Raw genomic sequence first — 56,013 nt, forward strand, 5'->3', positions numbered from 1 at the left:
CACGTTGCCGAAGGGTGCCAAGGGCGGGCTGCTGGTCGCGAGCCACCCCGGCGCCGGCGACTTCCGGATGGAGCTGTCCAAGAGCGGCGCGACGATCGACATCCCCGTCTACGTGACGGGCCGGTACTCCGGCACCACGGCGTTCGGTCTCGATGCGAGCCAGCAGGGCGGTCGGCTCGAGGTCGTGGCGGACGGCGCCTGGACGGTCCGCGTGCTGCCGATGGAGGCCGCGGGCGCGTTGCCTGCCTCCGGCACCGGCGACGGCGTGTTCCTCTACGGCGGCGGTGCCACGAACGTGAAGCTCACGCACTCGGGCGCATCCGACCTCTTCGTCGTGCAGTGGAGCGGCACGGACGCGGGCCGCAGCCGCAATGTGACCCAGGCGAACGGCGCCGGCCTCGCGTCCGGCCCGTCGATCGTCTATGTCGTCGCCGACGGGATGTGGACGCTCACGCCTCGCTGAGCGCCAACTTCCCTCCGGTCGTCGCGGGAGCCGTAGGCGGGTCGAAGCCGGCCGCGTGTTGCCCGGTCTAGCGCCCCGCTCGTTCGTCCACAGGGGCGGTTCGGGTCGGGTTATCCACGGTTCCGGTTCTATCCCCGGATCAGCGGTTTCCCGCCCTTCGAATGTCGGTGGCCCGGAGGAGAATCGGGGCATGACAGCGCAGGCGTACTGCCCGGATCCGTGGACTCCCACGGCCGGTGAGAACGCCCGCACGAGTGCACTGGTGGATCGGTTCGTGGAGCTGGAGGCGCAGGTGGCGCGCGCCCGCGCCGAGCAGGCCACGCTCCTGGTGTCCCTGGCGGAGATCGCGGTCGAACAAGGCAGGCGGAGCGGGTCGGAGTCCGAGTACGACTTCGCCACCCGCTCCATCGCCGCCGAGCTCGGAGCCGCCGCCCGGATCCCGGAGGGCACGATCCGGGGCCGGATGGCCGACGCGGTCACCCTGGTGACCGGATTCCCGGCGACGTTCGCGGCGCTGCAGGAGGGGCGGATCAGCGAACCCCACACCCGGGTGATCGTCGCCGCCGGGGAACGGCTCGACGACGACTCGAGGGTGGAGTTCGAAGGGATCGTGGTGTCCCGGGCGGAGGGCGTCACGGTGGGGCAGCTGCGGTCGTTCGCGAGGGCGGTAGCGGAGAAGATCGACCCGGTGCCGTTGACGGTGCGGCAGGCGGAGGCGATGGCGTTGCGCGGCGCGTGGGTGTCGCCGTTGGAGCACGGCATGGCCGAGCACCGCATGATCGGCCCGGCCGCGACGATCTACGCCATCCACGACCGGCTCACCCAGGCCGCCACGAAGCTGAAGGCCACCGCCCGCGCCGCCGGCGAACCGGATCCCCGCACCCTGGATCACATCCGCGCGGACGTGCTGGCCGACCTCACCCTCACCGGCACCCCCACCGCCGGGGACGGCCTGGACGCGATCCACGCCACCATCCAGGTCACCATCCCCGTGGACACCATCACCGGGATCGGGGACGATGCGGCGTTCCTCACGGGGTATGGGCCGATCGACCCGGACACCGCCCGCCGCCTCGCCGGCAACGCCGCCACCTGGGTGCGGGTCTGGCAGCACCGCGACACTGGCGCCCTCCTCACCGTCGACTCCTACACCCCGACCGCGGCGCAACGGAGGTTCCTCACCGCGAGGGACGAGCACTGCCGGTTCCCCGGGTGCCGGCAACCCGCTCGACGCTGCGACACCGACCACACCATCCCGCACTCCCACGACGGGCCCACCACCGTGACGAACCTCGCCCACCTCTGCCAAGCCCACCACCGCCTGAAACACCACTCCCCCTGGCGGATGCGGCAAGGCCCCGACGGGGAGATCGAATGGACCTCCCCGACCGGCCGCACCTACGCCCACAAACCCACGCCGATGGTGCGGTTCGACGCCGAGGCGGAGGTGCTCATGCCCGACCTGCACCTCAGCGACGAACCACCACCGTTCTGACGCTATGCGACGGGATACAGCCGATCCGCCTGGTGGCGCTTGCGCGCCGCGAGCTGCTTGGCCTTGTCCGCGAACGACGGGTCCACCGTGGCGTCCTCGGAACATACGGGGTCGCCCGCCTTCACGACGGTCCACCCGGTGCCGAGGTCAAGCAGAGCGCTGTGCGCCGCGTCGTAATGCCCCCCGCGGCCGGCCAGGACGAGCCCGGCCGCGCCCGCGGCCGCGGCCAGCAGGTGCGCGTGGATGCGCGAGGTCAGCCACTTCTGCCCGGCGCGGGCCGGAAGCCCGTCGGCCCACAGCCCACCGAACGTGTAGAAGCGCGAGTCCGGTCGCGACAGCCCGCGGAAGTGATGATCGTCCGGCGGATTCGACTCAGCGAATCCGACGCTTGCCGCGCTGATACCCGCGAGGAAGCCGTCGATCGTGCCGAGCACGGCATCGTCCTCCCACTCGCGCAGGTCGCCCTGCACGAGCACCATGCGGTCGGGCGTGGGCCGGCGGTCGTACAGCGGCCGCTTCAGAGCCAGCGCGAGGAAGGCGTCGTCGAGGCCGAGCCCCACGCCCATCGCCTCGGCCGTGGCCTCGTCCCGGGCCTCCACGGAGGCGAATGCGGCGAGCCGATCCTTCGCCCAGGACGCGAGCGGCTCCTCGAGCGGCATGACGTCGAGGCCCGTGGCGAAGGCCGGCACTCCGAACTCCTCGCGCACGGCCGCGATGGCCGAGAGCAGGCCCAGGTTGTCCTGCCACACGCCGTTCACGTACCCGCCGCCGAGCAGGTGGATCGACGCGACCCCGCGCAGCGCCCGCAGACCCGCGTCGAACCGAGGCGAGCCGAGGTCGCGCACGATGCGCGTCACGCGCTCGGCGTCGGCGATCGGATCATGCGACTCGCTGCCGAGAGCGAGCTCCCACAGCGTGCTGGTGGTCCTCAGGCGCGGGTGCGATCCGGCGAACAGGTGCGACGCCCGTCCCGGGTGGGGGCAGTCGAGCCACACGGTGCGCTCGGGATGGCGGGCGGCGAGGTATTCGAGCCACGCGCGGGTGATCAGCTCGTCGCCGTAGTTGGGGTGACCGGCGGTCGAGACGAGATACAGCGGCTTCTGCGGCAGGGGCAGCGAGCCGGTGACGGGGGTCGCGGGCGTCTTCGCGCGCGGCGCGCCGAATAGCTTCATAGCGGGGGATGCTCCAGGGACGGGACGGCGCGCCCGGATCGGGGTGGGCGCACGTCGGGAACCGTGCACCCGGACACGCTCACAGAAAACCTACAGCTTGCCCGGCGGCACCGGTAGCAGGCCGACTCCGGCGTGTGCGGTCAGGCCACCGGGTTATCGGCGTTGTACCTGTCGACGACCTCGGCGATCGGCGCGTCGAGCGCGAGGCCGTGATCGCGGATGTACAGCCCGCGCGTGCAGAACCGCCGCAGGTCCTTCTCGTTGTGGCTCACGAAGAACAGCGTGCGTCCCTCCGCCAGCAGCTCGTCGATGCGCCGGTAGCACTTCGCGCGGAACGCCTTGTCACCCACCGCGAGCACCTCGTCGACGAGCAGGATCGGCTCGTTCAGCTGCGACACGACCGAGAACGCCAGCCGCACCTTCATGCCGTTGGACAGATGCTTGTACGGCGTCTCCTGGAAGTCCTCGAGCTCCGCGAACGCGATGATCTCGTCGTAGCGGCGCGCGATCTCGGCCCGCGGCATGCCGTGCAGGCCCGCGGTCAGCCGCACGTTCTCGCGCACCGTGAGGTCGCCGACGAAACCCCCGGTGAGCTCGATCAGCGGCGCGACGCCCGCATTGACACGGACCGTGCCCTCATCCGGCAGCAGAACTCCCGCGACGAGCTTCAGCAGCGTCGACTTGCCCTGGCCGTTGCGGCCGACCACGCCGATCGACTCCCCCGGGCGCACCGTGAACGACACGTCGCGCAGCGCCCAGAACTCCCCCGGGCGGCTGCGCCGCGAGGAGTCGGCGAACATGTCCTTGATGCTGCGACGGCCGCGGCGGTTGCGGCGGAAGTGCACGCCGAGGCCCGCCACCTCGATGGCGGGCTCACCCGCTGCGACCGCGTCCCGCGGAGCCATCACAGCTCCTTCAGCAGCGGACGCTCGAGGCGGCGGAACACGAGGATCCCCAGCCCGAGGAAAAGCAGGCACATGACCGCGGAGACGATCACGGCGAACGGATCCCACAGCACCGCCCAGTCGTCCGCGAAGAACCCGACGCGGTACAGCGTGAAGATTCCGGCGAGCGGGTTGAACGCCATCAGGTCCGCGAAGACCCCGGGCAGGTCGGCCACGCCGTAGATCACGGGCGACGCGTAGAAGAGCGCGCGCAGGATCAGCCGCGTCGTCCGCTCGAGATCCGTGAACAGCACGCACAGCGGCGCGACGAGCAGCCCGAGGCCGACCAGCAGGATCGTCTGCAGCAGCACGCCGACGGGGAACAGCATCAGGCCCCATCCGACGTGCGCGCCGCCGAACACCGCGAACAGCGCGAGCACCGGCAGGGCGAACAGGAACTCGATGCCCTTGCTCAGCACGATCCGGTTGACCCAGATCGAGCGCGGGATCGCCGTGGACCGCACGAGCTTGGCGTCCTTGTTGAACGCGCGCGTGAAGTCCGTCACCGCAGAGTTGAACCACACCCAGGACAGCAGCGCCGTGATGAGGAACACGATGTACGGCTCGACGCCGACGGTGCGGTGGAACACCATCGTGAAGACGAACCAGTAGATCGCGCTCATCACGAGCGGATCCAGCACCGACCACAGGTACCCGAGCCAGCTGGTGGCGTAGCGGACCTTCAGGTCGCGGCCCGACAGCAGCCACAGCGCGTGCAGGTACCGCCGGGGCGTGCCCGGCGCGCCGATCACGGCCTCGGACGGCACTGCGGGGATCGACACGGGACGGCGCGCCTCGGTCAGGCGTTCAGCTGGTTGTTCCACATCGACAGCGCCGAGCCGATGGCCATGTGCATGTCGAGGTACTGGTACGTGCCGAGGCGGCCGCCGAAGTGCACGTCCTGCTCGCCCTTCTGCAGCTCGCGGTACGCGAGCAGGCCCGAGCGGTCGTCGGTCGAGTTCACCGGGTAGTACGGCTCGTCGTCGCGCGTGGCGAAGCGCGAGAACTCGCGCATGATCACCGTCTTGTCGTCGGGATAGACGTCCTTGCGCTCCGGGTGGAAGTGCTTGAACTCGTGGATGCGCGTGTACGGCACGTCCGCGTCCGGGTAGTTCATGACCGAGGTGCCCTGGAAGTCGCCGACGTTCAGGACCTCCTCCTCGAAGTCCAGCGTGCGCCAGGACAGCTCCCCCTCGGCGTAGTCGAAGTAGCGGTCGACCGGGCCGGTGTAGACGATCGGCACCTGGCCGACGAGCGCCTTCTTGTTGAGGGGCTGCGACTCGTCGAAGAAGTCGACGTTCAGCTTGACGTCGATGTTCGGGTGATCGGCCATCCGCTCGATCCACGCGGTGTAGCCGTCGGTCGGCAGGCCCTCCCACGTGTCGTTGAAGTAGCGGTTGTCGTAGTTGTAGCGCACGGGCAGGCGGCTGATGATGTCGCCCGACAGCTTCTCGGGGGAGGTCTGCCACTGCTTGGCGGTGTAGTGGGCGAAGAACGCCTCGAACAGCGGGCGGCCCACGAGGGCGATGCCCTTCTCCTCGAAGTTCTGGGCGGTCTTCACGTCGAACTCACCCGCCTGCTCCTTCACGAGCGCGCGCGCCTGGTCGGGCGTGAGCGCCTTGCCGAAGAACTGGTTGATCGTGTGCAGGTTCACCGGCAGCGCGAAGACCTGGTCGTCGTGCGTCGAGTACACGCGGTGCACGTAGTTCGTGAACGTGGTGAAGCGGTTGACGTACTCCCACACGGTCGGGTTCGAGGTGTGGAACAGGTGCGCGCCATAGCGGTGCACCTCGATGCCCGTCGTGGGCTCGTTCTCGCTGTACGCGTTGCCGCCGATGTGGTGGCGGCGGTCGATGACCGTGACCTTGCGCCCGGCGTCAGCCGCGCGCTCCGCGATGGTGAGTCCGAAGAAGCCGGAGCCGACGACGAGCAGATCCATACGTGTATACGCCTTTACGTGGGGAACAGGTCAGCCGCGACCGCGGTCGGCGACGCCCCATCCTATCCGGGGGCACCTCCGAGGCCGCCCAGGCGCGCGCCTCAGACCCTCCCCAGGGCCCGCTTGGTAGACTCGCTCGCCGGGTTGCGGCCCGCCGAAGCCGCGATCTCCGCGCTCTCGCGCCCGAGGATTCCCCCAGGAGCAGCATGAAACTCGTCATCCAGATCCCGTGCCTGAATGAAGAGGCGACCCTGCCGCTCGTCCTCGAGACGATGCCGAAGCAGATCCCCGGCATCGACGAGATCGAGATCCTCGTGATCGACGACGGCTCGACCGACCGCACGATCGAGGTCGCCCGCTCGTTCGGCGTGCGCCACTTCGTGCACCACACGCGCAACATGGGCCTGGCGCGCTCGTTCCGCGACGGCATCGAGTACGCCCTCGGCGTGCTGGGCGCCGACATCGTGGTCAACACCGACGGCGACAACCAGTACCCGCAGCAGATGATCGGAGAGCTCGTCCAGCCGCTGCTGCGCGGTGAGGCCGACATCGCGATCGGCGACCGCCAGACGGCGACCATCGCGCACTTCTCGCCGTTCAAGAAGGCGATGCAGCGGGTCGGCAGCAAGGTCGTCAACTTCGCCGCGGGCACCGAGCTGCCCGACGCCGCAAGCGGCTTCCGCGCCTACTCGCGCGCCGCGCTGATCCGGCTCAACATCGTGACGCAGTTCTCGTACTGCATGGAGACGATCATCCAGGCCGGCAACAAGCGCCTGAAGATCGCGAGCGTGCCGATCACGACGAACCCGAAGACCCGCGAGTCGCGGCTGTTCACGAACATCTTCCAGCACATGGCGAAGTCGGGTCAGGCGATCCTGCGCAGCTACATCATGTTCAAGCCGCACACGATCTTCACCACGCTCGGCGTGCTGCTGCTGCTCGGCGGGCTGATCCCGTTCCTGCGCTTCCTGATCCTGAGCTGGATGGGCGTCGCCGGCGACCACATCCAGTCGCTGATCCTCGGATCGTCGCTGCTGGTCGGCGCCCTCCTGTCGTTCGCGCTGCTGATCATCTCCGACCTGCTGCGCACCAACCGCGTACTGCTCGAGGACACGCTGCAGCGGCTGAAGGAGCTGCAGTACGGCGCCGACGCCGCCCGGCCGCAGGACGTGCAGCACGTCACGCTGCCGCCCGTGGACCCGCAGTCGGCGATCGCCGAGAGGCCGATCGCCGACGCGCCCGTCGCAGAGGTGGAACCGGAGCCGCTTCCCGCGGAGCGAGCGGCGGAGAGCGCGGGATCGGCGCGGACGACGTCGTGATCGTCTCGTTCGGCACCTACGACGCCGTCAAGCATCCCCGCGTCGGCATCGTCGTCGACGGGCTGCGCGAGCGCGGCGAGGAGGTGCGCGAGCTCAACCATCCGCTCGGCTTCAGCACGGCCGAGCGCGTGCGGATGCTGAAGCAGCCCTGGCGGCTGCCGGCGTTCGCGTGGCGGCTGCTCACGTGCTGGATCGCGCTGCGCCGCGATGCGCGGGCGATGCTGCGCTCGGGTCTCGTGCCGGACGCGGTGCTCGTGGGCTACATGGGCCACTTCGACGTGCTGCTCGCGAGGCGCCTGTTCGGCTCCGCCGCCCGACCGGGACGTCGCCGCTCGACCATCGTGCTCGACCACCTGATCTTCGCGGGCGACACGGCGCAGGATCGCGGAGCGCAGGGACTGCGCGTGCGCCTGCTGCGAGGCCTCGACGCCCGCGCGCTGAACGCCGCCGACATCGTGCTGGTCGACACGGTCGAGCACCTCGAGATGCTCCCGGATCGCCGCAAGGGCGTGCACGTGCCGGTGGGCGCGCGCGCGGAGTGGTTCGCCGCGCGCTCCGGGACGCCCCGGGATGAGGCCGCGGAGCTGTCGCTCGTCTTCTTCGGCCTGTTCACGCCGCTGCAGGGCGCTCCGACGATCGCGAGGGCGCTGCGCCTCGCGCGCGAGCGCGGCGCGGACTTCACCGCGACGATCGTCGGCACCGGTCAGGACTACGACGAGGCGCGCGCCGCCGCGGGCGACCTCGCGGGAGTGACGTGGGTCGACTGGGTCGACGCGCACGAGCTTCCGGCGCTCGTCGCCCGCCACGACGTGTGCCTGGGCGTGTTCGGCACGTCCGGCAAGGCACGTCGCGTGGTGCCCAACAAGGTGTACGAGGGCGCGGCGGCCGGCTGCGCGATCGTCACCGGCGACACCCCGCCGCAGCGCTCCGCGTTCGGCGACGCCGCGCTCTACGCCGAGCCCGGTGACCCCGCGTCCCTCGCCGCCGTGATCGCGGAGCTCGCCGGATCGCCCGAGCGCGTCGCGGCCGCCCGCGCCGCCGCGGCGGCGGCGGCCGAGGGCTTCCGTACCCGCGATGTCGTCGCGCCGCTCCTCGAGCGTCTCCGCCCGAGCGGCGGCAGCGCCCGATGAAGCGCATCCTCGGGATCCTCCGCTCCCCCGCCGTGAAGTGGGCGTTCCTCGCGATCGCCCTGGGCTTCGCGGCGTGGTTCGTGGCGAGCCGCTGGCCCGAGATCGTCGCGGCGCTCGCGCGCCTGCCGCTGTGGGCTCTGCTGGTGGCGCTGCTCGCGTGCGCCGTGTACGTCGCGCTCACGCTCCAGTCGTGGCGCGGCATCCTGCACGATCTGGGTCATCCGATCGGGATCCGCCCCGCCGTGGCCCTGTTCGGCGTGAGCCAGCTCGGCAAGTACATCCCGGGCGGCGTCTGGAACATCGCCGCCGCAGCGGATCTCGGACGCGCGCACGGCATCCCGGCGCGTCACTCGGTCGCCGCCATGACCCTGGCGCTGCTGATCTCGCTGGTGTCGGGTGTCGGCATCGGGGCGCTCGGCTTCGTGCTCGCTCCCACTCCCGCGCTGGCCGACTGGGCCTGGCTGATGTGGTTCGGCGTGCCGCTGCTCGTGCTGCTCGTGCCACCGGTCATGAACCGCCTGATCGGGTTCGCCTGGCGCCTGCTCCGCCTCGAGCCGCTCGACGGATCGATCGCGGGCCGGACCGGCGGAACGCTCTCCACGCGCGGCGTGGGCGCCGCGACCGCGTGGGCGGCGCTCGCGTGGGTCGTCGCCGGCATCGCCGTGGCCGTGCTCGCGATCGGCCTCGGCGCGCCCGCGACGTGGCACACGGTCGTGCAGTGCATCGGCGGCTACGCGCTGGCCTGGGTGATCGGCTTCCTGTTCGTGATCGCCCCCGCGGGCGCCGGCGTGCGCGAGCTCGTGCTGGCGGCGGCCCTGGCGGGCACGCTCGCGTCCGCCGAGATCGTCACGCTCGTCCTGCTCAGCCGCCTGCTGCTCACGGCCGTCGACCTCGGCTTCGCCGCCGCGGGCGCCGTCGAGACCCGGATCGCGCGCCGCCGGATGGGGGCGGCCCGGTGAGCCGCGGCCTGCGGATCCGCGCCGCCCTCGAGCACGTCGCGCTCGTCCTGCTGGGGCTCGGCGGTCCCTTCGCGTACGCCATGGCGTCGCCGATCTACTCCAGCGGCGACGAGGCCGCGCACGTCGACTACGCGCTGCAGGTCTGGCACGGCCACCTGCCCGTCTTCGAGGACGGCCTCGAGCTGCGCAACGCGGTGGGCGTGCATCCGCCCGTGCAGTGGACGTCGCACCACCCGCCCCTGCTCTACCTGCTGCTGTCGCCCTTCGTGGGACCGCTGGCCGACGCGGGCCACATCGAGGCCGCCGGCATGGCCGGGCGCTTCGTGATGGTCGCGCTCTCGGTCGTGCTGCTGTACACGGTCCGCGGCATCGGCCGCCTGCTGGTCCCGGACGTCGCGGGCGTGGGCCTCGCCTCGGCCCTGGTCGTGGGGCTCTCGGTGTGGTTCGTGCGCCTCGGCGGCTCGGTCTACACCGACACCCTCGCAGCGCTGGTGAGCGCGCTGGCGTTCTACGCGCTGCTGCGCCTCGCGCGCGGCACGACGCCCGTGCGCGACAGCGTGCTGTTCGCGCTCGCGTGCGCCGGCTGCGCCCTGTCCCGGTTCTCGCTGCTGCCCGTGGCGATCCTGTTCGCGGTCGCGGCGATCGTGATCGGGCATCTGCCGGGGCCGCTGCGCCCGAGGCACGCGTGGCTCGCGGCCGTCGCCGCCGGCGTCGCCGTGGTCGGCTCCTCCCTGTGGTTCTACCTGCGCAACATCGCCCTGACCGGGAACGCGAGCGGCGGGCACCCCGACTGGGCCGCCGAGCACACCAGCCGCGTGGCGCGTCCCGCGCCGGATGTCGCCGCGGATCCGTCCTTCTGGACCGTGATGTCCGAGCAGTTCTCCGTGGGCACGTACCCGGCGCTCCCCCGCGCCCTCGAGGCGTCCTGGCCCTGGACGCTGCTGCTGTTCGCGCTCCCGACGCTGGTCGGCATCGTGCTGTTCGTCGTCCGCGCGCTGCGCGGGCGCGGCGACCGCGCCGTGCGGATCGTGCTGCTGCTCACCGCCCTCGCGGTGTGCGGCGGCGTCGCGATCATGCAGATCCTGCACACCGCCGGCGGGGGCAGCGCGTTCGCCCGGTACTTCTTCGCGATGCTGCCGTTCCTCGCGCCCCTGCTCGTGCTGCCGCTGCTGTGGCTGCGGGGCCTTCCGCTGGTCGCCTGGACGCTCGCGCGCGCGATCCTGCTCGGCCTCGAGATCGCGGCGACCCTTGCGCGCCAGCTGCGCGGGGCTCAGGCTGCCATCTATCCGGAGTGGACCTGGCTGGGCTTCGGAGTCGCGATCGCCGGGGCCGTTCTGGCGCTCGCCGTGCTCGTCGGACGGCGCCGGCGGACGGAGCCGGCATGACGCAGGACGAGCATCACGAGGAGCTGCCCGGCGGCGCCGAGCAGGCGATCGGCGGCGGCGCGGCGCCCGACGGCCCGCTGCTGCGCCTCATCAAGGACCGCCGCATCGCATTCCTCGTGGTCGGCGCGATCAACACGGGCGTCGGCTTCGTGTGGTTCATCCTGTTCTCGCTCCTGTTCGAGGGACTCTGGCCGCACACGTGGCTGGCGACCTTCCTCACCATCATGTGCGCCCATCTGCTCAGCACGATCTCCGCGTTCGTGCTGATGAGAAAGGCCGTGTTCCGCGTCACCGGGCACGTCTGGCTCGACTTCGGGCGCTTCCAGCTCGTGTACCTGGTCCCGCTGCTGCTCAACCACCTCGTCGTGCTGCCCCTGCGGATGGGGCTCGGGATGAACCCGATCCTCGCCCAGTTCCTGTTCACGTTCGTGACGGCGGTGTTCAGCTGGTTCGGCCACAGCCGGTTCTCGTTCCACCGTCGCAAGGAGGAGCAGTGACCGATCCGAGGCTCAGCGTCGTCGTCCCGGCGTACGAGAACGGCCGCACGCTCGCCGAGACGCTGCGCTCGATCCTGGATCAGGACGTCGCCGGCATGGAGGTGGTCGTCGCCGACCACGCGTCGTCCGACGACACGCTCGACGTCATGCGGACGTTCCAGGACGACCCGCGGGTCGTCCTGCTCGAGACCGAGGCGGGCGGCGGTGCGGGCCGCAACTGGAACCGCGTGACGGACGCCGCACGCGGGGAATTCCTCAAGCTCGTGTGCGGCGACGACGTGCTGCGCCCGGGCGTCCTCGCGCGCCAGGTCGACCTCCTCGAGCGCACGGGCGCGGTCATGACCGCCTGTCGCCGCGACGTGATCGACGCGAGCGGCGCGGTGCTGCTGCCGGCGTGGGGCCTGCGCGGCGTCGACCGCCGCATGCCCGGCGCGGAAGCCGTCCGGCATGCCGTCCTCGCCGGATCCAACCTGTTCGGCGAACCGGCCTCCGTCATGATGCGCCGCGACGTGCTCACCCGCACGGGCGGCTGGAACGACCGGTTCTCGTACTTCATCGACCAGGCGACGTATACGCGCGTCCTGTTCGAGGGGGATTTCGTGCCCGACACCGAGGTCGGGGCCACGTTCCGGATGAGCGACGCCCAGTGGAGCGTCGCGCTCGCGTCCCGCCAGGCGGCGGAGGCGCGCGAATACCACGCGTGGGTGCGCGAGACGCACCCCGAGGCGCTGTCGGGCCTGGATCGCCGCATCGGCGACGTGCGGGCGGCGCTGATGGCCCGTGCCCGGCGCCTCTCGTATCGTGTGCTGAAGAGGAGGATGCGATGACCGAGCCGTACATCCATCGGATCAGCGTCGTGATCCCCGTCTATCAGGGCGAGCGCACGCTCGACGCCGTGATCGAGGAGCTGCGCCCGCTGACCGAGGGCTTCCGCTCCCCCGGGGGACGGGCGGCGCAGGTCGGCGAGGTGATCCTGACGTACGACCGCGGTCCGGATCGCTCCGACACCGTGATCCGCCGGCTGGCGGAGACGCACTCGTGGATCGTGCCCGTATGGCTCAGCCGCAACTTCGGCCAGCATGCCGCGACGCTCGCCGGCATGGCCAGCTCGGGCGGCGAGTGGATCGTCACGATGGACGAGGACGGCCAGCACGACCCGCGCGACATCGGCGGGCTGCTCGATGCCGCGCTCGACGCGCAGGCCGACCTGGTCTACGCCAATCCGGTGAACCGGCCGCCGCACGGTGCGGTCCGCAACACCGCGTCGCGCGCGTCCAAGCGCATCCTCGAGACCGTCTTCAGCGGCGGTCGCGCGACCGACTTCAACAGCTTCCGGCTGGTGCTGGGCGAGATCGGCCGCAGCGTCGCGGCCTACGCCGGCCACGGGGTGTACCTCGACGTGGCGCTCAGCTGGATCGCCGCGCGCACCGCGACGGCGGACGTGCGCCTGCGCCAGGAGGGCGAGCGCCGTTCGGGCTACTCGTACCGCCGCCTGTTCGGGCACTTCTGGAGCATGGTGCTGACCTCGGGCACGCGCGGCCTGCGCCTCGTGACCTACGCCGGCACGACGGTGTTCGTCGCGGGCCTGCTGTACGCGATCTACCTGGTCATCGCCCGCTCCGCGGGCGTCGTGCAGGAGCCGGGATGGACGTCGCTCATGGTGGTGCTGCTGCTGGGCCTCGGTCTCGTGCTGATGGCGCTCGGCATCATCGCGGAGTACCTCGGCGTGGCCGTCAGCACCGCCCTCGGCAAGCCCTCGTACCTCATCGTGCGCGATCCTGCGACCGGCCCACTGGCGAAGGCCGCCCCCGTCGCCCCGGCGGCGCCTCGCGACGGGTCCGCGGCCGCGTCGTGACGCCCCGGCGCTGGATCATCGGCCGAGGTCTGCTCGGCCGCGCGATCGCGCGCGCCCGTCCGGACGCGCCGTTCGCCGCGACCGTGCCGTGGAGCGATCCGGATGCCGCCGTGGCGGCCCTGGCGGACGGTCTCGCGCGCTTCGTCGCGTCGGCGCCCCCCGACCAGCCGCTCGAGATCACGTGGGGCGCGGGACGCGCCGTGACCTCCACGCCGCGCGAGCGCGTGTTCGAGGAGGTGAGCGTGTTCCGCGGCTTCCTCGAGGCGATCGGCACGATGCCCGACGCGGACCGCGCGCGACTGACCGTGATGCTCGCGTCCTCCGTCGGCGGCGCGTACGCCGCCTCTCCCGCGCCGCCGTTCACCGAGGACACCCCCGTCGCGCCCGCGTCCGCCTACGGCGAGGGCAAGCTCGCGATGGAGCGGGCGCTCGCGGACGCCACGGCGACGGGCGGATGGCACGCGGCCGTCGGCCGCATCACCAACCTGTACGGGCCGGGTCAGGACCTCACGAAGGGCCAGGGCCTGATCTCGGTGCTCGTGCGCGCCCACCTCACCGACACGCCCGCCTCGATCTACGTGCCGCTGGACACCCTGCGCGACTACATCTACGAGGACGACGCCGCGCGCCTGATGTCGGCCATCGCGCTGCGTGCGGCGGGCACCCCCCCGGGGACCACCACGGTCAAGATCGTGGGCACCGGCGGCGCGGTCTCGATCGGCGCGCTGATCAGCGAGCTGCAGCGGCTGCGCCGCCGGCGCGGCACGATCGTCCTCGGCGGCGGCGACGCGCGCGGTCAGGCGCTCGACCTGCGCGTCCGCTCCCGCGTGTGGCCCGACCTCGACGGGCTGGTCCGGACGACGCTCCCCGAGGGCCTCAGCCGCGTGTACGCGGCGCAGCTGGCGACGCTGTCGCTGCGCGCCGGCGCGTGACCAGGCGCCCCACGAGCCACCCCGCCGCGACCAGGATCCCCAGCGCGGCCGCCGACACCAGCAGCGGCAGGCCGGGCGGCTGGAAGCGCACCGTGACGACATCGCCCGCCGAGGCGCCCGCGACGTCGACCGTCAGCAGCCAGTCGCGCGTCGGCGCCGCCTCGGCCGCGCCCTCGACGCGGTAGCCCGGGTAGTCGAGCCGGCTCAGCACGACGCGGCCGTCCGATCCCACCTCGTCCACGCGGAAGCTCACGGCGGTGTCCGAGACCTGCGCCTCGCTCACCGCGGTCCCGTCGCCCGTCCACACGACACCGCCGGCGGGAGGCAGGGGATCGTCGCGCTGGAAGAGCCACGTGAACTCGCCCGCCCGCTCCAGGTGCCACCCCGCGGGGGCGTCCGGCTCCTCCGGGAACGTCCCGCGCATGGCGATCACCGTGCTGACGCCCATGAGATCGCTGACGCGCTCTCCCGTGTCCGGGTCGATGCTCCAGAGGGTGGCGAGCCCGTCCGCGCACGTGTTGCCGCGCAGATCCATGCACAGGTCCTCGACGAACGCGGAGTACGGCAGCACGGTGTAGAGGTTCGACACGTCGGTCTCGCTCAGGTACCAGAGGTTCGCCAGCAGGCGCTCGCTCCAGGTCGCCGGGTCCCGCTGGCCGGCCGAGGCGTTGCCCACCACCATCGCGTCGCCCCGCGGGTCGCTCAGCACCTCGCGCATCGCACTCACGGACGGCACGGCATTGCCGGGCAGCGGGGTGGTCGGCATCGCCACGACCTGAGCGGCGACCGACACCGCCGAGACGACCACGGCCCCGGACACGAGCACGGTCGTGCGCACCGCGTCCCGCCACGGGCGCCGGCCCACGAACACGATCCCCGCGAGGATCGCGAGCAGCCCGGCCGTCGTCGCGCCGATCCCGCGCCAGTCAAGGGGCACGTTGCCGAGGTTCAGCAGGGCGAGGGCGACGATCAGCGCGACGGTCCAGCGGATCCGGGTCTTCGAGATCTCGCGCCAGCGCGTGCGCGAGGCGGCGACGGCGAACAGCACGAGCGCCGCGAGCGCGAGATACGGGATGAAGCGCAGCGGCCACCGGACCGCGGCGATGTGGCTGGGCGCCAGGATCGCGATGAGCGTCGCGGTGCCGAAGGCCAGCAGTGGGACGCAGCGCCGGATGGCGGCGCGCGACAGCGGCAGCACGAGGAGGAAGAACGGCAGCAGCCACGCGATGTACATCAGCGGGGCCTGCGTGACCTCCCCCGTCCAGAGCATCACGCCCTTCTCGAGGACGCCCGGAGGGGCCGGGACCTCCCCCTCCCAGGTGCGGATCGTGCCGGTGAGCGTGGGACCTGCGGCCGCCGCGACGTCCGTGAGGTCCGCGTTCAGGAAGAACCAGTTGCGCACCACGAAGTCGCCGCGCTGCGTGACCGGGGCCGTGAGGACACCCGGGAGGTAGACGAGCACGGTCCAGGCGGCGCCCCACGCCGAGGCCAGGAGGCTGCGGAGGATCCGGATGCGGTCGCGCCGCCAGATGGCGCGGACGAGCGACTCGACCAGCACGCCGACGAGGGCGATCACGCCGAAGATGTAGCCGAACGCGACCAGCACGTAGCTCGCCGCCAGGTACGGGATCGGCGAGCGCCCCGCCTCCACGGCGCGACGCAGCGCCCACCACACCCACGGCAGCAGCGCGGCGTTGAACAGCCCGGTCGACCAGGACGCGGCATCCATGTACACCGTGAAGCCGCCGAGCGGCACCAGCACCGCGGCGAGCGCGGCCCAGGGGCGCGCGGCGGTGAAAGAGCGTGCCAGCAGATACGCGCCGAGGCACATCAGCACCAGGAAGGCGACCTTCACGATCGTCGCGAAGACGACCGGATCCTCGCTCGCGCGCGCCCCCAGCGCGATCAGCCACGTCAGCGGGTTGAACAGGCCCCACTGCCCCTCGGCCAGATAGTTGCCCGCCTGCCACGCCGACGGCTCGAGCAGCGGGATCCGCCCCTGCCGCAGCAGGTCGCCGAGCTGCCACCACTGCCCGAACGAGCCGAGCTGCGTGTCGTCGGCGAAGTAGAAGTGCGGATCGCCCGCGAGCCGGGCCAGCGCGAGCAGCACGGTGATGACCGCCGCCGCGACCGGCCAGAGGATGCGCGTCAGGCGAGGGTTCACGGTCACCGATGCTAACAACGCGGTTCCCAGCCGGCCTGCACGACGGCGTATGACACGATGGTCGAGTGAAGGGCATCATCCTCGCCGGCGGTTCGGGCACGCGTCTGCATCCGATCACGCTGGGCGTCTCCAAGCAGCTCGTGCCGGTGTACGACAAGCCGATGATCTACTACCCGCTGTCGACGCTGATGCTGGCGGGCATCCGGGACATCCTGGTCATCACCACGCCGCACGACGCCGCCGCGTTCGAGCGGCTGCTCGGCGACGGCTCGCAGTTCGGCGTGTCGATCACGTTCGCGCAGCAGCCCTCCCCGGACGGCCTCGCGCAGGCCTTCACGATCGGCGCCGACTTCATCGGCGACGACAAGGTCGCCCTGGTCCTGGGCGACAACCTGCTGTACGGCCCCGGTCTCGGCGGCCAGCTCAAGCGCTTCGCGGACGTCGACGGCGGCGCGGTCTTCGCCTACTGGGTCGCCGAGCCGAGCGCGTACGGCGTGGTCGAGTTCGACGAGACCGGCAAGGCCGTCTCGCTCGAGGAGAAGCCCGTCGAGCCCAAGAGCAACTACGCCGTGCCGGGCCTGTACTTCTACGACAACGACGTGGTCGAGATCGCGCGGAACCTCGAGCCCTCGGCGCGTGGCGAGTACGAGATCACCGACGTGAACGCCGCCTACCTCGAGCGCGGGAAGCTGAGCGTGGAGGTGCTGCCCCGCGGCACCGCGTGGCTCGACACCGGCACGTTCGATCAGATGACGGATGCGGCCGACTACGTGCGCACGATGGAGCGCCGCACGGGGCTCAAGATCGGCGCGCCCGAGGAGGTCGCCTGGCGGTCGGGCTTCCTCACCGAGGACGAACTGCGCGAGCGCGCGCAGAAGCTCGTGAAGTCGGGGTACGGCACGTACCTCCTGGAGATCCTGGAGCGTGGACGCTGATGGCCCGTCTGCTCGTGACCGGCGGCGCCGGCTTCATCGGCTCGAACTTCGTCCACCACGTGGTGGAGCACACGGACGACCACGTCACGGTGCTGGACAAGCTCACATACGCGGGCAACCGCGCCTCGCTCGCGGGGCTCCCCGAGGACCGCGTGACGTTCGTGCAGGGCGACATCGCCGATCCGGACCTCGTCGATGCGCTGTTCCGCGACGCCGATGCGGTCGTGCACTACGCCGCCGAGTCGCACAACGACAACTCGCTGAACGACCCGCGGCCGTTCCTCGACACCAACATCATCGGCACGTACACGCTGCTGGAGGCCGCGCGCCGGCACGACGTGCGCCTGCACCACATCTCGACCGACGAGGTCTACGGCGACCTCGAGCTCGACGACCCGCAGCGCTTCACGGAGTCGACTCCCTACAACCCGTCGTCGCCGTACTCGTCGACGAAGGCCGGATCCGACCTGCTCGTGCGGGCCTGGGTGCGCTCGTTCGGCGTGCGCGCGACGATCTCGAACTGCTCCAACAACTACGGGCCGTACCAGCACGTCGAGAAGTTCATCCCCCGCCAGATCACGAACGTGATCCGCGGGATCCGCCCCAAGCTCTACGGCAAGGGCGAGAACGTGCGCGACTGGATCCACGCCGACGACCACTCGTCCGCCGTGCTCACGATCCTGGAGAAGGGCGAGATCGGGCAGACCTACCTGATCGGCGCCGACGGCGAGGAGAGCAACAAGGACGTCGTCGAGCTCATCCTCGAGCTGATGGGCGAGGGACGCGACGCATATGACCACGTCGCCGACCGCCCGGGCCACGACATGCGCTACGCGATCGACTCGACCAAGCTGCGCACGGAGCTCGGCTGGCAGCCCCGCTACCAGGACTTCCGGTCGGGCCTCGACGCCACGATCGCGTGGTATCGCGAGAACGAGGCGTGGTGGGCCCCCGCGAAGGACGCCACCGAGGCGTTCTACGCCGCGCGCAACCAGTGACGGCCTGACGAGAAGATGACTGAGCTCGGCAAGCAGCTGGCTGCGACCACGACGCCCATCGAGGGCATGCTGCTGTTCGATCTGCCCGTGCACGGCGACGCGCGCGGCTGGTTCAAGGAGAACTGGCAGCGCGAGAAGATGGTCGCGCTGGGCCTGCCCGACTTCGGTCCCGTGCAGAACAACGTGTCGTTCAACGCCGAGGCGGGAGTGACGCGCGGCCTGCACGCCGAACCGTGGGACAAGTGGGTCTCGGTCGCGACCGGCCGCGTGTTCGGCGCGTGGGTGGACCTGCGCGAGGGTCCGGGCTTCGGGACCGTGTTCACGGCCGAGCTCGACCCCTCGAGGGCGATCTTCGTGCCGCGCGGCGTCGCGAACGGGTTCCAGACGCTCGAGCCCGCCACCGCGTACACGTACCTCGTCAACGACCACTGGTCGCCCGATGCGACATACTCGTTCGTGAACCTGGCGGACGAGACCGTGGCGATCCCCTGGCCGATCGCGCTCGACGCCGCCGAGATCTCGGACAAGGACCGCGCGCATCCGCCGCTCGCGGACGCCGCCTCCGTGCCCCCGAAGCGGATTCTCGTGGTGGGCGCCGGCGGCCAGCTCGGACGCGCGCTGCGCGCCGAGCTCGGCGACGCACCGCACATCGAGTACGCGACCCGCGCCGATCTCGATCTCGCCGATCCGGCGCTCGGCACCGCGCGCCGCTGGCGCGACTACGGCGCGATCGTCAACGCCGCCGCGCACACCGCGGTCGACGCCGCCGAGACCGCCGAGGGCCGTGTCGAGGCCTGGGCCGCGAACGCCGCGGGCGTCGCCGCTCTCGCGCGCCTGGCCACCGCGAACGACCTGACGCTCGTCCACGTGTCCACCGACTACGTCTTCGACGGCACGTCCGCGCGGCCCTATCGCGAGGACGACCCGCTCTCGCCGCTCGGCGTGTACGGCCAGACCAAGGCCGCGGGGGACGCCATCGTCGGCACGGTGCCGCGCCACTACATCGTGCGGACCTCGTGGGTCATCGGCGACGGCGGCAACTTCGTGCGCACCATGGCGTCGCTCGCCGAGCGCGGCGTCGATCCGTCCGTGGTGGACGACCAGGTGGGGCGCCTCACTTTCGCGGCCGACCTGGCGCGCGGCATCCGGCACCTGCTCGACACCCGTGCCGCCTACGGCGTCTACAACCTCACCGGCGCGGGTGAGCCGCGCTCGTGGGCGCAGATCGCCGCTCGCGTGTTCGAGCTCACCGGGCACGACCCCGCGCGCGTGACGCCCGTCAGCACCGAGGAGTACTTCGCCGGAGCCGACCGCGCCATCGCGCCGCGGCCGCGCAGCAGCGTGTTGGACCTCGCACGCATCGAGGCCGCGGGCTTCACCCCCCCGGACGCGGACGAGAGCCTCGTGCGCTACCTCGCGGCGGGCGACGGAGCCGCGCGGTGAGCCTGGGCCGGCCGCCCGCGTTCCCGGTCGGACTCGTCAGCCTGCCGCGCGCACAGGACCCGCGGAACCGGACGCGACTGTGGTGGATCATCGCGATCGCCGCGATCGCGCTGAACCTGGTGACGACCGCCCGGGTCGGCGCCACGGCGACGCAGCCCGCGTTCCCCTTCGACGAGCTGCACCTGCTCCAGCTCGCCCGCCTGCTCGCCGGCGACCCCATGCCCGAGTTCGGCTCGGGCGGCTACTTCCCCGCGTGGGGCATCCTGCTGACGCCGCTGTGGTGGATCTTCGACGAGCCCGAGCAGGTGTACGCCGCGGCTGCCATCGTCGGCTGGGTCCTCGCCGCGGCGACGATCTGGCCGCTCGCGCTGCTCGTGCGCCGCGTGCGACTCGACCTGCCGCAGGCGCTCACGGTGGCGGCGGTCGTCTCGACCCTGCCCTCCCGCACCGTCCAGGCGGACTACGTGCTCAGCGAGCGGCTGCTGTTCCTGGTGGTGGTGCTGACCGCGCTGGCGGCGTTCCGGCTCTGGGAGCGCACGACCTTCACGCGCGCCGTGGTGTTCGGCCTGGCGGCGGCGGCCGTGTACTTCACGCACATGCGCATGCTCCCGGTGGTGCTGGCGAGCGGCGTGTGGCTCGCGGCGCTGCTGCTGAAGCGCTGGCCCGTCGCGCTCGCGGGGCTCGTCACACTCGGGGCCGGCTACGTGCTGGCCGAGAAGATCGGCGACCGCCTGAACGACGTCCTGCTCGAGGGCGAGACGGGGCAGAGCGAGGGCGTGCTGCGCAACCTCGAGGACTTCCACCTCGGGTTCTTCGTGCGCGTCGCGCTCGGGCAGACCTGGAACCAGATCATCGGCTCGTACGGCCTCGTCGCGATCGGATTCATCGCGATCGTGGTGTGGGCGTGGCGCGAGGTGCGCCGCCGCCGGCTGGGCCGCGCGAGCTGGCTGTTCGGCGTGTTCACCGCCTCGTGGCTGCTCTCGGTCATCGCGTGGGCGAGCGACTGGAACCTGTGGGAGAACCCCTGGCGGCGCCTCGACGCGTGGATCTACGGCCGGTATCTCGATCCGGTCGCGGCGCTGGTGGTCGCGATCGGTCTGGCCGTGCTGGTGCGCGGCATCCGGACGGTCACCTGGGCCTGGGCGACCGCGGGCGCCGTGGCGATCCTCGCCCCCGTCGTGTTCTGGCTCGCACCGCAGGCCCCGACATGGGGCTGGGTGACCCCCGCGCACATGGGCGGCGTCCTGCCGTGGGGCTTCCTGCTCCCCCACGAGGTCTTCCCGCCGGGAATCGTGCCCTCGTTCACGAACGAGAACCGGTTCTGGCTGTGGGCGTCGCTGTCGGTGCTCGCGTGCCTCGTCGCATACCGGCTGCTGCGCCGCTGGGCGATCGCCGCCCCGATCGGGCTGCTCGTGCTGGCCGTGGCGGGCTCGGCGGGCGCGAACGACTGGTCCGACGACTTCCGCGGCCTGGAGCAGTTCGACCCGGCGGCGATCGCCTCGGTCGAGCAGATCGTCGACGAGTCCGGCGAGACGGTCGTCGGCTACGACTTCTCATGCGGACGCCCGGGCACCCTGCCGGGCGTGCCGTTCAACAAGCTCGCCTGGGGGCTGATGCCTGACGCCCTCGTCAAGCGCGTCGACTCGAACGGCGAGGTCCCCACGATGGACATCGTGGTCTCGTGCATCGGGGACTCGCCGCTGGCGGCGTACGGCGCGGCAGAGCTCGACGGCCCCGAGTTCTATTACAGCCGCATCTGGATCATGCCCGGCGCACTGCAGGACGAGCTGCGCGAGCGCGGCCGGCTGGTCGAGTGACCCTCCCGGCGACGACCGGATGACCGAGGCCCGCCGCGCAAGCGCGGGGCGGGCCTCGGTCGTCCGTCGTGTCAGCCTCGGTACACCGACCCCTTGGGGAGGTAGTCGATCAATCCCGCCGAGAGGCGGTGGACGGTGGGCCAGGAGCCGCCGCCGAGCTTCTCGAGCGCGGCGCGGGAGGTGACGTGACGCCACCTGCCGTTCTGCGCGAAGTACACGGCGTTCTGTCCCACGCCCTGCACGTAGACCCGCGCGAGCGGCGCGGCCGTCGACTTCCGCAGGATGCCGCAGAGCGTCGCGTCGAACACGGTGATCTTGAAGCCCTTCACCGCCGCGCTCTTCACGGGATACAGCGTTCCCTGCGACGGCAGGTACACGGTGCTCCCGCACTTCACGAACTGGGAAAGAGTGCCGCCGGCACGGTAAGGAGCGACGTCCACCTTGGGAACACGCTCATCGCGGAGACGCGCGATCCCGAGCTCCGGCTGATACAGCCAGGTCGGCAGATAGATGAGCCGCCGATCCCAGGTCGGCAGGTATGTCCGAGTCGAGCCCGCCGGCTCGACGAAACGTCCCGGTGCCCACCGGACGACTCCCTTCGTGAGCTTCGAGTACGCCCCCGCGGGCATGACCGCCGCGTAAGGAGCGCTGCCACCGTTCAGAGTCGCCGCATTGGCTTCGTTGTAGATCGGCAGATAAGACGAGCCGGCGAGCAGCAGGATCCGTCCTGTCGTCGTCTGACGGGCGTACTTCGTGAGCGCGGGTCCGGACGGGAACCTGCCGTACTCCGCGGGCGCGAGGTACGTCTCGGCGTGGCATGCGCTCCCCCACAGCTTCACCTGATCGCAGGAGCTGAACTTGTGGCGCTGCGAGCGCGTGCCCTGCAGCAGCGAGACCTCGCCGCTCGAGCTGTTGCGGATGTACAGCGAGGCCTCCCCGCCGTTCGGCAGGGCGTTCGCGGCGGCCGCGGTGACGGCCTTCGGCGCACCGAAGACCCTCTGGTACGTCGAGAGCGTGGCCTTGGTGATGTGGACCTTCTTGCCGCCGGTCACGAGGTACACGTGCGGCTCGGCCTTGATCATGGTGCCGTTCGCGATGCCGGATCCGCCCGAGGACGTCCCGCCGCCGGTCGATCCGAACCAGGCGCGGAAGTAGTTGTAGAAGTTGCGGTTGCCGTACGACGAGCACGAGTCGCCCGTGCCCGTGCCGGCCGCCAGGGCCGCGCGGTTGGGCTGGTAGGGCGTGTAGTAGTACAGGTCGGCCGTGGCCTGATTGTGCACGTAGACGCCCGACGAGCCGCACGACGAATTCGGGTGGTAGCGGATGCTGCGCGTCCCGCCGGGCTTGTACCAGTTGAAGTACGAGTCCTTGCCGTAGATGTTCAACTGGCGGGCGGCGCCGTACACCTGATTGAAGAAGCCGTAGTAGGTCTTGTCGCAGTCGGCCGTGTCGGGGCACCCCATGCCCATGGCGATCGTGAAGCGCCAGTCGCTCGGCCACGTGTGGGTGACGAGGCCCTGCTCCTTCTGCAGCATCACGAGCAGCACGCGCGGGTTGATGCCGCACGCCTGGGCGACCTTGTAGATGATGCGCGCGGCGCTCTCGCGGCTGCCGCCCGTGTACTGCGAGCAGTAGCTGTCGCCCCGGCGCGTGGGGGTGGTCTCGATGTAGTTCTCGAGGCAGGTGTAGCCCTTCTGGCACGTGGCGACCTTACCGGCGATGAAGGACGCGATCTGCGACGCGGTCATCGAGCCCTTGGCGGTGAAGACCGAGTTGCTGATGATGTTTCCGGCAGAGAAGCCGACGACCGCCGCGGCGGGCACGATCGCCTCGACGGGGCTCGCGAGCTGGAAGCGCGCGGAGGATGCGCCGTCGCCGGATCCCGACGACGCCCCGGACGCGGGATAGGGGACGTTGCCGGGGTCGGCCGCGTCGACCGTCTCGTCGCCCGCGGCGTCCTTCTCCTGCAGCGGGCTCTCCGCAGCGACCTCGGACAGATCCGGGCGCTCTACCTTCGCCACCGGCGGCGGCGCGTACGTCGTCTGCGGGTCCGGCGCGTCGTCGGCGGCGGGCGCCTCCGTCGTGGGCGCCTGCGGAGCGTCCTGGGCGGGCGGGGCCGGCGTCGGGGTCCCCGTCGCGGCGGGCTCGGGAGCCGCCGTGGCGGTCGCGGCCGGCGACGGCGTCGGGGCCGACACGGCGGCGGACGCGGCCTGCGCTGGCAGGAGACCGGCGACCAGCGCCAGGCTCGCGCCGAGGACGACGAGGGTGCGTGCGACACGCGACGGGACGCCGCGGCGGGGCACGGCGGGACGGACGTGGGGGGCGACACGCATGTGAACAGTGTGACAGATGTGAAAGATGACGAAAAGGCCTGGTCCCATGGGGCGGCGGTGCGCGGCGTCGCGCCGCCACACCGGGCGGGCTTCCCGGTCCCCTCGTCATGGGAGGATGGACAGCGTGCCCGCGCGCGGACGACGCGGCGGGCTGACGAAAGGAGCCTTTTCGAGATGAAGCTCAGTGTCTTCGGCTGCGGATATCTCGGCGCGGTCCACGCCGCCGCCATGGCATCGCTGGGTCACGACGTGGTCGGCATCGATCCCGTCGCCGAGAAGATCGCGAAGCTGTCGGCCGGCGAGACGCCCTTCTTCGAGCCCGGCCTGCCGGAGATCCTCTCCCAGAGCCTCGCCTCGGGCCGCCTGCGCTTCACGACCGACCCGGCCGAGGCCGCGGACGCGGACGTGCACTTCATCGGCGTGGGCACCCCCCAGCGCCGGGACGGCGCCGGCGCCGACATGACGTACGTGAACCAGGCCGTCGCCGACCTGATCCCGCATCTGAAGCCCGGCGCACTCGTCGTGGGCAAGTCGACCGTCCCCGTGGGCACTGCCGCGCGTCTGGCGGAGCTCGTGAACGCCGCGGGCGCGCGTCTGGCCTGGAACCCCGAGTTCCTGCGCGAGGGCTTCGCGGTCAAGGACACCATCGAGCCCGACCGCCTGGTCTACGGCGTCGCGGACGCCTCCAAGGAGCAGGACACCACGATCCTCGACGAGGTGTACTCCAGGGCCATCGCCGCGGGCACGCCGCGCATCGTCACGGACTATGCGACCGCCGAGCTCGTGAAGGTCGCCGCGAACTCCTTCCTCGCGACCAAGATCAGCTTCATCAACGCGATGGCCGAGATCGCCGAGGTCACGGGCGCCGACGTCACGCAGCTCGCCGACGCCATCGGGCACGACGCGCGCATCGGCCGCCGCTTCCTCAACGCGGGCGTCGGATTCGGCGGCGGCTGCCTGCCCAAGGACATCCGCGCCTTCACCGCGCGCGCCGAGGAACTCGGCAAGGGCGAGTCGGTGGCGTTCCTGAAGCAGGTCGACGAGATCAACCTGCGCCGGCGCCAGCGCCTGGTCGACCTCGTGGTCGACTCGTTCGACGGTCGCGTGTTCGGCCGCCACGTCGCGGTGCTCGGCCTGGCCTTCAAGCCCGACTCGGACGACATCCGCGACTCCCCCGCGCTCGACGTGGCCGTGCGCCTCAAGGGCTTGGGCGCCGAGGTCGTCTCGCACGACCCCGAGGCCATCGAGAACGCCCGCCGCCTGCACCCGCAGCTGACCTACGCCGACTCGGTCGACGCGGCGCTCGAGGGCGCCGAGGCCGTCGTCGTGGTGACGGAATGGAAGCAGTACCGCGAGCTCGACGCGGTGGTCACGGCCGCCAAGGTCGCCCGCCCCGTCGTGTTCGACGGCCGCAACGTGCTCGACCCGGCAACCTGGCGCGGCGCCGGCTGGACCTACACCGGCATGGGGCGTTAGGACGCATCCCCCGACGAAGAAGCGCCCCGGATGATCCGGGGCGCTTCTTCGTGATCGCTCTCGTCAGGCGCTCATCGCCTCGATCGCCCGGTCGACGCCGCCGTCGAAGACGAGCTCGCCCTTGCGGATCACGACCGCGCGGTTGCACAGCTCGCGCACCATCTCCATGTCGTGGCTGACGATCACGAGGGTCTTGCCCGCGGCGATCAGCTCCTCGAACTTCGCGCGGCACTTCTCGCGGAAGGGCGCGTCGCCGACCGACAGGATCTCGTCCACCAGCAGGACGTCGACGTCCACGTGGATCGCGACCGAGAACGCCAGGCGCATGAACATGCCCGACGAGTAGTGCTTGACCTCCTGGTCGATGAACTGTCCGATCTCGGCGAATGCGACGATCTCGTGGTAGCGCTCCTCGATCTCCTTCTGCTGCATGCCCAGGATGGCCGCGTTCAGGAACACGTTCTCGCGGCCCGAGAGCTCGGGGTGGAAGCCCGCGCCGACCTCGATCAGGCCCGCGACGCGGCCGCGCGTGAGCACCTCGCCGGCGTCGGGCTGCATGACACCCGAAAGCAGCTTCAGCAGCGTGGACTTGCCCGAGCCGTTGTAGCCCAGCACCGCGATCGAATCGCCCTCGTTCACGACGAGATCCAGGCCGTTGAGCGCGTGGAACTCGGTCGAGAGCTTGCGGCCGCGCAGCGCGCTGACCACGGTGTCCTTCAGGGAGTGGGCGTGGTTGAGCAGGAACGTCTTGCGCACGCCGTCGACGATCACGCTCGGCGTGTGGATGGGGGTGGTGGCTCTCATGATGCGCCGCTCAGGTCGGATCCTCGTCGGATCACAGGTCCTGAGCGAACCTCCCCTCGAGACGACGGAACACGAACTGGCCGATCAGGATGGTCGCCAGCGAGATCAGGAACGCCCACAGTGTGAGCCACCCCAGGTCGGGGTGCAGCTCGAGTGCCTGCTCCTCGATCGCGACGCGCGAGACGGGCTCCCAGAAGGCGGTGTGGAACAGCTCGACCGCGACCGTGATCGGGTTGAGCATGTAGAGCTGCACGAGCCACGGCACGGCCGCGAACGCGTCGCGCACCATGGTCCAGAAGTACAGCACGGGCGACGCCCAGGTGACGAGCATCAGCAGCAGCTCGACGATCGGCTCCGCGTCGCGGAAGCGCACGTTCACGGCGCCGAAGAACAGGCCCGCGCCGAAGGACACCATCGCCAGGATCACGATGCCCGCGAGGAACGCGAGCACGCTCCAGATCGTGATGTGCACGATCCAGCCCATGAACAGGCAGACGATCAGCAGCAGACCCACCTGCGGCAGGAAGTGCACGAAGGCGACGAACACGGCCGACACCGAGAACAGCTGCCGCGGCAGGTACACCTTGCGCACGAGCGGCGCATTGCCGACGATCGAGCGGGTCGCGTTGCCGAACGCCTCGCTGAAGAAGTTGATGCCGATGATGCCGCTGAACAGGTATACGGGGTAGTTCGGCAGCTGGTCGCCCAGGTTCATGAAGACGCCCATGACGAGCCAGAACACCAGGAACTGCATGGCCGGCCGCACGTACGACCAGGTCCAGCCCAGCACCGAGTTGCGGTAGCGCGTGGTCACACCGGTGTGCACCAGCAGGCGCAGCAGGTAGCGCCAGCGGATGACGTCGAGCAGCCCGCGGCTCGTGCCCGGCTTCTCGAACGCCGACCGCGGGACGTTCGCGAACAGGTCGGGCGCGGACAGTTCGGGTTCACTCGGCACGAGAAGCAATCCTAGGACAGCGGGTCGGGCCGGAGCCTGGACGCGTCACAGGTCGGCATGCACCTGCCACACGCGCTCCGCGGCCCCCGCCCACGAGAACGCGCGGGAGCGGTCGCGGCCCAGCACCCGCAGGCGGCCCGAGTCGCCCGTGAGCGAGCCGTCGCTGAGCGCGTCGACGACCGCGTCCTCGAGCTGCACCTCGGGCACGACGATGCCGCCGTCGAGCACCACCTCGCGGTGCACATCGGAGTCGACCGCGACCACCGGCGTGCCGAGCGCCATGGCCTCGACCACCCGCCACGGCCACGCGCCGCGGGAAGAGGCGGCGACGAACACGGCCGCTGCGTCGATGACGGCGGCCCGGTCGCCGCGATCGAGCCCCGCACGGGCGTGCACGCGGTGGGCCCCCACGCCGGATGCCTCGGCGAGAGTCGAGACCGCGGGCTCCTCGCCCTCGGGCACGTCGATCACCACGACGTCGAGCCCGGTCGGGGCCGCGGCGCGGAATCCCGCAGCGAGGCCGTCGGACGCGCCGGTGCCACCGGCCAGCACGAGGAACGTCGCGGGCAGCCCGAGATCGCGCCGCCGCGCGGCCGCGTCGGTCGGCGCGGCGAACCCGTCGGGCTGCGCGCCCGCGACGACGCGGATGCGCTCTCCCAGCCGCGCGTAGGTCTCGAGCCGCTCGGCCATCGCGTGGGTCGGGACGAGGAGGGCATCGGCGTGGCGCACGGCCCGCCGCAGCATGGCGCGCTCCCACATCACCGCGGCGCGCGGCAGCTCCTCGGGCGCCTCCCACGCGCGCAGGTCCCACAGCGTCACGACGGTCTGGTCGTGGTCGTTCACGCGGTCATGGCGCACGAGCGGCGCCATCAGCGTCGGCGAGTGGATCATGCCGCCGCCGACCCCCGCGACCACGCCCAGCTGCCACGCGGCCGCGGTCTCGCGGCGGCCGAGCGCCAGGCGCCGTCCCTCGTCGACCCCGGCCACGACGGGCAGTTCGCCCGCGGGCGCGATCGCCTCGACGCGACAGCCGTCCGGCGCCGTCTCGACGAGCGCCGCGGCGAGCGAACGCGACGCCATCGCGAGGTCGGGATGCGTGGGCGCGACCAGCTGGTCCAGGACGACCCGGAGTGTCACGGTCATGCCTCGAAGCGTAGCCAGTGAGCCTGACCACGTCCCGACCGCCAGGACGTTTCCCCGTGCGACCCAGCGATCGATCCGCGCGGCCGAGAACTACTGCGTGGGCTCGGGCGTCGGCGTCTCGGGATGCAGCGTGTCCGCGATCATCTGGCGGATCGACGGGAAGTCGGGTGCCTCGGGATCGACCAGCGGCGGGACCAGCTCGATCGTCGTGACCGGCTGCTCCTTCGCCTTGAGTCCCAGATCCACGAAGTACGACAGCATCGACTGCGGCAGGTCGGTCTCGACGAGGTCCTCCCCCGCGTGAGCGACGTCCTGGAAGCGCGTCAGCACCGTCGTGGGCGTGAACTGCGCGAGGATCGCCTGCTGCAGCTGACGCTGGCGCTGCATCCGGTCCCAGTCGCTCGTGGTGTAGCGCGATCGGGCGTACCACTGCGCGGTGTCGCCGTCCATGCGCTGCACGCCCGGCTCGATCCAGCCGATCGCCCACTCCTCCGCGGGCTGGCCTGGCCATGCGGGTCCGCCGCCCTTGGGCAGGCGCTCGGTCACCTCGATCTCGACGCCGCCCAGGGCGTCGACGAGGTCGGCGAAGCCGTGCATGTCGACGAACACGTAGTACGGGATCTCGATGCCGAGGATCCCCTCCGCGGCGTCCTTCGTGGCCTCGACGCCCGGTGACGAGCCGCGCGCTGTCGCGTCGGGGTAGAGCCCGGCGCCCTTGTCGTCGCGGCAGTTCTCTGCCGCGTTGCGCAGCTGGTTGATGCCGCCGTCCCAGCCGCACTCGGGATCGCCGTGGCCCTCGAACCCGTCGGGGAACAGATCCTGCATCGGACCGGGGCTGAAGGGGAAGTCGGGCAGGTCGCGCGGGATGCCGGTGATCGTCGTCGCGCCGGTATCGGCGTCGATCGAGACGACCGAGATGCTGTCGAATCGCATCGAGTCGCGGCCGTCGCCGCTGTCGGCGCCGAGCAGCAGGATGTTGTAGAAGCCGTCGCTGGGCGGGACCGGCGCGGCGCTCTGGCCGAAGATCGAGCCGAGCGCGTCGCGCGCTGCTCCCACGGAGCCCGCCGCGTACGCGGCCGTGCCCCCGGAGACCGCCATGAGCAGGATCGAGAGCACCGCGATGCCGTAGCGCGCGGGCGTCCGCGTCTTCACGAGGCGCACGAGACGGAGCGTGTCGATGCCGAGCACGATCCACAGCACGCCGTAGCCCGCGACGGCGACCTGGGCGATCGTCAGCAGGATCGGCCCGATCACCGGGGCGAAGAGCACGGACGTCAGGCCCGAGCGCCACAGCATCATGCCGAGGCCCAGGATGATCGCGGCGATCCAGGCCGTGAGCGTCGCACCGAGGCCGAAGCGGCCGAGCCGACGGCTCCCGGCGAGGACCTGCGCGGATCCGGGGATCAGCCACCCGAGGATCACAAGCCACCAGGCGCGCCGCGTCATCACGTCCTGCGAGCCGGAGTCCGGATGCCGCATCGGGCGCTGCTCGACCAGCGCGCGCCCCTGCGGCGCGCGGGGATCGCGGGCGGTCGCGTACGACCCCGCACCCACTGCGGTCACAGATCGCCCCTCGTCGAGGCCGCCGCGCTCACAGGGACTCCTTCAGCCGGGCGTTCTTCTGCTCGACCTGACGCTCGAGGTCGCGCGCGAAGTCCTCCATCCGGTCGGCGATGCCAGGATCGGCGGCGCCCAGGATGCGCGCCGCGAGGAGCCCCGCGTTGCGGGCCCCGTCGATCGAGACGGTCGCGACCGGGATGCCGGCCGGCATCTGCACGATCGATAGCAGAGAGTCGAGGCCGTCGAGGCTCTTCAGCTTCACGGGCACGCCGATGACGGGCAGCGGGGTCATCGACGCGAGCATGCCCGGCAGATGGGCGGCGCCGCCCGCGCCCGCGATGATGACGCGCAGGCCGCGGCCGCGCGCCTCCCGCGCGTAGCGCATCAGCTTGTCGGGGGTGCGGTGCGCCGAGACCACCTCGACCTCGTGCGCGATGCCGAACTCGGTCAGCGCGGCGGAGGCGTCGACCATGACACGCCAGTCGGAGTCGGATCCCATCACCACGCCGACCAGCGGGGTGTCCGAGTCGAGGGCATCGGTCGTGTTCAGCACGCGTTACAGGGTAGGCGCGCAGGCTGGGGTTTCCCGGGTGCGACATTCATTCTTGGCCGCGCGCAATCGATCGCTCGACCGACGCTCCGCGCCGGCACTCGCGATCGATGGACGTCGCTTCGCTCCGTCCGGCCCGCTGGTTGGCCGCTTCGCGGCACGGTCGCTCCGCTCCCACACGGCGCGTACATGTCGCCGACGCTCCGCGCCGAGCGCTCCGCGCGTCAGGCGAAGAAGCCGGCGGCGGCGCGCGCCTCGTACACGACGTCCTCCAGGTCGTCGCCGACCGCGTTGACGTGCCCGACCTTGCGACCCGGGCGCGGGTCCTTGCCGTATGTGTGGACCTTGGCCGTCGGGTGCTCCGCCATGGCGTCCGCGAACCGGTCGGTGAGGCCGGCGTCGGCGGGCCCGCCGAGGATGTTCACCATCACGGACCACTCCGCCAAGGGGTCCGGGGCTCCCAGCGGGAGATCCAGCACGGCGCGCAGGTGCTGTTCGAACTGGCTGGTGACGGCGCCGTCCTGCGTCCAATGGCCGCTGTTGTGGGGACGCATGGCGAGCTCGTTCACGAGGATCCGCTCATCCGCGGTCTCGAACAGCTCGACCGCGAGCATGCCGGTCACGCCCAGGCCCTCGGCGATCGAGACGCCGAGCCGCGCGGCGACCTCCATGAGCTTCTCGCCGGCGCGCGGCGCGGGCGCGATCACCTCGGCGCACACGCCGTCGCGCTGCACGGTCTCGGCGACGGGGTACGCCACGACCTCCCCGCTCGGCCGGCGCGCGACCTGCTGCGCCAGCTCGCGCGTGAAGGGGACGAGCTCCTCGACGAGCAGCGGGCCGTCCCACGACGCGAACCAGTCGGCCGCCTCGGCCGCGTCGGACACCACGCGCACGCCCTTGCCGTCGTAGCCGCCGCGCGGCGTCTTCACGACCGCGCGACCGCCGTGGTCGTCGAGGAACGCGCGCAGATCCGTCTCGTCGGCGACGGCGGCCCAGTCGGGCTGCGGCGCGCCGAGCTCGGCCAGGCGGGCGCGCATCACGAGCTTGTCCTGCGCGAACCGCAGCGCGTCGGGGCCGGGGTGGACGGCGACGCCCGCCTCGACGAGCGCGCGCAGCACCGGCTGCGGGACGTGCTCGTGGTCGAACGTCACGACATCCACTTCGCGCGCGAACGCCAGGACCGTGTCGACGTCCCGGTAGTCGCCGACCGCGGTCGCCGCGAGCGCGGCGGCCATGCCGTCGCTCTCCGCCAGCACCCGGATCCCGACCCCGAGCTCGACCGCCGGAGCGATCATCATCCGAGCCAGCTGTCCGCCCCCGACCACACCCACAGTCATCCCCATGCGGAAGATTGTCTCAGAGCGCGGGCTGAACCCCGATTGCGAGCGCAGCGAGTGGAGCGAAGCGACTGCCGCCCATCTCGATGAGGCGACGCCCGTCGTGGATGGAGCTTCAGCGACAGCCATCGAACGCGAGCGCCGGCCCGCAGGGTCGGTCGAGCGTTCGAGGACGCGCCACGAGCTACTCGGAAAGAACTCGCTCCACGCTCGCTTCGCTCGCAAGGGTCGGACCCCGGATGTCTTTCCCCTACTGGCCGATCCCCTGGCTGTCCCGGTGGGCCAGGATCTGGTTCATTTCCACCTGGTCGGCCAGCACCTCTCCCACGAGCGCCGCGCTCGGCACGTCGCGCAGCTCGAGCTGCGCCTCCACGCCGTCCGACAGCGTGAGCGTGCCGGTCCCGCGCATCCGCTGCAGCACCGAGCGGCGCGTCGCGACCGTGTAGCCGCGGGCGTGCGACAGCTCGGTGCGCGAGCGGGCCAGCATGCCGCGACGGCTGATCACCCGGCGGGTGGTGATCGTGTGCGTGCGCGAGAGCCATGCGAGGTACGGCAGGACCACGCCGAGCAGGATCAGGGCGCCCGCCGCGGCCAGCAGCATCCAGTCCTCGAACGGTGCGGGCAGGTTGCCGTAGAAGTACCCGGTCGCGCCGGCGACGGCGATCAGCAGCAGCGCGCACCACGCGAGCCGTCCGGCGTGCCCGCGCAACGTCGCGATCACGAGCTCGGGCGCGCGCGTCCCCGGCGGCGGCGTCGCGAGGCGCGCGGCGGGGGTCGGGTGGCTCATACCTCTCATTGTGCCCAGGGCGTCCGACATCCCCGCGCCCTGACACGCAGAACCGGCCGCGTCGTCAGCGCACGTGCACGACGTCGCCGGCCGAGATGGCGCGCCCGGCGACGACGAGCCGCCCGTCGGCGTCCAGGTCGGTCGCGGTGCCGCGCAGCGCCGACCCGTCCGGCAGCGACACGGTCACGTCGCGGCCGAGCGTGAGGCACAGCGCCCGCACGGTGTCGCGCACGGCGCCGGGTCCGTCCGCGAGCGTCCCCAGCAGCCGGTCGAGGTCGCCGAGGTAGTCGGCCAGCAGCGCGTCCTCGTCGCACGAGGCGCCGAGCGCCGCGAAGGACGTCGCGGTCGGCACCGGCAGGGCCTCGGCCCGCATCGCCGTGTTGATGCCCGATCCGATCACGACCGCCTCGAGGCCGGCGGTGCCCTCCGCGAGGATCCCGCAGATCTTCCGTCCGTCCACCAGCACGTCGTTCGGCCACTTCAGCCCCGTCTCGCGTCCCGGCAGCTGCGCGGCCACGGCCGCGGCCATCGCGGCGCCCGCCGCCAGCGGGATCCAGCCGCGCGACGCCGGCGGCACCTCCGGCACCCGCACCAGCACCGACACCGCGAGCGCCGAGCCGGGCGGCGCCTGCCAGACCCGGTCGAGCCGGCCGCGCCCCGCCCGCTGATCCCGCGTCACCAGCACCGTCAGGTGGGGCAGCCGCGGCTCGGCGGCCGCCGCCGCCACCAGGTCGGCGTTCGTCGACCCCGTCGCATCGACCTCGCGCCATTCGGCGGCCACGCGCCGCGCCCGCTCGAACTCCATTCCCGAAGCCTACGGCGATGCCGGCGCGGGTCCCGCGCGGCGGGAGCTGGCGACACGCGACACAGGATCGACGGTGTCGTTGTGCGCGGCCGCCAAGTCGACCGCGGATGCCGTCGCTAGGGTGGAACGCGTGACCGAACCGACTGCGCCCTCCGAGAACGTCGCGACCACCGCCGGCAGGATCGCCGATCTGCGCTCGCGCTACAACGAGGCCGTGGTCGAGGCCGAGGAGAAGGCCCGCGAGAAGCAGCACGCGAAGGGCAAGCTCACCGCGCGCGAGCGCATCGAGCTGCTGGTGGACTCCGGCAGCTTCGTCGAGTTCGACGAGTACGTGCGCCACCGCACCACGGCGTTCGGCATGGACCGCTCCCGCCCCTACGGCGACTCGGTCATCACCGGCGTCGGCACGATCCACGGCCGCACGGTCGCGGTGTACGCGCAGGACTTCACGACGTTCGGCGGATCGCTCGGCGAGGTCGCGGGCGACAAGATCATCAAGGTCATGGAGTTCGCCCTGCGCGGCGGGATGCCGATCATCGGCATCCTCGACTCGGGCGGCGCGCGCATCCAGGAGGGCGTCGTCGCGCTCGGCAAGTACGGCGAGATCTTCCGCCTCAACACCGCCGCCTCCGGCGTGATCCCCCAGATCTCCATCATCATGGGCCCCGCCGCCGGCGGCGCCGTGTACTCCCCCGCCCTCACCGACTTCGTGATCATGGTCGACAAGACCAGCCAGATGTTCGTCACCGGCCCCGACGTGATCAAGACCGTCACGGGCGAGGACGTCGGCATGGAGGAGCTCGGCGGCGCGCACACGCACAACACGCGCTCGGGCGTCGCGCACTACCTCGCGGAGGACGAGGACGACGCGCTCGACTACGCGCGGACGCTGCTCGGCTACCTGCCCGACAACAACATGTCCGAGCTGCCGATCTACGAGACCGAGTTCGAGTGGGAGACGACGGATCCGGATCGCGCGCTCGACACGATCGTCCCGGACTCGCCGAACCAGCCGTACGACATCCACGAGGTCATCTCGCACCTGGTCGACCGCGGCGACTTCCTCGAGGTGCAGCCGCTGTTCGCGCCGAACATCGTGATCGGCTTCGGCCGGGTCGAGGGCCGCACGGTCGGCATCATCGCGAACCAGCCGTCGCAGATGGCCGGCACGCTGAACATCGAGGCGGGCGAGAAGGCCGCGCGGTTCATGCGATTCTGCGACGCGTTCTCGGTGCCGATCCTGACCCTCGTGGACGTGCCCGGCTACCTCCCCGGCACCGACCAGGAGTGGACCGGCGTCATCCGCCGCGGCGCCAAGCTGCTGTACGCGTACGCCGAGGCCACCGTGCCGCTCGTGACGGTCATCCTGCGCAAGGCCTACGGCGGCGCCTACATCGTGATGGGCTCGAAGCAGCTCGGCGCGGACGTCAACCTGGCGTGGCCGACCGCCGAGATCGCCGTGATGGGGGGCCAGGGCGCCGTGAACATCCTGTACCGCGGCGAGCTCAAGCGCGCCGAGGAGGCGGGCGAGGACGTCGCGGCGGTGCGCACGCGCCTCGCGAACGAGTACACGTACAACGTCGCCTCGCCGTTCCTCGCGGCCGAGCGCGGAGAGCTGGACGGCATCATCGAGCCGTCGGCGACGCGCGTCGCGGTGGCCAAGGCGCTGCGCGCCCTGCGGGGCAAGCGCGCGGAGCAGCCGCCCAAGAAGCACGGGAACATCCCCCTCTGATGTCCGATCGGGAGATGCCGGATCCGGATGGGGTCGCGGCCGAGAGCGTCCCGCCCCGTGTCGAGGTGGTGCGGGGCACGCCGACCGAGGAGGAGCTCGCCGCGCTCCTCGCGGTCGTCGGCGAGGAGTACACGCGCGAGGCCGAGGAGGCCGTCGCGGACGACAGCCGGCCGTCCGCATGGCAGCTGACCCAGCGGTCGCTGCGCCGGCCGCTGCGGCGCGACGTGCCGTGGGGTCGCTTCGCCGGCTGAGCCGCCCGGGAACGGGGCGCGACCGGCGGAATACTGTCCCCCAAAGTACCTACAGACGCCGCTCTTGCATCTCGCCGATACTGGGTGTGGAAACGCTTGAGCGTTGGCCGACCATCCGTCCCAGGGTAGACGGATGTGATCTCGGCCCCTTGCGGACGGTTTTCGGGTAACCGTTCCGCGACCCGGTGGGGGTGGCATCGCCACCCCCACCCTTCTTTTTGTCCGCCCGCTTCGCGGGGTGGTGCAGTGAGCGCGATTGATCGATCGATCGCTCGCCCGACAGTTGTCTCTCCCGCTTCGCGAGGTAGTGCGTCGAACGTCCTCGATCGCACGCCCGACGCTACGCGCCGGGACTCGTGATCTCGCGCTGTCGCTTCGCTCCATCGAGAGAGGATGTCGCGTTTCGAGGTGGTCGGCGGCCGCTTCGCTCCACGCTCACTTCGTTCGCACAGTGGCGCAGGCCCACGAGCCCGGAGCTCTCGGATCAAGCCGGCGGATCAGGGCGCGCCGTGGCGCTGGGGTCAGGCGGAGGCGCCGGGGCGGGGGACCTCGCGCCAGAGCTGGAGGTCGTCCTCCTCCGTGAGGCCCTCGCCACCGGGCGAGCGCCCGACGATCGTGATCGCGACCTGCGGATCCGGGGCGGTGCGGATGATGATGCGCGCCGCGTCGGTCTGCCGCAGCGTGTCGGCCAGCTCGTGCCGCACGGCGTCGAGGTCCTCGGGCGCGATGTCGTCGAGACCGCCCTCATCGAACATGGTCACCGTGGCGCCGCGCAGGCGGGCGGCCTCGATGGCGTCACGCACGTCGTCGTCGAGCAGCCGCGCACCGCGCAGCTCGTCGCGCAGGCGTCCCTCCGCCAGTCGCGCCTCGGTGCGCTCCTCGTCCGTCAGCACGCCGTCCGCCGCGATCACCCGAGACAGGATGGGGCCGGCCACGGCGAGCGCGTACTGGACCCGCTGGCGCCGCTCCATGCGCCGCACGGCCTGACTCGCCTGCCAGGCCGACGTCGCCTGCTGCAGCGCCGCCAGCCGCGCCGTGTCGCGGTACGCACGGTCCGTGAACACCAGCAGCAGCTGGGCGATCGCGACCCACACGGCCGAGCCGACGAGTCCGAGCGACAGCGCGGGCAGCAGCCCGATGGTCAGCGACGAATGCAGCGCCAGGATGCCGATGCCGATCCAGGCGTGGATGGGGCGGTGCCGCGCGCACACGATCGTCAGCGCCGCGCCGACCGCACCGAGGTACCAGGTGGCGTGCGACGCCGTGCGGTCCGCCGGCGGCGTGTACGCCGTGACGAGCAGCGGGATCAGCGCGGTCCCCGCGAGCACCGCGAACGCGGCCCAGCGTGGCAGCGTGCTGCCCGCGCGCTCCCGCGGAGCACCGCCGGCCGGATCCGGATCCTCCGCGCCGAGCGGGGGGATCGGATCCTCCACGTACAGCGCCAGCAGGGTCAGCGCGAGGTACAGCGTGACGGCCAGGATCGGGAACAGCAGGTCGCCCACGCCCTCCGGCCGCACCAGGCCGCGCACGGCGAAGTACGCCGTCAGCGCGAGCGCGATCGTGTCGAAGACGCGGCGGACCCTCATGCCTGCTTCTCCCCCGCCCACGTCATCGCGACGGTCGTGCCGGTCGATCCGGACGCGATCGTGGCCTCCCCGCCGACGGCGGCCAGGCGGGCGAAGATCGACGCGCGGATGCCGAGCCGATCCGCGGGGATCGACGCCACGTCGACGCCCGGCCCCGAGTCGGACACCTCGACCCGCACGCCCCTCCCCGCGCGCGAGACCGCCACGTTCAGGCCCGCCCCCTCGGCGTGCTGCACGGCGTTCGCGATCGCCTGGGTCGCGGCGAGCACCACGGCGCGCGCCACACGTCCGGGCACGACGGCCTGCTCGTCGTCGACGTCGGAGCGCCGCACCTCGAGCGGCACGCCCAGCTCGGCGGCCGACTGCTCGATTCCCGACGCGATCCAGCCCCGCGAGACGGGCTCGTCGCTGCCCTCGGGATCGTCCGACTCCGCGTTCGCGAGACGGGTCAGGGCCTCGCGCGCCATCGACACCGCGAGCTGCCGCTCCCGGTCGGTGTGCGCGCGCTCCCCCGCGATCAGCGCCGCCAGCACGCTGTCGTGCATCAGCGCGGCGACCGCGACGCGCTCCTGCTCGCCCGCGTCGGCCGACGCCGCACGCGCGTACGACATCACGGCCTGCACGCGCGCCGCGTCCACGCCGCTCGCGAGGCTCCGCAGCACCCACCCGACCGTGACGAAGACGAGTCCCAGGATCAGGGCGACGGACACGTCGTAGCCGATGCCGCTCCAGAACTCGGGCGCGAATCCGCCCTCGACGAGCCGCACGACCGCGTACAGCACCGATGTGCCGATGGCCCACGCGAACTGCCACCCGAGGGGGAAGGCGATCATGGCCGCCACCGCGGCGAGATTGATGAGGTAGAACGTCCAGGGCTGCGCCGAGGGATCCGGCCGGGTGCCCGCCGTCACGAGGGGCCAGACCATCAGGGCGAGCGGGTACACGATCGCGAACACGGCGGACGCCGCCCGTGCCCCGCGGCCGAGGAGGCACAGCACCGTCATCACCGCAAGGCTCAGGAACACCACCGCGTGCAGCACGGCGTGCGGCACCCCGATGTCGTAGAGGTCCCATGACGCGACGAAGCCCTGGCCGCCGATCGTGAGGCATCCGACCGCCACGACGATCTGGATGATGCGCTCCATGCGGGTCGCCGTGTACCGACCGGCCGTCTCGACCGTGCGTCCCGACGGAGGAAGCGTGCCCCACGCGGCGTCGATGACGCTCTGGGCCGTCACCGCGTCCTGCGACGTCACCGCGTCAGTCCTCCGCGGAGTCGTCGACGATGCCGTCCTCCATCGCGCGGCGCAGCAGGTCCACCTTCGTAGGCGCGGGACGGCCCACCTCGATGTACTTCATCCGCACGCGCGTGATGTTCTCCTTGGCGGTCGAGTAGGCCACTCCGAGCCGATCGGCGACGATCTTGAGCGGCAGCCCCGCCGCATACAGCCGCAGCACCTCGCGCTCGCGCGCGGACAGCTGCGCGTCGGCGAAGGCGCGGTCGCCCTCGACCGCGCTGGCCCACTCGACGTTGTTGAGCGGCTCGCCGCGCGCCGCGGTGCGGACGGCGCCCAGCACGTCGTCGAGCGGCGAGGCCTTGCTCACGACACCCACGGCGCCCGCGGCGAGCGCCTCGCGGACGGCGGCCGGGCGGTCGGCGACCGAGTGGATGATGACGGCGGACTCCCCTGCCAGGGCCACGACGTTCTCGGTCACGGTGGTGCCGTCGCCGAGAGTCAGATCCAGCAGGACGACATCGGCGGGCGGCGCGCCGGCCTGCCGGCGCCACGCCCGGTACTCGGCGACGCTCGCACCCGCGAAGACGACCTCCTCGCCGTCGCGCTCGAGCGCGGCGACGAGTCCGAGGCGCACGGACTCGTGGTCGTCGATGAGGGCCACACGGGTCATGGGCCGAGCCTATCGGTCACCGGGATCCCGCCACGGGCGGGCGACACCCACGACACGCCGAGTCGCGCGATCGCACGGTCCCAGCCGATGACCAGCGCGCCGATCGCCACCACCGCGAGGATCATCGGCAGCAGCGAGACCAGCACCCCCAGCCAGTTCTCGTGCACGGGCTGCATGAACGGGTACGGGATCCGGTTCGCGACCTCGGGGAGCCAGATCGCGCGCAGGATCGTGATCACCCCGTACGCGAGCGGGTACAGCGGCCACCACAGCAGGTCGCGCCAGATCGTCTGTCCGCGCGGTCCGAACAGAAGCCAGTCGAGCAGGATGGCCACGGGCAGGACGTAGTGCGCGATGAGGAGCGCGATGCCCTGCAGCGCAGCCGCCGGATCCGGCACGAACACCGCGTCGAACGGGTTCGCCCAGTTCTCCAGCATGCTGTGGGCGATGACGCCGATGAACACCATCCACGTCACGATCGCCCCGCGCAGGCGCGGCGCCGGCAGATCCGGCGAGCGGCGCACCCACATGGTCCACACACCCACCACCAGATACCCGAGCAGGATCGCGTTCGTGACCGTGGTGAGGTAGGTCACCGAGTGCGAGCCGACCATGAAGCCGTACACCGAGCACAGGATCAGCAGCAGGCGGTACCAGAGCTGGGGCGCCGCCAGAAGTCGTCTCACGGCCCGATGATAGTCGTGCGGCACGGATGTCAGCGCGCGAGCACGGCGACCGCCTCCACGTGGTGGGAGTTCGGGAACAGGTCGTACGCCTCGATGCTCTGCAGCTCGTATCCGGCGCCCCGGAAGTAGCCCACATCGCGTGCCAGGGCGACGGGGTCGCACGCCACGTACGCGATGCGCGAGGAGCCCAGGTCGGCGATGCCCTCGACGACCTCGCGCCCGGCGCCGGAGCGGGGCGGATCGAGCAGGGTCACGCCGCGCGTGAGCATCTCGCGATCGAACATGCTCGCCTGGTTCGACAGGCGCGAGAGGAACCGGTCGACGCGGGCGGTGACGGCCTCGGCGCCGAACTCCTCGAGGTTCTTCTCGGCGTGCGCCGTCGCGCGGGACTCCGACTCGACCGTGGTGATCCGCGCGTGACCGGCCAGGTCGCCGAGCGCCGCCGCGAACAGGCCCACGCCGCCGTACAGATCGAGGTGCCAGGCATCGCTCGAGAGCTCGCCGAGCGCGTCGCGCACGGCGCGGTCCAGGGTCGCGGCGGCGGCGCGGTGCACCTGCCAGAACCCACCCGCGTCGACCAGGAACTCGCGTTCGCCCACGCGTTCGGTCACGGTCTCCGGCTCGGCGCGCTCCGGCTTCGGCGCGAACCGGCGGCGCCGGTCGCCCGTCCGCGCGGGGCGGCGGATCGAGCGCACGCGGCCGTCCTCGGGCTGCACCAGGTCGATCCGACCCTCGGGCGCGCTGCGCAGCGCGAGCGCGACCTCCTCGATCTCCGGAGTCGCGAGCGGATGGGAGTCGACGGGGATGACGGTGTGACTGCGAGCGCCGTACGGGCCGATGCGACCCTCGGGATCGACGTGCAGGCTCACACGCGTGCGGTAGTGCGTGCCGTCCGCGGTGCCGCGGACCGCGGCGTGATCGGCGCCGAGGACCTCCTCGGGCCCGCGCACCGCGACGTCGATCGCGGTGTCCGCGAAGCGCTCGAACGCCTCTCGCAGCACCTGCGCCTTGAGCGCCCGCTGGCGCGGGAGGGCGATGTGACCGAAGTCGACGCCGCCGGGGCGGCCCTCGGGCGCGACGGAGATGTCGGCCTGCGCCCACACGTGCGCGCGCCGGTCGGGGGATGCGTCGAGCACCTCGAGCGCCTCCGCGCGCGCGAACGACTTCTTCACGTCCGTGACCCGCGCCCGGATCCGCTCGCCCGGCAGGGCGTCGGGCACGAACACCACGAGCCCCTCGTGGCGCGCGACGAAGACGCCCCCGTGGGCGATCCCGGTCACATCCAGCTCTACGACTTCCCCGCTCTGCATCCTCCTATTGTCCCGCACGTCGTCTCGCACGCCGCCTGCCGCATCCGCGGCACGCTCGCTTCGCTCGCAGGCGCCGGCTCGGGGCCGGTGACGGGCCAGTACCTTGTTCCTATGCAGGTCTGCCTCGCGTCGACGTCCCCCGCCCGCCTGATGCTGCTGCGGCAGGCCGGGATCGAGCCGGTCACGCTGGCGCCGGCGGTGGACGAGGAGGCCGTCATCGCGGAGACCGAGGCTCAGGAGAGGCGGATCCTGCCCCCGGCCGAGCACGTGCTGCTGCTCGCGCGACTCAAGGCCGCGGACGTCGCGCGGCGCGTGCGCGACGAGCACCCGGGGTTCGACGGCGTCGTCATCGGCGGCGACTCGATGTTCGAGCTCGACGGCACCGTCTACGGCAAGCCGCACACGCCCGAGGCCGCGACGGAGCGCTGGCGCGGCATGCGCGGGCGCACGGGCGTGCTGCACTCGGGGCACAGCGTGTTCCGCGTCGCGGCGGAGGGGGATCCGGTGGAGGCGCACGCCGTGGCCGAGGCCGCGGTGACGTTCGCCGCGGACGTGGACGACGCCGAGATCGCGGCCTACGTCGGGACAGGCGAGCCGCTGCACGTGGCGGGCGCGTTCACGGTCGACAGCCTGGGCGGCGCGTTCATCGAGCGCGTGGAGGGCGACCCCTCCACCGTGGTCGGGATGTCCCTGTCGACCGTGCGCCGGCTCGTGCGCGGACTCGGCGTGTCCTGGACGGACCTCTGGCGCGACGCCGCGTGAGGCTGCCACCACGACGCGCGGTCGTAGGCGATCCGACACGTTTCGAGGGTTTTCTTGTCGAGGGTGCTCAAAGACCGCGGCACGTGCGTGGGTAGGCTCGAATCCATGCCTGCCATCGCCAAGGTGCTCATCGCGAACCGCGGCGAGATCGCCGTCCGCATCGTCCGCGCGGCCCGCGACTCCGGGATCTCGTCCGTCGCCGTCTACGCCGACCCCGATCGCGACGCGCTGCACGCGCGGCTGGCCGACGAGGCCTACGCCCTCGACGGCGCCGCCGGCGCCGACACGTACCTGCAGATCGACAAGATCCTCTCGGTCGCGCGTCGATCCGGCGCCGACGCCGTGCACCCCGGCTACGGCTTCCTCGCCGAGAACGCCGAGTTCGCGCGCGCCGTGATCGGCGCGGGCCTGATCTGGATCGGCCCCTCGCCCGAGGCGATCGAGGCCCTCGGCGACAAGGTCACCGCGCGCCACGTGGCCGAGAAGGTCGGCGCCCCCCTCGCCCCCGGCACGCCCGGCCCGGTCGACACCGCGGATGAGGTCGTGGCATTCGCCCGCGAGGTCGGCCTGCCGATCGCGATCAAGGCCGCCTACGGCGGCGGCGGGCGCGGCCTCAAGGTCGCCCGCACGCTCGAGGAGGTGCCCGAGCAGTTCGAATCGGCCACGCGCGAGGCGATCGCGGCGTTCGGCCGCGGCGAGTGCTTCGTGGAGAAATACCTCGACAAGCCGCGTCACGTCGAGACGCAGTGCCTCGCCGACGCCGAGGGCAACGTCGTGGTCGTCTCCACGCGCGACTGCTCGCTGCAGCGGCGCCATCAGAAGCTTGTCGAGGAGGCGCCCGCGCCGTTCCTGACCGACGAGCAGAACGCGATCCTGTACGACGCGTCCAAGGCGATCCTGCGCGAGGTGGGCTACACCGGCGCGGGCACGTGCGAGTTCCTGATCGGCGCCGACGGCACGATCTCGTTCCTCGAGGTGAACACCCGCCTGCAGGTCGAGCACCCGGTCTCCGAGGAGGTCACGGGCATCGACCTCGTGCGCGAGCAGTTCCGCATCGCCGCGGGCGGCACGCTCGACTACGACGACCCGGCGCCGCAGGGCCACTCGATCGAGTTCCGCATCAACGGCGAGGACCCGGGACGCGGGTTCCTCCCCCAGCCGGGCCCGATCCACGTCTTCAAGACGTTCGGCGGTCCCGGCATCCGCCTGGACTCGGGCGTGACGGCGGGCGACGTCGTGGGCGGCGCGTTCGACTCGCTGCTGGCGAAGATCATCGTGACCGGCCGCGACCGCGCCGAGGCGCTGGAGCGCTCGCGCCGCGCGCTCGACGAGTTCGAGGTCGCGGGCCTGCCCACCGTGCTGCCGTTCCACCGCAAGGTCGTGCGCGATCCCGCCTTCACGGCGGAGGACGGCGACTTCGGCGTCTTCACGCGCTGGATCGAGACGGAGTTCGTGAACGACATCCCGGCGTGGGACGGCGAGCTCGAGGCGCCCAAGCCCGCAGAGAACCGTCACACGGTGGTCGTGGAGGTCGCCGGCAAGCGCCTGGAGGTGTCGCTGCCCGACCGGATCGCGCAGGCGCCCGGCACGCAGGGGCGCCCCGCGATCGTGCCGCCGTCGCGCCGCAGCCACGCCACCGCGGTGTCGAGCGGCGCATCGGGCGACGCCGTGAAGTCGCCCATGCAGGCGACGATCGTGAAGGTCGCCGTCGAGGAGGGTCAGTCGGTCGTCAAGGGCGACCTGGTCGTGGTGCTCGAGGCCATGAAGATGGAGCAGCCGCTCCAGGCCCACAAGGACGGCGTGATCCGCGCGATCGATGCCACCCCCGGTTCGACCGTCCCCGCCGGCCACCCGCTGCTGCAGATCAGCTGACGCGCATCAGCGACGCGCGCCCGCGTCGCCCGCGAATGCGAACTCCAGCGAGACCTCGGGATCGATTCCCACGATGATGCCGCGGTAGAAATCCTCCGCCTGATCCCGCAGGATCGCCGCGTTGTCCTCGACGTATCGGCTCTTCACGTCGTCGCTCAGGATGCGTCGACCATCTCGAGCTGATCGATCTCGGGCGTGACCCAGCTGAGGATGCCGTTGTCCTCGGTGATGAGCTCGAAGTGCTCGTCGTCGTGCCCGATGAAGACGAACTCCGGGATCGCGATCCGGTAGGCGTCCTCCCCGGTCTGCTCGATCGTCACGTCGGCGCCGTCGACGCCGAGCTTGGCGTTGAACGAGTACTGCACGAACGAGGCCCGCTCGCTGCCGGGGGTCTCCACGCCGAGGAACGTGGTCCGGCTGCTCTTGCGGTCGATGCCCTGGATGCCCAGGCTCAGCAGGGCGACCTCCTCCTGCCGTGACACCGCCGTGAGCACCTGCGTGCTGCGCTCCTCCGACTCGTCGCCGAAGAGCGCGATGTCCGGCAGGACCTTCATCGCACCGAGCAGCGCCACGACGCCGAGCACCGCGAGACCGACGACGACGATCCCGCCGACCCATCGCAGCACGCGACGTGCCACGGGCGCCCCCGCCGGGTCGGTGGTGTCCTCGTGCATCGCCATGGGACGGCGGCGGGTCAGCCCTGCACGTGGTGCATCGCGCGGGCGGCGTCCGTGATGGAGCCCGCCAGGGAGGGGTAGGCGGCGAACGCGCGCGCGAGCTGGTCGACCGTGAGCCGGCGCTCGACGGCCAGCGAGAGCGGGAAGATCAGCTCCGACGCCTTCGGCGCCACGACCACGGCGCCGATCACCGTGCCCGATCCCGTGCGCGCGAACAGCTTCACGAAGCCGTCCTTGACGCCCATCATCTTCGCGCGCGCGTTCGACGCGAGCGGCAGCGTGTGCACCTCGCCGTCGACCACGCGCTCCTCGATCTGCTTCTCCGACCAGCCGACCGTCGCGATCTCGGGGTTGGTGAAGATGTTCGAGGCGATCTTGCGCTCCTCGAGCGGGAACGCCGTGTCGCCCAGGGCATGGAACACGGCCGTGCGACCCTGCATCGACGCGACCGAGGCCAGCGGCAGCAGCGTCGTGCAGTCGCCCGCCGCATAGATGTTCGGCACCGAGGTGCGGCTGACCTTGTTCACGCGGATGTGACCGGACTCGGTCATCTGGATGCCGGCCTCCTCGAGGCCGATGCCGCGCGTGTTCGGGATCGCGCCGACCGCCATGAGGCAGTGCGAGCCCTCGATCGTCCGGCCGTCCGCCAGCGTCACGACGACCTGGTCGCCCGTGTTCTCGACCTTCTCGGCACGGGCCTTGGCCAGCAGCTTCATGCCGCCGCGCTTGAAGACCTTCTCGAGCACCTTCGCGGCGTCGGCGTCCTCGCCCGGCAGCACCTGGTCGCGGCTGGAGACCAGCGTGACCTTGGCGCCCAGGTTCATGTACGCCGACGCGAACTCGGCGCCCGTGACGCCCGAGCCGACCACGATCAGGTGCTCGGGGACGGCCGTGAGGTTGTAGAGCTGCTTCCAGGTCAGGATGCGCTCGCCGTCGGGACGGGCGGACGGCAGCTCGCGCGGCGTGGCGCCCGTCGACACGACGAACGTGTCGGCCTCGATGCGGTCGAAGTCCGTGCCGTCGGGGCCCGTGGACACCACGACGGCGTCCTCGCCCTCCAGGCGGCCGTGACCGGCGATGATCCGCACGCCCGCCTCGAGCAGCGAGCTGCGCATGTCCTCGGACTGCTGACCCGCGAGCGCGAGCAGGCGCTTGTTGATCGCGAGCAGGTTGATCGCGATCTCTGGCTTGAGCGGCCTGCCGCTGTCGCCCTTCGCGTAGAACTGCACGCCGAGGTCGCCCGCCTCGGCCACCGCCAGCGCCGCGTCGGCGGTCGCGATGAGCGTCTTCGACGGCACCACGTCCGTGATGACCGCCGAGCCGCCGATGCCCGCGCGCTCGACGACGGTGACGTCCGCCCCGAGCTGAGCTCCGGCCAGCGCCGCCTCGTAGCCGCCCGGGCCACCGCCGAGGATCGCGATCCGCTGCCTGCGTTCGAAGTCGAAGACCATGGGTCCATTCTCACCCACCGGGCCGCCGCCTCCGGAACCCCCTTGCGCCCGGCCCGAGAGGGGCCCGACCGGCCCGGAGGCATGATCCGGGAGCGCGGCCCGTGCGAGCGAAGCGAGCGTGCCCCGGAGGCGGCCCCGCCGCGTGCGAGACGCGAGCGCAGCGAGCTATGAGGCGGACCCCGTCTATCCTCGATCCATGACCGACGCTCACCCCCTCGACGCCCCCGCCGACCCCTTCGAGGTCGCGCAGACCGCCGCCGCCGACATCGCGCGCCTGACCGGCGTGGCGAGCCACGACATCGCCGTGACGCTCGGCAGCGGCTGGGGCAAGGCCACGGACCTGATCGGCGAGACCGTCGCCGAGATCCCCGCGACGGAGGTCACCGGCTTCTCGAAGCCCGCCGTCGAGGGCCACGTGGGCACGATCCGCTCGCTGCGCACGCCCGGCGGCAAGTCCGTCCTCGTGATCGGCGCACGCACGCACTACTACGAGAGCCACGGCGTGCGCCGCGTGGTGCACAGCGTGCGCACGGCGGCCGCCGCGGGCGCGCGCACCATGGTGCTCACCAACGGCGCCGGCGGCATCCGCGAGACGTGGTCGGCCGGCCAGCCGGTGCTGATCAGCGACCACCTCAACCTCACGGCCGACTCGCCGCTCGAGGGCGCGACGTTCATCGACCTCACCGACCTGTACTCGCGACGTCTGCGCGATCTTGCACGCGAGGTGGATCCGACGCTCGACGAGGGCGTGTACGTCCAGTTCCGCGGCCCGCACTACGAGACGCCCGCCGAGGTCCAGATGGCCAAGGCGATGGGCGGCCACATCGTCGGCATGTCGACCGCGCTCGAGGCCATCGCGGCCCGCGAGGCCGGCATGGAGGTGCTGGGCTTCTCGCTCATCACGAACCTCGCCGCGGGCATCTCACCCGACGCCCTGAGCCACGAGGAGGTCATCGAGGCCGGCCGCCTGGCAGAGCCCGTGATCTCCGACCTGCTCGCACGGGTCATCGGGCGCCTGTGATGACCGCGTCGGTGCGGGATCGGGCTCGCGCCTGGCTCGCCCAGGATCCGGATGACGAGACGCGCGCGGAGCTGTCCGCGCTGCTCGAGCGGGTCGAGGCGGGCGATGAGGACGCGGCCGACGATCTCACGGACCGCTTCGACGGCCGGCTGCAGTTCGGCACGGCGGGCCTGCGCGGCGAGCTCGGCGCCGGCAGCAATCGGATGAACCGCGTCCTGGTCGCGCAGGCCGCCGCGGGCTTCGCGGCCTTCCTGAAGGAGCGCGACCCGGACGGCGCACCCACGGTCGTGATCGGCTACGACGGCCGCCGCAACTCGGACGTGTTCGCTCGCGACTCGGCCGAGCTGTTCGCGGGAGCCGGGCTCCGCACGGTCCTGCTCCCGCGCCTCCTGCCCACCCCCGTGCTCGCGTTCGCGGTGCGCCATCTCGGTGCCGACGCGGGCGTCATGGTGACCGCGAGCCACAACCCCCCGAACGACAACGGCTACAAGGTCTACCTCGGCGGCCGCGACGCGGGATCCCAGATCGTCGCGCCGTCCGATGCGGACATCGCCGCGTCCATCCGCCGCATCGCCGACACCGGGAGCGTCGCGGATCTCCCGCGCTCGAGCGATTACGAGGTCGCCGACGAGGCGGTGGTCGAGGCGTACGTCGCCGCGACGGCGGCGGTCGGGCCCGCGCCGGAGGGAGCGACCGGCACGCGCTGGGTCTACACGGCGATGCACGGCGTCGGATGGGAGACCTTCTCGCGCGTGCTCGAGGCGGCGGGCTACCCGGCGCCGACGCTCGTCGCCGAGCAGATCGAGCCCGACGGGTCGTTCCCGACCGTGGCGTTCCCGAACCCCGAGGAGCCCGGCGCGATGGACCTCGCGTTCGCGGCTGCGCGCGCGTCGGACGCCGAGTTCGTGATCGCGCAGGACCCCGACGCCGACCGTCTGGGCGTCGCGATCCCCACGCGCGACGGCGACTGGCGCCGTCTGACCGGAAACGAGGTCGGCCTGCTGCTGGGACGGCGCGCGGCGCGTGCCGCGGCGGGGACGCCCGGCGCCTCGCTCGCGTGCTCGCTGGTGTCGTCGCCCGGCCTGGGCGCGATCGCGCAGCAGCACGGCCTCGGCTTCCACGAGACGCTCACCGGCTTCAAGTGGATCTCGCGCGCCCCTGGCCTGGTGTTCGGCTTCGAGGAGGCCCTCGGCTACCTCGTCAATCCCGGCACGGTGCGCGACAAGGACGGCATCTCGGCGTCGATCGCGTTCCTCGAGCTCGCGACCGAGGCCCGCGGACGCGGCGCGACGATCGCGGATCTGCTCGACGAGCTCGCCGCCGAGATCGGCTTCTACGCCAGCGGGCAGGTCTCCGTCCGCGTGGACGATGTCGCCGTCATCGCGACCGTCATGGCCGCGCTGCGGACCGCGCCGCCGACCGCCTTCGGCGACACCGCGGTCGCGCACGCCGACGACCTGCTGCAGGATCCGGCCGGGCTGGGCGGCGACGTCCTGCGCTACGGGCTCGCGGACGGATCCCGCATCGTCTTCCGCCCGAGCGGCACCGAGCCCAAGCTCAAGGTCTACCTCGACGTCCGCGGCGACTCGGCGGCGGACTCCGCCGCGCGCCTCGCGGCGCTCGAGCAGGCGGTGCGAGAACTGCTCGACCGGATCGCCTGACTCCCCTGGTCGACCATCCGGACGCGACGTAACATGCGATCAGATGGGCGGCCGTCATCCGGGCGCCGTCCCCGAACGGAGGACGCTGCACATGGGAATGATGATGGAGATGATGGAGTCGATGCCGGGCGCGACGACGACCGGCATGGACATGGCGATGATGCAGGAATGCATCGAGGCGTGCTCCGCCGTGAGCATGACCGCCACGATGTGCGCGGACGCGGACGCCGGCGAGGACATGGCCCGGTGCGCCGCGATGTGCTCGAACATGGCGGACGTCGCGACGACCACGATGCGCATGATGATGCGCCCGATGGGCTACGACATGGGCGTCATGCGGGCCATGATGACCGCGTGCATGACCATGGGCGAGGCGTGTGCCGCGGAGTGCCGCATGCACGCCGAGATGGCCGAGCACTGCCGCATCTGCGCGATGGCCTGCGAGGCCATGGTCGAGACCTGCCGCACGGCGATGGGCTCGCTGCAGATGGCCTGAGGGCCTGAGGGCCGCCCGGATCAGCGGCGGCGCGCGCGGATCAGCTCGCCGCCGACCGACAGCACCTCGGCGACCGGATGGAACGCCACGGGCTCGCCGACGCTGACGCGCGCCCGCGCGTCGACCCCGAGGGCGTCGCCCGCGAGGGTGGTGAGCACCGCACCCGACGCGTCCGCGCACATCACGAGAGCATCGATCCACGCGCTCGGCCACGCCGAGACCACCGCGCGCTGCACCGGCAGCACATCCTGGGTCGTGTTCTCGCTCATGCCCCCACGGTACGAACCGCCCGTGCCCGGTGTCACACGGCCCGTCACACGCCGCAACACAGCGCGCCGGACCGCGACCAGGCATCTTCGGCGCGACCAGGCGTGCGCGCTCATGCCTCGTGGGCGCCGCGGTGCCTGTTCGCGATGCGAACGGCACGCTCGTCCACCGCGCAGAGTTCGGGCTGATCTTCGCCACGACCACAGCGACGCCACATCGCAGAGCAGACGGATCCGCAAGCCTCGTCACATGACCGACGAGATCGCCGTACGCACGCTCGCTGAGCTGGAAGCGCACGGAATGGGCCGGCGCGAGGTGCTGGCGGCCACCAAGCGCAAGGAGTTCCGGCGTCTCAACCGCGGAGTGTACGTCCGCGAGTCCGATTGGAAGGCGCACTTCACCGAGGGCCGGCAGCGCGCGAACGGCCGGGCCGCGGCCAAGGTCTTCCGCGATCCGCAGGTGTTCGCACTCCACACCTCCGCCGCTTTCCAGGAGCTGCCGTTGTTTCGTGTCAGGGGCGAGGACGAGCGCGTCCATACCGTGACGACCGCTGCCGCGCCGAACACGTCCTTCGTGGTCCGCCACGAGATGACGCTCACCGAGGCCGACATCATCCGCCGTAACGGCCTGCTGATGACGAGCCTCGAGCGCACTGTCTTCGACCTGATCCGGATCCTGCCGCTCGAGGCCGGCATCGCGCTGGCGGATGCCGCGCTGCGCCAGCGCGAGGAGGAGGCCGACGGCGGAGCGGAGGCTCTCAGGGCCTCGCTGCTCGAACGCATCGCCCGCGCGCCCGGCGCACGCGGCATCCGGCGCGCGCGCGCCGTGATCGCGTTCGCGGATCATCGCGCGGATTCTCCCGGCGAGAGCGCCGGACGCTGGTACCTGCACGTGCTCGGCTTCAAGGACGTCGGGATCCAGGTGCCGTTTCCCGGGCCGAACGGCAGGGACTACGCGCTCGACTTCAAGTTCCGCCGCGGGATCGGCGAGCTCGACGGTGCCGCGAAGTACAAGGACCCGCGATTCCTCGCTGGTCGCACGCCGGAGCAGGCGCTCATCGACGAGAAGCGCCGTGAGGACTGGATCCGCGGCCGCACCCAGGAGCCGTTCGTCCGCTGGATGGACGGGGACATGCCGAACGCCGACGCACTCGGCCGATTCCTCGCACGCTTCGGCATCATCCCGCCCGGCTGATCCCGAGCAGGCACGGTCGCCGCGAGCGGGCACGCGCGCGCATGCCTGGTCGCGGCGCGGATGCCTGCTCGGCGCAGGCGGGCCTCGGACCGGCACCCGGTAGCGTGTGGGGATGGCGCTGCGGCGGGTCGTGATCCAGGTGGCGGCGGGGCTGCACGCACGGCCGGCCGCCGAGCTCGCGCGGCTGGCGCGGAGCAGCGAGGGCGGGCTGCGCATCCGTGCGGGAGCCGATCTCGTCGACGCGGCCAGCGTGCTCGCAGTGATGGAGCTCGCGCTCGCCGCGGGCGACCGGGTCGTGCTCGAGGCCGACGGTCCCGGGGCGGACGCGGTGCTGGACGTGGCCGAATCGCTGCTCGCGCCCCGCGCCTCCTGACCCGCCCCGGCCCCGCCGTGATGCCGCAGGATGAGGACATGTCCGTTCTGCACCCCACCACCCTCCGCGCCGAGCTCGACCGCGTCACCGACCACTGGACGCCGCGCGTGATCGGCCGCGTCAACGACCAGTACGTGAAGGTGGCGAAGCTCCTCGGCGAGTTCGTCTGGCACGCGCACGACGACGAGGACGAAATGTTCCTCGTCGTGTCGGGGGATCTGCGCATCCAGATCGAGGGCGAGCAGGATGTCCGGGTCGGCCCGGGCGAGTTCTTCGTCGTGCCGCGCGGCGTCCGGCACAATCCCGTCGCCGAGCAGGAGGTCGAGATCGTCCTGGTCGAGACCGTCACAACGGCGCACACGGGCGACGTTGTCGTCGAGGGCACCGTGCCGATCGACCGTCAGGTCGGCTCCTTCGACGCGACGCCCTAGCCGTCGATCACGGCGGCGAGCTCGTCGAGGAACGACGACAGGTCCACGCCGCGGCGCACCAGGCGCTGGGCGCTGTCCGGCTCCCCGAACACCTCCACGAGCTGCTCGAACACCGTCTGGAACGCCGGGCGGTCGCTCTCGCTGAACGCCACCAGCGCGATGACGTGCACGCGCGCGTCGGCCCAGCGCACCGGCTGCTCGCTGATCCCGATCGCGATCGCGGTGCGCGACGCGGTCATCTTCAGCGCGTGCGGCACCGCGAGCGTCTCCGTGAACGCCGTGGACGACAGCCGCTCCCGCTCGATCGTGCTCTCGACGTAGTCGTCGTCGATCACGCCCTGCGCGACGAGCAGGGCGCCGAGATCCCGGATCATGCCCTCCTCGCCGCGTGACGCGTCGAGCCCGCGCAGGAACGCGCCGGGAGGGAAGTAGCGCGCCAGCTGCGCGCGCAGCCGCCCGAGGCGCCGCGAGCGGCGCACCCGGCTGGCGGCCGCCGCGACGCGCTCGACGTCGGCGTCCGTCAGGAACGGCTGGATCCGGACGATCCGGTCCGGCGACGTCCCCGCCGACACCGGTGGCTCGATCGTGGTGAGCACGAGGTCCGAGTCGATCGCGGACCAGTCCGGATCGACGCGCGTCTCGACGCCGATCACCTCGATCGACCGGCCGAGCGACCGGTCCACGCTCGAGCGCAGCAGCTCGTGCAGCTCGTAGTAGCCGGGGCAGACGATGGTCGCCGTCAGCGTCGTCTCCGCGCGGCGGCTGCGCTCGAGCCGACCGCCGACGTGCATCGCGATGTAGGCGATCTCGTCGTCGTGGATCGGCACGCCGAGCGCGGCCGACAGCTCGCTGGCGATCGAGACCGCGACGTCGAAGATCATCGGATACGCCGACTTGAGCGTGCGGGTCAGCGGGTTGCGCGACCACGCCTGCTCGCGCGCGCGGTGCACGAGGTTCTGCACGTGCAGCGCGAGACGCTCCACGAAGTCGTCGTGCGCGATGTCCACGAGGTACGACTCGGCCGCGCGCTCGACGGCCGCGCGCACCACCGCCGCGATGTCGGCGTCCGGGGCCACGGCGGGCTCCTCGCGCGACCCCGGCACCACGACCCGCGTCAGCACGAGGGCCGCCAGGTGCAGCCGGTCGCCCTGGCCGAGCTCGACGCCGAAGTGGCGGCTCGTGAGCTCGCCGACGACCTCGGCGAAGCGTGCGCGGGCGGGCTCCGGATCGCCGTGCACGGCCTCGAGCGCGCGCCCCTGCGCGACGCGGTCGGCCGCGATCGCGATGTGCAGTGCCACGTCGGCCGCGGCGAACTCGTTCACGAAGTAGCCCAGCTCGCCGAGCCGCGCGACGAGGTCGCTCTTGAACGCGCCGAGCGCCTCGGACGGGATCGCCATCGCATCGGCCGCCCGGCGGAGCGCGTCGAGGTCGAACGCGCCCTCCTCCATCTCGTCGTGCGCCAGCCGGCTCACGAACCGGCGCTGCGCCAGCTCTGATCCGGTCAGCCGCATGCGCGATCCGGATCGCTCCAGGGCGAGCTCGGATCCGCCCAGCAGCGAACGCACCCGGCCGAGATCGGCCTCGAGCGTCGCGGAGCTGACGTGCATCCGATCGGCGGTCTCGTGCACGTCGATGCCGTCGCTCGCGTCGAGCAGGGTGCGCACGAGCGCGTGCAGGCGCTCGCGCGGCGTGCCGGGGTCGGACTCGGCGCCGGCACGCAGCACGGCCGCGGCCGCGGGGGTCGAGCGATAGCCGGCCGGACCCGACTCGATCGCCTCCGTGCCCGGAACGCGCGCGTTGACGGCGGTGACGTAGCTGCGGACGCTGCGCGGCGTGACGCCGAGCTGATCCGCGAGCGTCGCGGCCGTCACCCAGTCGCCGCGGCGGATCAGGATGCCGAGCACCCGGTCCTGTCGCCGCCTCGTCATGCCCGTCAGTCAATCACGCGGCGGCGGGCCGGGTGCAGGCTTTCCGCCCGGGCGGAAACAACCCTCGTTGCGCCGCTCCCAGCGGACGGTCAGGATCGATCCGAAGGGAAGTGGGCAGATCGATGAGGATCCTCGTGGTGTGCGGTGCGGGCGCGTCCAGCACGTTCGTCGCCCTTCGTCTTCGTCGCGCCGCCGCGTCGGCGGGCCTGGCGGTGACCGCCTCGGCCGGTGCGGAGCCGTCGCTCGCGATCGATCTCGACTCCGCGGACGTCGTCCTCGTGGGGCCTCACCTCGGCCGATCGCTCGAGGAGATCCAGGCGCTCGCGGCGCCGCGCGGCGTGCGCGTCGTGCTGCTGCCCGACGACATCTTCACCGACCACGACGGCAGCCGCGCGCTCGCGCTGGTCACGTCCGTCGCCGCCTCCGATGTGGGATCCGCGACCGCGGAGACCGCCTGACGAAAGGATCACCATGGCCACTCGCACCGTTCGGATCGGCTCGTCGCACGGGCTCCACGCCCGCCCCGCGAAGCTGTTCGCGCAGGCCGCGAAGGACTCCGGCGTCCCCGTCACCATCGCGAAGGGCGACGGCAAGCCCGTCAACGCCGCGAGCATCCTGGGCGTGATCGCCCTGGGCATCGAACAAGGCGACGAGGTCACGCTGACCGCGGAGGGCGACGGCGGCGACGGCGTGCTGGACACGCTCGAGCAGCTGCTGGTCACCGACCACGACGCCGCGTGAGCGCCGTGCGGGGCACTGAGCGAGCGGAGCGAGACGAAGTGAGCGAGACCATAACCGGCGTGGGCATCGGCCTGGGCGTGGCCCAGGGCCCCGTGGCGCGCACGCCCAAGCGCACGCCGCCGCCCCGCGACGAGCGCAGCGGCCGCCCCGCAGAGGAGGAGGCCGGCCGCGTCCGCGAGGCGGTCGCCGCCGTGGCGGCCGACCTGATGCGCCGGGCGGAGACGGCCGGCGGCACCGCGCGCGACGTGCTCGAGGCGCAGGCGATGATCGCCGAGGACCCCTCGCTCGAGGAGGCCGTGCAGGCCCGGCTCGACGACGGCAAGACCGCCGAATGGGCCGTGCACGACGCGTTCGCGGAGTTCCGCGCGACGCTCGAGGCGGTCGGCGGCTACCTGGGCGAGCGCGCCGCCGACCTCGACGACGTCGCGGCGCGCGTCGTCGCGCACCTGCGCGGCGAGCCCGCGCCCGGCGTCCCCTCGCCCGGGCATCCGTTCGTGCTGGTCGCGCCGGATCTCGCCCCGGCGGACACCGCGCTGCTCGATCTGGATCCGGCGTCCCCGAACCGGGTGCTCGCGCTCGTCACGACCGACGGCGGGCCCACGTCGCACACCGCGATCCTCGCCCGCGAGAAGGGCATCGTGGCGGTGGTCGGCGCCGGCCGCGCGGCGCGGCTGGCCGACGGCGACGTCGTCATCGTGGACGCCGCGGCGGGATCCGTCGTCACCGACCCGAGCGAAGACGAGCTGGCGGAGGCGCAGCGCCGCGCCGACGAGCGCGCGGCCGCGGAGGCGGCCCCCGTGACGCCCGGCGCCCTCGCCGACGGCACGGCCGTCCCGCTGCTCGCGAACCTCGGATCGCCCAAGGGCGCCGCCGAGGCGCTGGAGCTGGGCGCGGAGGGCGTGGGCCTGTTCCGCACCGAGTTCCTGTTCCTCAGCTCCACGGAGGCCCCGACCGTCGAGGCGCAGCGAGCCGAGTACACCAAGCTGCTCACCGCGTTCGCCGGGAAGAAGGTCGTCGTGCGCGTGCTGGACGCGGGCGCGGACAAGCCCCTGCCGTTCCTCAACGACGCCGAGGAGGACAACCCGGCCCTCGGCCTGCGCGGCCTGCGGGCCCTGCGCGCGAACGAGGACATCCTGCGGGATCAGCTGACCGCTCTCGCTCAGGCGGATGCCGCCACCGACGCGGACCTCTGGGTCATGGCGCCCATGATCGCGACCGTCGAGGAGACCGCGTACTTCACCGCGCTCGCCCGAGAGGTCGGCCTGAAGACGACCGGTGTGATGGTCGAGGTGCCCGCGGCGGCGCTGCTGGCCGATCGCATCCTGAAGCACGCGGACTTCGCGTCGATCGGCACGAACGACCTCACGCAGTACACGATGGCGGCGGATCGCCTGCTCGGCACGGTCGCGAGCCTGCAGGATCCGTGGCACCCCGCCGTCCTGCAGCTGATCGAGCGCGTCGGCGAGGCCGGCGCCGCCCACGGCAAGCCGGTCGGCATCTGCGGCGAGGCCGCCGCAGACCCGCTGCTCGCGGTCGTGCTCGTGGGCCTCGGCGCCACGACGCTCTCGATGGCGCCCGCGGCCCTGGCAGACGTGCGCTTCTCGCTCGGCCGCTTCACGCTCGAGGACGCGCGTCGCATCGCGCACGCCGCCCTCGGCGCCGACGACGCCCCGGCCGCCCGCGCGGCCGCGCAGGCGGCGGCCGGATCCTGACCTCCACTCCCACAACCCGAACACACAGCAAGAAAGGCGTTGCAATGACGACGACGTCAGTCGAGACCGGAAGCCGCGGCGGACTCCGCATCGGCGTGCAGAAGGTCGGCACGTTCCTGTCGGGCATGATCATGCCCAACATCCCCGCGCTCATCGCGTGGGGCATCCTCACCGCGTTCGTGATCGACGTCGGCTGGACGCCGAACGCGGCGCTGGCCACGATGGTCGGCCCGATGATCCACTACCTGCTGCCGATCCTGATCGCGGCGCAGGCGGGCCGGATGATCTACGAGACCCGCGGAGCCGTCGTGTCGGCGATCGCCGTGTTCGGCGTGATCGCCGGCTCCGACTTCATCATCGACAGCTTCAACGCGGCCCTGCCCGAGGGCGAGGCCCCGCTCGGTCAGGTCCACATGTTCATCGGCGCGATGATCATGGGCCCGCTCGCCGCGTGGGTCATGAAGCAGCTCGACCGGCTGTGGGAGGGCAAGGTCAAGGCGGGCTTCGAGATGCTCGTCAGCATGTTCTCCGCCGGCATCGCCGGATTCTTCCTCGGGGTGGCGGGCTTCTACCTGCTGGCCCCGGTCATCAACTGGATCATGTCGGTCCTCGGCGGCGCGGTCGGCTGGCTGGTCGAGAACGGCCTGCTGCCACTGACCAGCATCCTGATCGAGCCCGCCAAGGTCTTCTTCCTCAACAATGCGATCAACCACGGCGTGCTGACGCCGCTGGGACTCGCGCAGACCGACGAGGCCGG

Annotated in this window: 53 protein-coding genes (2 of these 53 only partly in view); 29 read left to right on the top strand and 24 right to left on the bottom strand. The window is 71.9% G+C overall.

Annotation, left to right across the window (positions count from 1 at the left end; translation table 11 throughout):
• Positions 1-463: the 3' end of a hypothetical protein gene (locus AAD528_RS06295; RefSeq protein ID WP_345751195.1), read on the top strand. 881 nt of this gene lie to the left of the window's left edge; only the last 463 of its 1,344 coding nucleotides appear in the window; the start codon falls outside the window, past its left edge; its stop codon occupies positions 461-463.
• A 190-nt stretch (positions 464-653) separates the two neighbouring features.
• Positions 654-1,958 carry an HNH endonuclease signature motif containing protein gene (locus tag AAD528_RS06300; protein WP_345751196.1) on the top strand — a complete coding sequence of 435 codons (1,305 nt, stop codon included), beginning with the start codon at positions 654-656 and terminating at the stop codon, positions 1,956-1,958.
• A 2-nt stretch (positions 1,959-1,960) separates the two neighbouring features.
• Here the strand turns inward: AAD528_RS06300 and AAD528_RS06305 are convergent, their stop codons facing one another.
• The 4 genes from AAD528_RS06305 to glf all read right to left on the bottom strand — a co-directional run bounded on the left by AAD528_RS06305 (position 1,961) and on the right by glf (position 6,013).
• Entirely contained in the window at positions 1,961-3,130 is a 1,170-nt protein-coding gene (locus tag AAD528_RS06305) for a polysaccharide pyruvyl transferase family protein (RefSeq protein WP_345751197.1), read from the bottom strand.
• A 140-nt stretch (positions 3,131-3,270) separates the two neighbouring features.
• On the bottom strand, positions 3,271-4,035 hold the full coding sequence (locus tag AAD528_RS06310) for an ABC transporter ATP-binding protein (RefSeq protein WP_345751198.1): 765 nt from the start codon (positions 4,033-4,035) through the stop codon (positions 3,271-3,273).
• Positions 4,035-4,856 (bottom strand): ABC transporter permease, encoded by an 822-nt coding sequence (locus AAD528_RS06315; protein ID WP_345751199.1) that lies wholly within the window; start codon positions 4,854-4,856, stop codon positions 4,035-4,037. The genes AAD528_RS06310 and AAD528_RS06315 overlap by 1 nt, the downstream gene beginning before the upstream one ends.
• Positions 4,857-4,873: 17 nt before the next feature.
• Positions 4,874-6,013, bottom strand: a complete 1,140-nt coding sequence (gene glf, locus AAD528_RS06320; RefSeq protein WP_345751200.1) for a UDP-galactopyranose mutase — start codon at positions 6,011-6,013, stop codon at positions 4,874-4,876.
• A gap of 206 nt (positions 6,014-6,219) precedes the next feature.
• Here glf and AAD528_RS06325 point away from each other — a divergent pair, with 206 nt between their 5' ends.
• The 8 genes from AAD528_RS06325 to AAD528_RS06360 are packed head-to-tail and all read left to right on the top strand — an operon-like array spanning position 6,220 to position 14,090.
• Complete coding sequence (locus AAD528_RS06325; RefSeq protein ID WP_345751201.1) at positions 6,220-7,332, top strand: glycosyltransferase family 2 protein; 1,113 nt, start codon at positions 6,220-6,222, stop codon at positions 7,330-7,332.
• Complete coding sequence (locus AAD528_RS06330) at positions 7,329-8,462, top strand: glycosyltransferase (RefSeq protein ID WP_345751202.1); 1,134 nt, start codon at positions 7,329-7,331, stop codon at positions 8,460-8,462. The genes AAD528_RS06325 and AAD528_RS06330 overlap by 4 nt, the downstream gene beginning before the upstream one ends.
• Positions 8,459-9,421 carry a lysylphosphatidylglycerol synthase domain-containing protein gene (locus AAD528_RS06335; RefSeq protein ID WP_345751203.1) on the top strand — a complete coding sequence of 321 codons (963 nt, stop codon included), beginning with the start codon at positions 8,459-8,461 and terminating at the stop codon, positions 9,419-9,421. Before AAD528_RS06330 ends, AAD528_RS06335 begins: the two co-directional genes overlap by 4 nt.
• Positions 9,418-10,806 carry a glycosyltransferase family protein gene (locus AAD528_RS06340; RefSeq protein ID WP_345751204.1) on the top strand — a complete coding sequence of 463 codons (1,389 nt, stop codon included), beginning with the start codon at positions 9,418-9,420 and terminating at the stop codon, positions 10,804-10,806. Before AAD528_RS06335 ends, AAD528_RS06340 begins: the two co-directional genes overlap by 4 nt.
• Positions 10,803-11,303 carry a GtrA family protein gene (locus AAD528_RS06345; RefSeq protein ID WP_345751205.1) on the top strand — a complete coding sequence of 167 codons (501 nt, stop codon included), beginning with the start codon at positions 10,803-10,805 and terminating at the stop codon, positions 11,301-11,303. The genes AAD528_RS06340 and AAD528_RS06345 overlap by 4 nt, the downstream gene beginning before the upstream one ends.
• Positions 11,300-12,130, top strand: coding sequence for a glycosyltransferase family 2 protein (locus tag AAD528_RS06350; RefSeq protein WP_345751206.1), 831 nt, complete (start codon positions 11,300-11,302; stop codon positions 12,128-12,130). Before AAD528_RS06345 ends, AAD528_RS06350 begins: the two co-directional genes overlap by 4 nt.
• Positions 12,127-13,158: a glycosyltransferase gene (locus tag AAD528_RS06355; protein ID WP_345751207.1), complete on the top strand. Its 1,032-nt coding sequence runs from the start codon at positions 12,127-12,129 to the stop codon at positions 13,156-13,158. The genes AAD528_RS06350 and AAD528_RS06355 overlap by 4 nt, the downstream gene beginning before the upstream one ends.
• The gene (locus tag AAD528_RS06360; RefSeq protein WP_345751208.1) at positions 13,155-14,090 is read left to right on the top strand and encodes an NAD-dependent epimerase/dehydratase family protein; all 936 of its coding nucleotides are present in this window, start codon (positions 13,155-13,157) and stop codon (positions 14,088-14,090) included. The genes AAD528_RS06355 and AAD528_RS06360 overlap by 4 nt, the downstream gene beginning before the upstream one ends.
• On the opposite strand, the gene AAD528_RS06365 is transcribed toward AAD528_RS06360, so the two are convergent.
• On the bottom strand, positions 14,035-16,254 hold the full coding sequence (locus AAD528_RS06365; RefSeq protein ID WP_345751209.1) for a hypothetical protein: 2,220 nt from the start codon (positions 16,252-16,254) through the stop codon (positions 14,035-14,037). The two genes, AAD528_RS06360 and AAD528_RS06365, sit on opposite strands and share 56 nt — an antisense overlap.
• 65 nt (positions 16,255-16,319) lie before the next feature.
• On the opposite strand from AAD528_RS06365, the gene rfbA reads away from it, so the two are divergent.
• From rfbA to AAD528_RS06385, 4 genes are read left to right on the top strand one after another with little or no spacing between them, the layout of a single operon-like run.
• Positions 16,320-17,189 carry a glucose-1-phosphate thymidylyltransferase RfbA gene (gene rfbA / locus AAD528_RS06370; protein ID WP_345751210.1) on the top strand — a complete coding sequence of 290 codons (870 nt, stop codon included), beginning with the start codon at positions 16,320-16,322 and terminating at the stop codon, positions 17,187-17,189.
• On the top strand, positions 17,189-18,187 hold the full coding sequence (gene rfbB, locus AAD528_RS06375) for a dTDP-glucose 4,6-dehydratase (RefSeq protein WP_345751211.1): 999 nt from the start codon (positions 17,189-17,191) through the stop codon (positions 18,185-18,187). The genes rfbA and rfbB overlap by 1 nt, the downstream gene beginning before the upstream one ends.
• A gap of 15 nt (positions 18,188-18,202) precedes the next feature.
• The gene (gene rfbD / locus AAD528_RS06380; RefSeq protein ID WP_345751212.1) at positions 18,203-19,630 is read left to right on the top strand and encodes a dTDP-4-dehydrorhamnose reductase; all 1,428 of its coding nucleotides are present in this window, start codon (positions 18,203-18,205) and stop codon (positions 19,628-19,630) included.
• Positions 19,627-21,447: a hypothetical protein gene (locus AAD528_RS06385; RefSeq protein ID WP_345751213.1), complete on the top strand. Its 1,821-nt coding sequence runs from the start codon at positions 19,627-19,629 to the stop codon at positions 21,445-21,447. The genes rfbD and AAD528_RS06385 overlap by 4 nt, the downstream gene beginning before the upstream one ends.
• Before the next feature lie 71 nt (positions 21,448-21,518).
• Here AAD528_RS06385 and AAD528_RS06390 read toward each other — a convergent pair whose 3' ends face one another.
• On the bottom strand, positions 21,519-23,780 hold the full coding sequence (locus AAD528_RS06390) for a LasA N-terminal domain-containing protein (RefSeq protein ID WP_345751214.1): 2,262 nt from the start codon (positions 23,778-23,780) through the stop codon (positions 21,519-21,521).
• Between the two features lie 174 nt (positions 23,781-23,954).
• Here AAD528_RS06390 and AAD528_RS06395 point away from each other — a divergent pair, with 174 nt between their 5' ends.
• Positions 23,955-25,256, top strand: a complete 1,302-nt coding sequence (locus tag AAD528_RS06395) for a UDP-glucose dehydrogenase family protein (protein WP_345751215.1) — start codon at positions 23,955-23,957, stop codon at positions 25,254-25,256.
• Positions 25,257-25,319: 63 nt separating this feature from the next.
• Here the strand turns inward: AAD528_RS06395 and AAD528_RS06400 are convergent, their stop codons facing one another.
• The 8 genes from AAD528_RS06400 to AAD528_RS06435 form a co-directional block, all read right to left on the bottom strand.
• Positions 25,320-26,060: an ABC transporter ATP-binding protein gene (locus AAD528_RS06400; protein WP_345751216.1), complete on the bottom strand. Its 741-nt coding sequence runs from the start codon at positions 26,058-26,060 to the stop codon at positions 25,320-25,322.
• A 31-nt stretch (positions 26,061-26,091) separates the two neighbouring features.
• On the bottom strand, positions 26,092-27,015 hold the full coding sequence (locus AAD528_RS06405) for an ABC transporter permease (RefSeq protein ID WP_345751217.1): 924 nt from the start codon (positions 27,013-27,015) through the stop codon (positions 26,092-26,094).
• A gap of 45 nt (positions 27,016-27,060) precedes the next feature.
• Complete coding sequence (locus AAD528_RS06410) at positions 27,061-28,158, bottom strand: glycosyltransferase (RefSeq protein WP_345751218.1); 1,098 nt, start codon at positions 28,156-28,158, stop codon at positions 27,061-27,063.
• 90 nt (positions 28,159-28,248) lie between these two features.
• Positions 28,249-29,637, bottom strand: coding sequence for an LCP family glycopolymer transferase (locus tag AAD528_RS06415; RefSeq protein ID WP_345751265.1), 1,389 nt, complete (start codon positions 29,635-29,637; stop codon positions 28,249-28,251).
• Between the two features lie 112 nt (positions 29,638-29,749).
• A complete protein-coding gene (gene purE, locus AAD528_RS06420) occupies positions 29,750-30,217 on the bottom strand; it encodes a 5-(carboxyamino)imidazole ribonucleotide mutase (RefSeq protein ID WP_345751266.1) in 468 nt (155 codons plus the stop codon).
• Between the two features lie 275 nt (positions 30,218-30,492).
• Positions 30,493-31,611, bottom strand: a complete 1,119-nt coding sequence (locus tag AAD528_RS06425; protein ID WP_345751219.1) for a 5-(carboxyamino)imidazole ribonucleotide synthase — start codon at positions 31,609-31,611, stop codon at positions 30,493-30,495.
• Between the two features lie 244 nt (positions 31,612-31,855).
• Entirely contained in the window at positions 31,856-32,392 is a 537-nt protein-coding gene (locus AAD528_RS06430) for a PH domain-containing protein (RefSeq protein WP_345751220.1), read from the bottom strand.
• Between the two features lie 64 nt (positions 32,393-32,456).
• On the bottom strand, positions 32,457-33,197 hold the full coding sequence (locus AAD528_RS06435; RefSeq protein WP_345751221.1) for a biotin--[acetyl-CoA-carboxylase] ligase: 741 nt from the start codon (positions 33,195-33,197) through the stop codon (positions 32,457-32,459).
• Positions 33,198-33,327: 130 nt separating this feature from the next.
• Between AAD528_RS06435 and AAD528_RS06440 the strand changes: the two genes are divergently transcribed.
• Complete coding sequence (locus tag AAD528_RS06440) at positions 33,328-34,929, top strand: acyl-CoA carboxylase subunit beta (RefSeq protein ID WP_345751222.1); 1,602 nt, start codon at positions 33,328-33,330, stop codon at positions 34,927-34,929.
• Complete coding sequence (locus AAD528_RS06445; protein WP_345751223.1) at positions 34,929-35,180, top strand: acyl-CoA carboxylase subunit epsilon; 252 nt, start codon at positions 34,929-34,931, stop codon at positions 35,178-35,180. The genes AAD528_RS06440 and AAD528_RS06445 overlap by 1 nt, the downstream gene beginning before the upstream one ends.
• A 521-nt stretch (positions 35,181-35,701) precedes the next feature.
• On the opposite strand, the gene AAD528_RS06450 is transcribed toward AAD528_RS06445, so the two are convergent.
• From AAD528_RS06450 to AAD528_RS06470, 5 genes are read right to left on the bottom strand one after another with little or no spacing between them, the layout of a single operon-like run.
• Positions 35,702-36,766 (bottom strand): DUF8320 family protein, encoded by a 1,065-nt coding sequence (locus AAD528_RS06450; protein WP_345751224.1) that lies wholly within the window; start codon positions 36,764-36,766, stop codon positions 35,702-35,704.
• Positions 36,763-38,022, bottom strand: coding sequence for a sensor histidine kinase (locus AAD528_RS06455; protein WP_345751225.1), 1,260 nt, complete (start codon positions 38,020-38,022; stop codon positions 36,763-36,765). The genes AAD528_RS06450 and AAD528_RS06455 overlap by 4 nt, the downstream gene beginning before the upstream one ends.
• Positions 38,023-38,026: 4 nt before the next feature.
• Complete coding sequence (locus AAD528_RS06460; protein WP_345751226.1) at positions 38,027-38,674, bottom strand: response regulator; 648 nt, start codon at positions 38,672-38,674, stop codon at positions 38,027-38,029.
• Entirely contained in the window at positions 38,671-39,360 is a 690-nt protein-coding gene (locus tag AAD528_RS06465; RefSeq protein WP_345751227.1) for a Pr6Pr family membrane protein, read from the bottom strand. Before AAD528_RS06465 ends, AAD528_RS06460 begins: the two co-directional genes overlap by 4 nt.
• 29 nt (positions 39,361-39,389) lie before the next feature.
• Positions 39,390-40,670, bottom strand: coding sequence for a class I SAM-dependent RNA methyltransferase (locus tag AAD528_RS06470; RefSeq protein WP_345751228.1), 1,281 nt, complete (start codon positions 40,668-40,670; stop codon positions 39,390-39,392).
• Positions 40,671-40,781: 111 nt separating this feature from the next.
• Between AAD528_RS06470 and AAD528_RS06475 the strand changes: the two genes are divergently transcribed.
• Positions 40,782-41,432: a Maf family protein gene (locus tag AAD528_RS06475; protein WP_345751267.1), complete on the top strand. Its 651-nt coding sequence runs from the start codon at positions 40,782-40,784 to the stop codon at positions 41,430-41,432.
• Between the two features lie 105 nt (positions 41,433-41,537).
• Entirely contained in the window at positions 41,538-43,304 is a 1,767-nt protein-coding gene (locus AAD528_RS06480) for an acetyl/propionyl/methylcrotonyl-CoA carboxylase subunit alpha (RefSeq protein WP_345751229.1), read from the top strand.
• Positions 43,305-43,310: 6 nt separating this feature from the next.
• Here AAD528_RS06480 and AAD528_RS06485 read toward each other — a convergent pair whose 3' ends face one another.
• From AAD528_RS06485 to AAD528_RS06495, 3 genes are read right to left on the bottom strand one after another with little or no spacing between them, the layout of a single operon-like run.
• A complete protein-coding gene (locus AAD528_RS06485; RefSeq protein ID WP_345751230.1) occupies positions 43,311-43,451 on the bottom strand; it encodes a hypothetical protein in 141 nt (46 codons plus the stop codon).
• Positions 43,452-43,459: 8 nt separating this feature from the next.
• Positions 43,460-43,978, bottom strand: coding sequence for a hypothetical protein (locus AAD528_RS06490; protein WP_345751231.1), 519 nt, complete (start codon positions 43,976-43,978; stop codon positions 43,460-43,462).
• Between the two features lie 20 nt (positions 43,979-43,998).
• Positions 43,999-45,432, bottom strand: a complete 1,434-nt coding sequence (locus tag AAD528_RS06495; RefSeq protein WP_345751232.1) for an NAD(P)H-quinone dehydrogenase — start codon at positions 45,430-45,432, stop codon at positions 43,999-44,001.
• A gap of 196 nt (positions 45,433-45,628) precedes the next feature.
• On the opposite strand from AAD528_RS06495, the gene AAD528_RS06500 reads away from it, so the two are divergent.
• The 3 genes from AAD528_RS06500 to AAD528_RS06510 all read left to right on the top strand — a co-directional run bounded on the left by AAD528_RS06500 (position 45,629) and on the right by AAD528_RS06510 (position 48,610).
• Positions 45,629-46,453 (top strand): purine-nucleoside phosphorylase, encoded by an 825-nt coding sequence (locus AAD528_RS06500; RefSeq protein ID WP_345751233.1) that lies wholly within the window; start codon positions 45,629-45,631, stop codon positions 46,451-46,453.
• Positions 46,453-48,114 carry a phospho-sugar mutase gene (locus tag AAD528_RS06505; RefSeq protein WP_345751234.1) on the top strand — a complete coding sequence of 554 codons (1,662 nt, stop codon included), beginning with the start codon at positions 46,453-46,455 and terminating at the stop codon, positions 48,112-48,114. The genes AAD528_RS06500 and AAD528_RS06505 overlap by 1 nt, the downstream gene beginning before the upstream one ends.
• A 91-nt stretch (positions 48,115-48,205) precedes the next feature.
• Positions 48,206-48,610: a four-helix bundle copper-binding protein gene (locus AAD528_RS06510; protein WP_345751235.1), complete on the top strand. Its 405-nt coding sequence runs from the start codon at positions 48,206-48,208 to the stop codon at positions 48,608-48,610.
• Positions 48,611-48,630: 20 nt separating this feature from the next.
• Here the strand turns inward: AAD528_RS06510 and AAD528_RS06515 are convergent, their stop codons facing one another.
• Positions 48,631-48,879: a hypothetical protein gene (locus AAD528_RS06515; protein ID WP_345751236.1), complete on the bottom strand. Its 249-nt coding sequence runs from the start codon at positions 48,877-48,879 to the stop codon at positions 48,631-48,633.
• Positions 48,880-49,126: 247 nt separating this feature from the next.
• Here AAD528_RS06515 and AAD528_RS06520 point away from each other — a divergent pair, with 247 nt between their 5' ends.
• From AAD528_RS06520 to AAD528_RS06530, 3 genes are all read left to right on the top strand, one after another.
• Complete coding sequence (locus tag AAD528_RS06520) at positions 49,127-50,071, top strand: hypothetical protein (RefSeq protein WP_345751237.1); 945 nt, start codon at positions 49,127-49,129, stop codon at positions 50,069-50,071.
• A gap of 112 nt (positions 50,072-50,183) precedes the next feature.
• Positions 50,184-50,444, top strand: a complete 261-nt coding sequence (locus AAD528_RS06525) for an HPr family phosphocarrier protein (protein WP_345751238.1) — start codon at positions 50,184-50,186, stop codon at positions 50,442-50,444.
• A gap of 38 nt (positions 50,445-50,482) precedes the next feature.
• Complete coding sequence (locus AAD528_RS06530; protein ID WP_345751239.1) at positions 50,483-50,875, top strand: cupin domain-containing protein; 393 nt, start codon at positions 50,483-50,485, stop codon at positions 50,873-50,875.
• Here the strand turns inward: AAD528_RS06530 and AAD528_RS06535 are convergent.
• The gene (locus tag AAD528_RS06535) at positions 50,872-52,803 is read right to left on the bottom strand and encodes a BglG family transcription antiterminator (protein WP_345751240.1); all 1,932 of its coding nucleotides are present in this window, start codon (positions 52,801-52,803) and stop codon (positions 50,872-50,874) included. The genes AAD528_RS06530 and AAD528_RS06535 overlap by 4 nt on opposite strands.
• Positions 52,804-52,925: 122 nt before the next feature.
• On the opposite strand from AAD528_RS06535, the gene AAD528_RS06540 reads away from it, so the two are divergent.
• The 4 genes in view from AAD528_RS06540 to AAD528_RS06555 are tightly spaced (at most 44 nt apart) and all read left to right on the top strand, a layout consistent with a single transcriptional unit that may run on beyond the window.
• Positions 52,926-53,261, top strand: coding sequence for a PTS sugar transporter subunit IIB (locus AAD528_RS06540; RefSeq protein ID WP_345751241.1), 336 nt, complete (start codon positions 52,926-52,928; stop codon positions 53,259-53,261).
• A 13-nt stretch (positions 53,262-53,274) separates the two neighbouring features.
• The gene (locus tag AAD528_RS06545; RefSeq protein ID WP_345751242.1) at positions 53,275-53,544 is read left to right on the top strand and encodes an HPr family phosphocarrier protein; all 270 of its coding nucleotides are present in this window, start codon (positions 53,275-53,277) and stop codon (positions 53,542-53,544) included.
• 38 nt (positions 53,545-53,582) lie between these two features.
• Positions 53,583-55,256 carry a phosphoenolpyruvate--protein phosphotransferase gene (ptsP, locus tag AAD528_RS06550; RefSeq protein WP_345751243.1) on the top strand — a complete coding sequence of 558 codons (1,674 nt, stop codon included), beginning with the start codon at positions 53,583-53,585 and terminating at the stop codon, positions 55,254-55,256.
• Between the two features lie 44 nt (positions 55,257-55,300).
• Positions 55,301-56,013, top strand: partial view of a PTS mannitol transporter subunit IICBA gene (locus AAD528_RS06555; protein WP_345751244.1) — the 5' end (the start) only. The gene runs 1,393 nt beyond the window's last position; the window shows 713 of its 2,106 coding nt (coding positions 1-713); it begins with the start codon at positions 55,301-55,303; its stop codon lies beyond the right edge, outside the window.

It is taken from the genome of Microbacterium rhizophilum (genome assembly GCF_039605615.1).
Lineage (GTDB): Bacteria > Actinomycetota > Actinomycetes > Actinomycetales > Microbacteriaceae > Microbacterium > Microbacterium rhizophilus.

What these genes read in the sequence shown, in the direction of transcription:
- AAD528_RS06300 (WP_345751196.1), top strand. Translation starts at nt 654, where the DNA reads ATGACAGCGCAGGCGTACTGCCCGGATCCGTGGACTCCCACGGCCGGT.
- AAD528_RS06305 (WP_345751197.1), bottom strand. Translation starts at nt 3,130, where the DNA reads ATGAAGCTATTCGGCGCGCCGCGCGCGAAGACGCCCGCGACCCCCGTC.
- AAD528_RS06310 (WP_345751198.1), bottom strand. Translation starts at nt 4,035, where the DNA reads ATGGCTCCGCGGGACGCGGTCGCAGCGGGTGAGCCCGCCATCGAGGTG.
- glf (WP_345751200.1), bottom strand. Translation starts at nt 6,013, where the DNA reads ATGGATCTGCTCGTCGTCGGCTCCGGCTTCTTCGGACTCACCATCGCG.
- AAD528_RS06325 (WP_345751201.1), top strand. Translation starts at nt 6,220, where the DNA reads ATGAAACTCGTCATCCAGATCCCGTGCCTGAATGAAGAGGCGACCCTG.
- AAD528_RS06335 (WP_345751203.1), top strand. Translation starts at nt 8,459, where the DNA reads ATGAAGCGCATCCTCGGGATCCTCCGCTCCCCCGCCGTGAAGTGGGCG.
- AAD528_RS06345 (WP_345751205.1), top strand. Translation starts at nt 10,803, where the DNA reads ATGACGCAGGACGAGCATCACGAGGAGCTGCCCGGCGGCGCCGAGCAG.
- AAD528_RS06355 (WP_345751207.1), top strand. Translation starts at nt 12,127, where the DNA reads ATGACCGAGCCGTACATCCATCGGATCAGCGTCGTGATCCCCGTCTAT.
- rfbB (WP_345751211.1), top strand. Translation starts at nt 17,189, where the DNA reads ATGGCCCGTCTGCTCGTGACCGGCGGCGCCGGCTTCATCGGCTCGAAC.
- rfbD (WP_345751212.1), top strand. Translation starts at nt 18,203, where the DNA reads ATGACTGAGCTCGGCAAGCAGCTGGCTGCGACCACGACGCCCATCGAG.
- AAD528_RS06390 (WP_345751214.1), bottom strand. Translation starts at nt 23,780, where the DNA reads ATGCGTGTCGCCCCCCACGTCCGTCCCGCCGTGCCCCGCCGCGGCGTC.
- AAD528_RS06395 (WP_345751215.1), top strand. Translation starts at nt 23,955, where the DNA reads ATGAAGCTCAGTGTCTTCGGCTGCGGATATCTCGGCGCGGTCCACGCC.
- AAD528_RS06400 (WP_345751216.1), bottom strand. Translation starts at nt 26,060, where the DNA reads ATGAGAGCCACCACCCCCATCCACACGCCGAGCGTGATCGTCGACGGC.
- AAD528_RS06410 (WP_345751218.1), bottom strand. Translation starts at nt 28,158, where the DNA reads ATGACCGTGACACTCCGGGTCGTCCTGGACCAGCTGGTCGCGCCCACG.
- AAD528_RS06415 (WP_345751265.1), bottom strand. Translation starts at nt 29,637, where the DNA reads ATGCGGCATCCGGACTCCGGCTCGCAGGACGTGATGACGCGGCGCGCC.
- purE (WP_345751266.1), bottom strand. Translation starts at nt 30,217, where the DNA reads ATGGGATCCGACTCCGACTGGCGTGTCATGGTCGACGCCTCCGCCGCG.
- AAD528_RS06425 (WP_345751219.1), bottom strand. Translation starts at nt 31,611, where the DNA reads ATGGGGATGACTGTGGGTGTGGTCGGGGGCGGACAGCTGGCTCGGATG.
- AAD528_RS06430 (WP_345751220.1), bottom strand. Translation starts at nt 32,392, where the DNA reads ATGAGCCACCCGACCCCCGCCGCGCGCCTCGCGACGCCGCCGCCGGGG.
- AAD528_RS06435 (WP_345751221.1), bottom strand. Translation starts at nt 33,197, where the DNA reads ATGGAGTTCGAGCGGGCGCGGCGCGTGGCCGCCGAATGGCGCGAGGTC.
- AAD528_RS06445 (WP_345751223.1), top strand. Translation starts at nt 34,929, where the DNA reads ATGTCCGATCGGGAGATGCCGGATCCGGATGGGGTCGCGGCCGAGAGC.
- AAD528_RS06450 (WP_345751224.1), bottom strand. Translation starts at nt 36,766, where the DNA reads ATGAGGGTCCGCCGCGTCTTCGACACGATCGCGCTCGCGCTGACGGCG.
- AAD528_RS06460 (WP_345751226.1), bottom strand. Translation starts at nt 38,674, where the DNA reads ATGACCCGTGTGGCCCTCATCGACGACCACGAGTCCGTGCGCCTCGGA.
- AAD528_RS06470 (WP_345751228.1), bottom strand. Translation starts at nt 40,670, where the DNA reads ATGCAGAGCGGGGAAGTCGTAGAGCTGGATGTGACCGGGATCGCCCAC.
- AAD528_RS06475 (WP_345751267.1), top strand. Translation starts at nt 40,782, where the DNA reads ATGCAGGTCTGCCTCGCGTCGACGTCCCCCGCCCGCCTGATGCTGCTG.
- AAD528_RS06480 (WP_345751229.1), top strand. Translation starts at nt 41,538, where the DNA reads ATGCCTGCCATCGCCAAGGTGCTCATCGCGAACCGCGGCGAGATCGCC.
- AAD528_RS06490 (WP_345751231.1), bottom strand. Translation starts at nt 43,978, where the DNA reads ATGCACGAGGACACCACCGACCCGGCGGGGGCGCCCGTGGCACGTCGC.
- AAD528_RS06495 (WP_345751232.1), bottom strand. Translation starts at nt 45,432, where the DNA reads ATGGTCTTCGACTTCGAACGCAGGCAGCGGATCGCGATCCTCGGCGGT.
- AAD528_RS06500 (WP_345751233.1), top strand. Translation starts at nt 45,629, where the DNA reads ATGACCGACGCTCACCCCCTCGACGCCCCCGCCGACCCCTTCGAGGTC.
- AAD528_RS06505 (WP_345751234.1), top strand. Translation starts at nt 46,453, where the DNA reads ATGACCGCGTCGGTGCGGGATCGGGCTCGCGCCTGGCTCGCCCAGGAT.
- AAD528_RS06510 (WP_345751235.1), top strand. Translation starts at nt 48,206, where the DNA reads ATGGGAATGATGATGGAGATGATGGAGTCGATGCCGGGCGCGACGACG.
- AAD528_RS06515 (WP_345751236.1), bottom strand. Translation starts at nt 48,879, where the DNA reads ATGAGCGAGAACACGACCCAGGATGTGCTGCCGGTGCAGCGCGCGGTG.
- AAD528_RS06520 (WP_345751237.1), top strand. Translation starts at nt 49,127, where the DNA reads ATGACCGACGAGATCGCCGTACGCACGCTCGCTGAGCTGGAAGCGCAC.
- AAD528_RS06525 (WP_345751238.1), top strand. Translation starts at nt 50,184, where the DNA reads ATGGCGCTGCGGCGGGTCGTGATCCAGGTGGCGGCGGGGCTGCACGCA.
- AAD528_RS06530 (WP_345751239.1), top strand. Translation starts at nt 50,483, where the DNA reads ATGTCCGTTCTGCACCCCACCACCCTCCGCGCCGAGCTCGACCGCGTC.
- AAD528_RS06535 (WP_345751240.1), bottom strand. Translation starts at nt 52,803, where the DNA reads ATGACGAGGCGGCGACAGGACCGGGTGCTCGGCATCCTGATCCGCCGC.
- AAD528_RS06540 (WP_345751241.1), top strand. Translation starts at nt 52,926, where the DNA reads ATGAGGATCCTCGTGGTGTGCGGTGCGGGCGCGTCCAGCACGTTCGTC.
- AAD528_RS06545 (WP_345751242.1), top strand. Translation starts at nt 53,275, where the DNA reads ATGGCCACTCGCACCGTTCGGATCGGCTCGTCGCACGGGCTCCACGCC.